The organism is Brevundimonas sp. (assembly GCF_051858995.1).
GTDB lineage: Bacteria > Pseudomonadota > Alphaproteobacteria > Caulobacterales > Caulobacteraceae > Brevundimonas.
Map to the genome: position 1 here is coordinate 1 of NZ_JBHYGN010000010.1, position 54,788 is coordinate 54,788.

Below are 54,788 nucleotides of genomic sequence, written 5' to 3' on the forward strand. Positions count from 1 at the left end.
CCCCAGGCCTCAGGCCCGGGGGTTTTTGCTGTCTGGTCTCCAACGGAGGGCCTGCAGGAGCGGCCGGCCGGCGAGCGGCGGGCTCATCCTCGCAAAAACGCCTCGAAACGCGCCGTCCAGTCCGGATGCCAGCGCGACAGCGGCGGGCGGTTCTCGATCACATCGCCGATCGCCCAGGCCATCCGCTTCTCGTCCGTGGCCCGGTCCACGTCATTGTCCGGGCACAGGATGTAGAAGTCCCCGGCCTCCAGTCGCTCCAGCATGAAGTCGGCGGTCTCGGTCGCCGTCCAGGCCCCGGCGGGCTTGTCGGCGCGATCGCCGGCGGCCAGGGGCGTCCAGACGAAGCCGGGGATCAGCAGATGGGCGCTGATCCTCGCACCGGGCGTGTTGCGAAGCTGGTGCTGCAGCGCCTCGGTATACGTCTTCACACCTGACTTGGAGACATTGTAGGCCGGGTTGCCCGGCGGGGTGGTGATGCCCTGTTTGGAGCCGGTGTTGATGATCAGGCCCGGGCGGCCGCGCTCGACCATGCGTGGCGCGAAGACCTGGCTGCCGTCGATCACGCCCCACAGGTTCACCCCGATCAGGCGGCGCCAGTCGGCGTCCGGCCCGAAGGCGTCATTGGGGATCTGGATGGCGGCGTTGTTCATCAGCACGTCCGTCCCGCCGAAGCGATCCGCCACCGCCGCCTCCAGCGCCTCCAGGGCGGCGCGGTCGGAGACGTCGACCTCGAACCCGGCGATCTCGGCGCTGTCCACGGCTAGGGCGCTCAACTCGGCCACGGCGGCCTTCAGCCGCTCGGCGCCCAGATCGACGATACAGACATGCAGGCCCAGGGCGGCGAACCGGCGGGCGGAGGCCAGGCCGATGCCGGACGCCCCTCCGGTGACCACGGCGACGGCGCCGGCTGTGAGGGCGGGGTGGGGCATGGCGGCCTCCGGCTGGGTGAGGATATGCCGCAGGTTGTACGCCCGTCCCGGACGACGGCTCAAACAAAAACGGCCCGCCGCGGGTGCGACGGGCCGTTCCGGGATCGTTGCAGGAGGGGCTCAGCGCCCGGCGGCGAGCCCGTTGAGCAGGGCATAGCTGCGGATCACCTGGCTGTCGTCGGCCCGGCCATCTCCCCGCCCGGAGGTCGCGACGAACAGCTGATGCGCGGCGGCGGCCAGCGGCAGGGCGGCCTGGCTGTCGCGGCCGGCCGCCAGGACGATGCCCAGATCCTTGACGAAGATGTCGATGGCGCTGGTCACTTCCGGGTCCGCCTCGAGCATGCGCGGCCCCCGGTCGTTCAGCATCCAGCTGGCCGCCGCCGAGCCGCCGGTGATCTCCAGCGCGACCTTCGGATCGACGCCCATCTTCTCGGCCAGCGACAGGGCCTCGGCGGCCACGGCGATGTGGGCGCCGCAGAGGAGCTGGTTGACGGTCTTGACCATCTGGCCCTGACCGGCGGCCTCGCCGACGTGGAACAGCTTGCCGCCGAAGCCTTCGAACAGGGGCTTCAGCTCATCGAACAGCACGGTCGGGCAACCGGCCATGATGGACAGACTGCCCGCCTTCGCGCCCGCCGTGCCCCCGGAGACCGGGGCGTCGACGAATCGACGCCCCGCGGCCGTGACCTTGTCGGCCATGGCCTCGGCCTCCTTGGGCAGGCAGGTCGCGGTGAGAACCACGGTCCCGCCTTCAGGGAGAGCCTGTAGCGCCCCGGCTTCGAACAGCACCTGTTCGGCCTGGGCGGCGTTGACCACCATCAGCATCAGGACGTCGGCGCCGGCGGCGGCCTCGGTGGCCGAGGCGACCGCCGTGCCGCCCGCCGCGGCCAGGGCCTGGCCCGGCTCGGGACGCAGGTCGAAGCCCTGGACGGCGTGGCCGTTGGCGATGAGGTTCTGGGCCATTGGCAGACCCATGGCGCCGAGGCCGACGAAACCGACGATCATGATGCTACTCCGGTACTAAGAGGGCTCAGCGATTGACGCTCTTGGGCACGCGGAAGACGAGCAGCATGCCGAGGAGGACGATCGCGGTGATGGTGTAGAGGCCCCAGCTCAGCTGGCCGGTGGCGTTGACCACGGCGCCGATGACATAGGGCGAGGCGAAGCCGGCGACGTTGCCGATGGCGTTGATCGCCCCGATGCCCGCGGCGGCCCAGACGCCGCCCAGGAAGGCAGGCGGCAGGCTCCAGAACATCGGCGTCGACGACAGCAGGCCGGCGGCGGCGAAGGCCAGGCAGATCACCGACAGGAACAGGTTGTTCGAGAACGACGGGGCCAGGGCCAGGGCGATGGCGCCCATCGACATCGGGATGATCAGGTGGAAGCGACGCTCGCGACGCTTGTCCGCGCTGATGCTGAACGAGATCATGGCGATGGCGGCGGCCAGGAAGGGAATGGCGCTGATCAGGCCATTGGCGAACGGGCTCTCGACCCCGGCGTTCTTGACGATGGTCGGCAGCCAGAACGAGATCGCATACTGGCCCATGACGATGCAGAAATAGATCGCGGTCAGCAGCCACAGGCGGCGGTCGGCGAGGAACTGCTTCAGCGACATATGGGCGGTGCGCACCGCGTCATCGGCGTCCAGGTCCGCCTTCACGGCGGTCTTCTCTTCATCGCTCAGCCATTTCACGTCCGACGGCTTGTTCGGCAGGAAGGTGAAGACCAGCAGGCCGGCGATGATGGCGGGGATGGCCTCGATCACGAACATCCAGCGCCAGCCTTCCCAGCCGGCGAACCCTGCCATGCTCTCCATGATGAAGCCGGACAGGGGTGCGCCGACGATGCCGGCGGTCGGGATGCCGAGCAGCAGCAGGGCGTTGGCGCGCGAGCGGCGGGCCGCCGGGAACCAGTAGGTCAGGAACAGCAGGGCTCCTGGAGCAAAACCGGCTTCGGCCACACCGAGCAGGAAGCGCAGGGCGTAGAACTGCCACTCCGTATGTACGAAGCCGAAGCCGCAGGAAATGATGCCCCAGGTGATCATGATCCGGGCGATCCATTTCTGGGCCCCGACCTTGTGCAGGATCATGTTCGAGGGGACCTCGAACACGGAGTAGCCGATGAAGAAGATCCCGGCGCCCAGTCCGTAGACCAGGTCCGAGAAGCCCAGGTCCGACTGCATCTGCAGCTTGGCGAACCCGATGTTGATCCGGTCGATGTAGGCGACCAGGAAGCACAGGAAGAGGAACGGCATCAGGCGCCAGAGGATCTTCTTGTAGGTGGCGTCCGACGCGATCGTCGGCGCCGCTTTCGGCACGGTGGTGTCAGTCACGGTTATCCTCCCCGTTTCATCCCGGTGTTCCGGGTCTGATGCGGCTGACGGTCCTTACTCGGACAGCCAGCCCTTGATGCTCGTGGTCATGGCCTTGGTCGAGATGCCGTAGCGATCGTGCAGCGTCGGCAGGGCGCCGGCGTCTAGGAAGGCGTCCGGCAGGGCGACCTGTTTGAAGGGGGCGTGAACCCCGGCCCGCATGAGGGCGGCGGCCACGCCTTCGCCCAGTCCGCCGATCACCGAATGGTTTTCGGCCACGACGACCAGACGGCCCGTCTTCGCCTTCACCGCCTCGATGATGCTGGCCTCGTCCAGCGGCTTGATGGTCGGGACGTGCAGGACGCCCGCCTCGATCCTGTCCGCCTTCAGCGCGTCGGCCGTCTCCAGCGCGCGCATGGTCATCAGGCCCGAGGAGATGATCAGCACATCCGCGCCGTCGCGGATGGTCTTCGCCTTGCCCGGCTCGAACTGGTAGCCGTACTCGTCCAGCACCGCCGGGACCTTGCCGCGCAGCAGGCGCATGTAGGCGGGGCCGCGATGGTCGGCGAGGGCGGCGGTCGCCTGCTCGATCTCGACCGCGTCGCACGGGTCGATGATGGTCAGGTTGGGCATGCCCCGGAAGATGGCCAGATCCTCGGTCGCCTGGTGGCTGGGACCGTAGCCCGTGGTCAGGCCGGGCAGGGCGCAGACCACCTTCACGTTCAGGTCTTCCTCGGCGATGGCCAGGCACAGGAAGTCATAGGCCCGGCGCGCGGCGAAGACGGCGTAGGTGGTCACGAAGGGGTGGAAGCCCTCGCGCGCCATGCCCGCAGCCGACATCATCAGCAACTGCTCGGCCATGCCCATCTGGTAGAACCGGTCGGGGTGGGCCTGCTGGAAGATGTGCAGGTCGGTGTATTTGCCCAGGTCGGCGGTCATGCCGACGATCTCGGGGCGGGTCTCGGCGGCCTTGGCCAGGGCATGGCCGAAGGGGGCGGAGATGGTGCGCTGACCTTCGGCGGCGATCGAGGCGATCATGGCCGAGGTCTTCAGGCGGGGTGCGGACACGGTGTTCAGATCCTGACTTGTCGGCTTCAGATGTCGGCGTTCACGACGCCGCCCTGGGCGGCCCAGCCGTCGTCGACGGCCTTGAGGGCGAGGTCCCATTCCTCCTCATCCACGCGGATGAAGTGGGTCTTCTCGCGCTGCTCGAGGAAGGGCACGCCCTTGCCCATCAGGGTGTCGAAGATGATGATCCGGGGCTTGGCGTCCTTCAGTTCGCGGGCGGCGTCGAAGGCCGCGATCACGGCTTCGATGTCATTGCCGTCCACGCGCTGGGCGAACCAGCCGAAGGCGTCGAACTTGGCCTGCAGGTCCGGGGCGCTGAGCACCTCCTGCGAGGGGCCGTCGGCCTGCTGGTTGTTGAAGTCGACGAGGGCGATCAGGTTGTCCAGCTTCCAGTGCGGCGCCGACAGGGCGGCTTCCCAGGTCGAACCCTCGCCCAGTTCGCCGTCCGACAGCAGGTTGTAGACGAACCGGTCCGAGCCCTTGCGTTTCAGACCCAGGGCCATGCCGACGGCGATGCCCAGGCCCTGGCCCAGCGAGCCGCCCGAGATCTCCATGCCCGGCGTGTAGGAGGCCATCCCCGACATCGGCAGGCGGCTGTCGTCCGAGCCGTAGGTGTCGCGTTCCTCGAAGGGGATGATCTCCGCCTCGATCAGGGCCGCGTACAGGGCGATGGCGTAGTGGCCGATCGACAGCAGGAAGCGGTCGCGACCTTCCCATTCCGGCTCGTTCGGGCGGTAGGTCAGGGCGCGGAAATAGGCCACGGCCAGAACGTCGGCGACGCCGAGCGCCTGGCCGACATAGCCCTGACCCTGAACGGCGCCCATGCGCAGGGCGTGCTTGCGGATGTGATAGGCGCGCTGGGCCAGTTCGACGGACGGCATATTGCCGGGAGTGGGATCGCTCACGCGGGTTCCTTCGATGCGCGCGGCGGGAAGGGGACGTGCGTGGAAGAACGGCCGCAAGGGCCGTGGATCGACGCCTGTTTCCTCCCCGGTTCGCGGGTGTCTTCGTTGGGCCGGATAAGGGGCGAAGGCGTCTTGGGTGACAAATGCTATGTTTACACGGACAGATGAATATTGTTCATGTCTGGCATGAACATCGCCTTCGGCTCTCTTCGCGCCTTCGACGCCGCCGCGCGGCACGGCTCCTTCCGTCTGGCGGCGGAGGAGCTGAACCTGTCGCCCAGCGCCGTCAGCCACGCCATCTCCAAGCTGGAGAAGTCGCTCGGCGCCCTGCTGTTCGACCGCAACGGCCGCTCGCTCAGCCTGACCCAGAACGGCCAGACCCTGCACAAGCATGTCGAGGAGGCCTTCGGGCATATCCGTGTCGGCGTAATGGCCGTCTCGGCGCGTCAGGCCCAGCTGCTGCGCCTGCATACGGCCCCCAGCTTCGCGGCCCAGTGGCTGACGCCCCGGCTGGCCGACTTCCTCGAGAAACACCCCGGCATGGAGGTCCGCATCGCCGCCAGCACCGACTACAGCCGCTTCGCCGCCGACGAGTTCGACGCCGACATCGTCTACGGCAAGCCGGACAATGACAGCCTGGTGGTCCACTCGCTGGGGCGCGAGGTGGTCAAGCCGATGTGCAGCCCCAAGATGGCCGAGAAGATCAAAACCCCTGAGGACCTCTACGGCCTCACCCTGATCCGCAGCTCGCTGAAGGCGGTGACCTGGGAGGACTGGTTCAAGGCCAATCGCCTGAAGGCGCCCGAGGCCGTCGGCATGCGCTTCGACCGCAGCTTCATGTCCGTGCAGGCGGCGGCGGACGGGCTGGGCGTCTGTCTGGACTCAACCCGTCTGGCCGAGCGGGAGCTGGCCAGCGGACGGCTGGTCGCGCCGCTGGACGGCCAGTGCGACAACCTCATCTACGCCCCGCACTATCTGGTCTATCCCAAGCGCAACGCCCAGCGGCCCATCGTGGCCGCCTTCGCCCGCTGGCTGATCGGCGAACTGGCCAAGGACCCCGCCGCCGATCTTGAACCGCTGGTGAGAGGTGAAGTGGATTCATCTGTCGGATAAATCTTCGCGTTTGTCATCTGACAGCGCTTTCCGAACCTTCCCGCCGATGACCCGAAGAGGTCCGGAGGGAACTTATGGCTTTCAATCACCCGGTCCGGCGCATCGCCGGCGTGGCCCTGTTCACGGTCATCGGCGCGGCGCCCGCGCTCGCCCAGACATCGGCCCAGACGCCCGCGCCCTCGGCTTTCGCCGGGACCCTGACCGGCGACTGGGGCGGCCTGCGGGACCGCCTGAAGGATCGCGGCGTCACCCTGACGGCCGGTGAGATCACCGAGACGGCGTGGAACGCCATCGGCGACACGCCCCAGTTCGTCCGCACCTCGGGCCAACTCAGCCTCGGCGCCACCATCGACGCGGATCGTATGTTCGGCATTGAGGGCGGCAAATTCCAGGTCACGATCAGCAACCGCCACGGCAAAGCCCTGACCAATGACTCGCCGCTGGGGATCATCCAGCAGGTGCAGCCCGTCTATGGCCGGGGCCAGGTCTGGCGCCTCAGCCAGTTCTGGTACGAGCAGAGCTTCCCGGGCGGCTCGATCAAGCTGGGCCGGATGAGTTCGGCCGAGGATTTCGCCGGCTCGGCCTGCGATTTCCAGAACCTGACCCTGTGCGGCTCGGCCCCCGGCCACATCGCCCACGACGTCCTCTACAACTTCCCGGTCAGCCAGTGGGGCGCGCGGGTGAAGCTGAACGTCGCGCCGCAGCACACGGTCTCGGTCGGCGTCTATGAATCCAACCCCGAGAACCTGCGTCCCAGCCAAGGCTTCAACTTCGGGTTTGACGTCGACGACGGCTTCCTGACCATGGTCGAGACCGCCTGGACGCCCAGTTTCGGGCAGGGGCTGGGCGGCAGCTACAAGGTCGGCGGCTGGTACGACACGGCGGATGTGCCGGACGTCGTCACCGACGTGAACGGCGACTGGCGGGCCCTGACCGGCCTGCCGGGGCAGGAGCGCAGCGGTCGCTACGGCTTTTACGCCAATGCGCTGCAGACCCTGCGCGCGCCCGAGTCGGACGGCAGCGGGGCGATCAAGGTCTATGCGAACGCCATCGTCACCGACCCGCGCACCAACACCCTGCAAGGCAAGGTGGCCGTCGGCGTCGCCCTGACCGGCCCGCTCGCGGCTCGCCCCAGGGACGAGATCGGCTTCGCCGTCGGCGCCAGCGGCTACAATCCGCGCGTCACCGACAGCCAGCAGGCCCAGATCGAGGCGGGGACCCGAACCCTCCCGGCGGCCAGCCGCGAATATGTGGCCGAGGTCTATTACGGCTATCGCGCCACGCCGTGGCTGACGCTGCGGCCGAACCTGCAATGGATCCACCACCCAGGCGGCCGGGAAGATCGCCCTGACATGTTCGTGGGTGGATTGAAGACCGTCTGGACGTTCTGAGCCGTCCGTACGCCGTGATCTCCGAGGCGTGGAAGCCCGTCCGAGCCCCCCGGACGGGGCTTTCTGCTGTCTGGAGTAGACCTGTCGCCGAGTTCATGAGCCTGCCCTGATCCTGCCGCAATTCGCTACAAATGTAGCGCCACATATGTAGCGATACAGGACGGTCGCCATGATTGAGAGTCTGCCCCGACGCGAACGCGAGGTCTTCGAGACCCTCTGCCGTCTGGAACAGGGCACGACCGGCGCCGTCCGGGCCGCCCTGACCGATCCGCTCAGCGATTCCGCCGTCCGCACCCTGCTGGCCCGACTGGAGGCCAAGGGGCTGGTCGAGCGTGAAGCCGGGGAGGGCGGGGTGGTCTATCGGCCCGCGCCCGAACCCGAGACCCTCGCGACCGGCGCCCTGCATCGCATGGTGGACACCTTCTTCGCTGGATCGGCTGCCAGCGCGGCCACGGCCCTGCTGGGCCTGACCCGCTCGCTCAAGCGCGAGGAAATCGAAGCCCTGCGCCGGGCGATCGACGACGCTGAGGAGCGCGACGCATGACCGTGGCCCTCTTTCTCGAACTCCTGATCAAGTCCGGCCTGGTCGCCGGAGGTGGATTGCTGCTCGCCGCCGCCCTGCGGGGCCTGTCCGCGACCGACGTCGTCGATGTGCTGCGCGTCACGGTCCTGCTGTTGTTGGCCCTGCCGGTGATGATGCTGCTGCTGCCGACCATGGCGCTACCGCTGCTGTCCGGCGCGCCGGTTGAGACCGCGCCCGCGGTGGTCCCGCTGTGGACCGCGGATGTCGCGTCCGTGGGGGATGTCTCGGTCTCGGCCTCGGTCACGGAGGCGTCGCCGGCTCTGCTGGCCGTCGCGATCTGGGTGATCGGCGTGGCTGTGGTCATGGGCCAGTTCGCCCTCGGCATGGCGACCCTGATCCGCTGGACCCGCAGTGGCCGCCCGGTCACCTCCACGCGCTGGACCGCGCCGCTGAACCTGCTGTCCAAGGGCCAGCGGCCCCGCCTGATCTCATCGGCCCAAGCGCCCGCGCCGCTCAGCTGGGGCCTGCCGCCCGGCGTCGTTCTGATCAGCGATGAGCTGGTCCGTCGGCCCGAATGCGCCACGGCGGTTCTGGCCCACGAACTGGCGCACATCCGTCGCCAGGACTGGCTGTTTCTGCTGCTCTCGCGCACGGCGCTGGCGCTGTTCTGGTTCAATCCGCTGGTCTGGGTGCTCCACGCCCAACTGTCCGCGCGGACCGAGGACGCCGCCGACGCCGCCGCCCTGCAGGAGCTCGATCCCCGCGCCTATGCCCACACCCTCGTCGGCCTCGCCGCCGACTTCGGTCAGCCCGCCGCCCTGGGCATGACCGGCCCCGCCCGCTCTCTTTCCAAAAGGATCGCTCGCATCATGAAGACCCGTCGTACTTTGCCTGCCCGTCCGCTGGTTCTGGCCATGACGGTCGGCGGCCTGATCGCCGTCGCCACGCCGCTGGCGGCTGTCGAGCTCACCACGGGGAGCGCCCCCGCTGCGGCGACCGCCCCTCAGGCGGTGGTGGTCTACCGGACGCCTATCGTACTGGCGGGCCAGCCCACGCCGCCCCCGCCGCCGCGTTCGCCCCGCAGGGCTCTGTCTGCTCCGCCCGCGCCCCCGGCGCCGCCGGCGCTGAGCCGCTCGGTTCTTCCGCCGCCCCCGCCGCCGGCGCCCGCATTCCCGGTCACTTCGGCTCCGACCGCCCCGCCTGCGCCGCCCGCCTTCAGGGCGCCGCCCGCACCGCCCCCAGCTCCGCCCGCGCCTCCCGTCCCGCCGCAAGGTTATGGCTATCAGAGCAGCTGGACCGAGAACGGCTCCCCCGCTGACCGCCGCGCCGCCGCCCGCGCTCGCACGGAGGCCGGTCAGCGCCGCGCCGAAGCCGAGCAGGCCCGGATCGAAGCCTCGCAAGCGCGGGCTGAAGCAGCCCAGGCGCGCGCCGAAGCCGCTCAGGCTGTGGCGGAAGCTCGTGTTCGTCCGCAGGCTGTCGCCCATGCCCGTGCCGATGCGGCGCGCGCCCAGGCCGCCGCCCGTGACGCCGGTGCTCGTGCGGCAGCCGCCCAGCGTGACGCGGCCCGCTCCGTCGCCCGCGCCCGGGCGGACATGGCCGTCGGCGCCGACAACATGGAGCGCGGCGCCCAGCAGATGCGTGAGGAATCGCGTCGCCTGCGGGACCCCGCCTACCGCGCCCAACAGATCGAGCGTCAGCGCCAGCAGGGCCATCCGGTGACCGACGCCGAGCTTCTGGCCCTGTCGCCCCGCCTTGCCCGTCAGGCGGAGGAGATGGAGGCCCAGGCGGTTCGCCTGCGCGCTCGCGCCAACCAGAGCTGATCAGGGACGCCTGAACAGAAAGACGGCCCCGTCCGGGATCGGGCGGGGCCGTTTTGCCTAGGCCTTGCGGGCGTCAAGCCAGCGGACCGCGTCCGCGTCCCGGGCGCTCAGGTCCGGATAGTCCGGGTCAGAGCCGACGTCCGGCACCCTCCGCCACGACCGGGCGCACTTCGGATAGTCCGCCAGCTTCACCTCGACGGTGACCGCGTCTCCGCCGTGCACCAGTTCGGCGCCTGAGGTGCGGAAGATCTCCGCCGCGTCCAGTTCGGCGAAGGCCGCGAAGGCGTTGGCCGGGCCGGTGACCACGGGCCAGGCGTCCAGCGCCCCGCCGATGATCTTCTCCCGACGCGCCGCTTCCAGCGCCTCGTTGACCACTTCCAGCACCGTCTGCACCCCGGCCCAGCGATCCGCCTCGGCCGGATTGCTCCACGCCTCCGGCGTCTCGGGGATCACCCGGGCGCAGTTCGAGCCGCCTTCAGGGAAGCGGGTGGTCCAGGCTTCTTCCGTCGTGAACGGCGTCAGCGGGGCCAGCCAGGCGGTCAGGCGGTTGAACACCTCGTCCATCACCGTGCGCGCGGCGCGGCGGCGGACGCTGTCGGGACGGTCGCAGTACAGGCTGTCCTTGCGGACGTCGAAATACAGGGCCGACAGGTCGTTGGAGCAGAACTCCAGCACCGGTCGCACCACGTCCTGGAAGCGGTAGTCGGCGTAGGCGGCGCGGACCTGACCATCCAGTTCATGCAGCCGGTGCAGGATGAATTTCTCCAGCGGCGGCATCTGGTCATAGGGCAGGCGCTCGGCCCCGTCGAAGTCGGCTAGCGCGCCCAACAGGTAGCGCAGGGTGTTGCGCAGCTTGCGATAGGCCTCGACGGTGGTCTGCAGGATCTGCTTCCCAATCCGCTGGTCCTCCGCATAGTCCACCAGCGCGACCCACAGGCGCAGGATGTCGGCGCCCGACTCCTTGATCACGACGGCCGGGTCGGTGGTGTTGCCCAGCGACTTCGACATCTTCTTGCCCTGCTCGTCCTGGGTGAAGCCGTGCGTCAGCACAGCTTCATAGGGGGCGCGGCCGCGGGTGCCGGAGCCTTCGAGCAGGTTGGACTGGAACCAGCCGCGGTGCTGGTCCGAGCCTTCCAGGTACAGGTCGGCGGGCCAGTGCGACGGGCGGTCGCCGGTGTAGCCATGGGCCGGATCGCGGGCCTCCAGCGTGAAGGCGTGGGTGCAGCCGCTGTCGAACCAGACGTCAAGGATGTCCTCGATCTTCTCGAAGCGCGAGACGTCGTGCTGGCCCAGGAACTCGGCGTCCGGGGTCTCGAACCAGGCGTCCGCGCCGCCCTTGCTGACCGCGGCCAGGATTCGGGCGTCGACCTCGGCGTCGACCAGCGGCTGGCCGGTCTGCTTGTCGACGAACATGGCCAGGGGCGTGCCCCAGGCGCGCTGGCGGCTGATCAGCCAGTCCGGGCGGCTCTCGACCATCGAACGGATGCGGTTCTTGCCCGCCGCCGGGTGGAAGGCGGTGGCGTCGATGGCCGACAGCGCCCGCTCACGCAGGGTGCTGTCGTCGTCCAGCGGCTGGTCCATGCGGATGAACCACTGCGGGGTGTTGCGGAAGATGACCGGCGCCTTGGAGCGCCAGCTGTGCGGATAGGAATGCTCCATCCGGCCGCGCGCCAGAAGGTTGCCCGCCTCGATCAGCTTCTCGGTCACGACCTTGTTGGCCGGGCCGAACTTGCCGATCTTGTCCTTCTTGCCCTCGGTCTCGATGACCTTCAGCCCCGCGAACAGCGGCACGTGGTCGTAATAGGCGCCGTCCGGATCGACGGTGTCGGGCACTTCGTGATGGCCGTGGGCCTTCCAGACGTCGAAGTCGTCGGCGCCGTGGCCCGGCGCCGTGTGCACGAAGCCCGTGCCGGCGTCGTCGGTCACGTGGTCCCCGGCCAGCAGCGGCACCGAGAAGCCATAGCCCGGCGACAGGGCGGCGAGCGGGTGGGCGCACTCCAGGCCCGACGGGTTCAGGTCATCGACGCGGGTCCAGGCGGCGATCTTGGCGGCCTTGAACACGTCCTCGGCCAGCTTGTCGGCGACAATCAGGCGGTCGCCCGGCTTGGCCCAGGGCTCGAACTCCAGCCCTTCCTCCATCGCCGTGACCTCATACAGGCCATAGGCGATCTCGGGGCCGTAGCTGATGGCGCGGTTGGCCGGGATGGTCCACGGCGTGGTGGTCCAGATCACGATGGACGGCGTCGCGTCACGGAACGACAGCAGATCGTCCGGATGATCGTCGGTGGCGCCGATGACCGGGAATTTCACCCAGACGGTCGGGCTGATGTGGTCATGGTACTCGATCTCGGCGTCGGCCAGCGCCGTGCGCTCGACCGGCGACCACATCACCGGCTTGGAGCCGCGATACAGCTGGCCCGAATTCTTGAACTTGTGGAACTCCGCGACGATGGCCGCCTCGGTGGTGAAGTCCATCGTGGCGTAGCGGTTGTCCCAGTCGCCGACGACGCCCAGCCGCTTGAACTGCTCTCGCTGCACGTCGATCCAGCCGGTGGCGTATTCGCGGCAGGCCTGACGGAACTCGGCCTTGGAGACCTCGTCCTTGCGGCGGCCCTTGGCGCGGAACTGTTCCTCGATCTTCCACTCGATGGGCAGGCCGTGGCAGTCCCAGCCCGGCACGTAGTCGACGTCGTAGCCCAGCAGGAAGCGGCTGCGGACCACGAAGTCCTTCAGCGTCTTGTTCAGCGCGTGGCCGATGTGGATGTCGCCGTTGGCGTAGGGCGGGCCGTCATGCAGCACATACAGCGGCGCGCCCTCGGCCTGACGCCGTTGGCGCAGCGCGCCGTACAGATCGCCCCACTGGGCGATGATCTGCGGCTCCTTCTGCGGCAGGCCGCCACGCATGGGGAAGGGAGTCTCCGGCAGGAAGACGGTATCGCGATAGTCGCGGCCGGTAGGGGTATTGTCGGCGTCAGCCATGAAGTCGGTCTCGTGGTGTCGATCGTTCGCGTGGTTTCGATGGAATATCCCGACGTGCGCGGGGCCGACGGCCCTGCAGCGCTACGCCGGGCGGCTAATCGAAATCGGGAGACGGACGCGGACGGTCATGGTGTCAGCGGTCTAGCAGAGCCGGGGCGGCCCGCGCCACCCGCAAACGTCAGGAATGGCGGCTGGCGAGGCCCTCGGACTGGGCGCGGCCTGATCGGGTTCAGGAGGCGAGCATGATGATGCTGGCGGCGGCGGAGGACAGGAGACCACGACCGTGCTGCGTCTGGCGGGCAATCCGGTCCGGGGCTGGAAGGTCGACGACGTCCTGGGCACCGGCGGCTGGCCCTCGCTGGCCGAGGCCCTGAGCGAGTCGAACCGGCGCATCGCCGCCGGTGGTCGGGCGCTGGGCCGGGACTAGCGGGCCAGCACGGCCCGGGCGTCGGCGGCGTCCTGATCGATCTGGACCTTCAGCGCCTCCAGCCCGTCGAACTTCATCTCGCCGCGCAAGAAGGCGACCAGTTCGGTCTCGACCGTCTGGCCGTACAGATCCTCATTGAAGTCGAACAGCCAGACTTCCAGCAGCGGATCCTCGGTCGGATACATGGGGCGGACGCCGAGATTGGCGACGCCGTCGATCACCCGTCCGTCCGGCAGGCGGGTGCGCGTCGCATAGACCCCGTAGGCCGGACGCATATAGCCGCCCAGGCTGACATTGGCGGTCGGCACGCCGATGGTGCGGCCCCGCTTGTCGCCGTGGATCACCTCGCCCTGAACCGCGAACGGACGGCCCAGAATGGCGGCGGCGCGGGTCATGTCCCCGGCCTTCAGCGCCTCGCGCACCGCCGAGGACGACAGCTTCAGCCCATCGGCGTCGTCCAGCCGCTCGGCGACCGAGACGGTGAAGCCTGCGGTCTCGCCATAGCGACGCAGGGCCTCGGGCGACCCGGTGCGGCCCTTGCCGAAGGTGAAGTCAAAGCCGACGGCGGCGTGCCGGATGCCCAGGCCTTCGCCCAGCACCTCGCGCGCGAACTGCCCGTCCGACATGGCCGCCATCTCGCCGTCGAAGGGCAGCAGATACAGGCGCTCGACGCCCAGCGGCTCCAGCGCGCGGGCCATCTGGTCCGGCGTCATCAGGCGGAAGGGGGCGGCGTCCGGCTGGAACCAGCGGCGTGGATGCGGATCGAAGCTGACCACGGCCAGCGGCGCGCCCACTCGGGCGGCGGCGTCACGGGCTCCGGCGATGACGGCCTGATGCCCCCGGTGAACGCCGTCGAAGGCGCCGATGGCGACCGCCGCGCCCCGGTGCGCCGGGGGCAGGTCGCGCCAGCCGCAAACGATCTCGATCAACGCGCTGACGGCTTGCGGCGGCGGGGCACGCGGACCACGGCGATGCCGTCCATGATCAGCTTGCCGTCGACGAAGCCTTCGCAGTTCAGCTCGACCCGGGCGCCTTCCTGATCGATCGAGATGACCGAGATGCGGATGGTCACGGTGTCGTCGATCCGCACCGGCAGATGGAAGGACAGGGTCTGCGAAATATAGATCGACCCGGCGCCCGGCAGGATGGTGCCGACCACAGCCGAGCCGAACGACGCCGACAGCAGGCCGTGGGCGATCCGTCCGCGATAGGCGGTCTTGGCTGCGAAGGCCTCATCAAGGTGGACCGGATTGAAGTCGTCCGACGCCTCGGCGAAGAGGCGAATGCGCTCCTCGGTGACGTGGATCACCTTCTCCGCGGCCATGCCGACGTGGAGCTCCTCGAGGATATAACCGCCCGAGGGATGTTTCTGAACGAGATCAACCATGAGGGGGGTGTTAGCGCCCGTGCGTCAGAATGACCATCCTCACCAGGTCAGATCGAGCATGGCGTAGCGCGCATATGTGGTTTCAGCCTTCAGAAGCTCGCCCGCGCGGTCGGGATCGAGCGTTCCGTCGGCGCCGCGAGCCTTGTCGCCATGGATGCCCTGGGCGATGAACAGGCAGTCCAGCGCCTGCTTGTCGGCCCCGAGAACGTCGGTGATCACGCCGTCGCCGATGCACAGGACCCGCGAACGGTTCACCGGCCCGCCCAGCAGGTCCGCGGCTTCCTTCAGCGCCAGATCATAGATCGGGCCGAACGGCTTGCCCGCCATGGTCACGCGGCCGCCCAGGCTTTCGTACAGGTCGGCCAGCGATCCGGCGCAATAGATCAGCCGGTCGCCGCGCTGCACCACCCGGTCCGGGTTGGCGCAGATCACCTCCAGACCCCGCGCGGCGGCGCCCGTCAGGCGGTCACGGTAGTCCTCCGGCGTCTCGACCTCGTCGTCATGGAAGCCGGTCACCGAGATGAAGGCGGCGTCATCGGCGGTCGCCACGGTGGTCAGGCCGAGGCCCTCATACAGGGGGGCATCGCGGTCTGGACCGATCAGCCAGGCCGGGCCGGGCGCGCGCTTGGCCAGTTCGGCGCGGGTCGCGTCGCCCGAGGTCACCACGGCCTTCCAGCTTTCGCGCGGCACGCCCAGTTCATCCATCTGGGTGATGACGCCGGGGCCGGGGCGGGGCGAGTTGGAGATCAGGATGACGTGGCCGCCCTCGCGGTTGAACCGCGCCAGCGCCTCGCAGGCCTCGGGCCAGCTTTCGCGTCCGTTGTGGATCACGCCCCAGACGTCGCAGAGCAGAATGTCATAGTCCCCGGCGATGGCGCCGAGGCCGGAAAGGGCGTGGGGAAGGGTCATGCCTCCGAGATAGCGGCTCAGGTCCGCCGCGAGAAGGGTGGGAGCGGCCAGGGGGCGATTCCGCCGTCGGGTTCCCTCCGATCACGAGAGTTTTATCGCGCCGCACAAATCCTGTGGATCGATGGGCCAGAAGTCGCCCCAGTCGGACGAACCCGGTTCTCCTTCGGCGCGAAACGAACGTGGTCGTGGGGATTTGAGCGGCGACGCTTGCGGCCACACATGGGGCGATAACGGCCCAAATCCGCGTGATCGACTTCACAAAACCCGTACCCGGCGCAGGGATATCCACGCTGGGTCCCGGTCTTCGACCAAGGCTCAGGTTGCCTTCATCCGCTCATTTTGAAACAACCCGTCACTTCCTGTGAAACATGCGAGGGGCGTCGCATGCGGCTTGCCAGACGCGGATTCATCTTGGGCGGCGCCGCCCTCCTATCGGGTTGCGCCTCCGCGGCGGCGACCCGTCCGACGGGCGCCTTCGCCCCGATCAATACGGCCCAGGCCGTTCCGGTCCAGACTCCGCGCATCGTGGTCGCGCCCGCCGAGCCCGAGACCATCACGGCCCAGCTCAACTCCACCCGCCTGCTGGACCCGCGTGGTCAGGTTCGTCCCGAACTGATGGAACGCGCCTTGGCCGCCATGGACATCCACGGCCGAAAGATCACCCAGCGCGACCGGATGTATCTGGTCGACTTCACCAAATTCTCGGGTGACGAGCGCCTGTACGAAGTCGATCTCGAAGGCGGCGCGGTCACCCTGATGCGCACCTGCCACGGGCGCGGGTCGGACCCGGATCACTCCGGCTACGCCAAGACCTTCTCCAACACCCCGGAAAGCTTCAAGTCCTCGGTCGGCGCCTTCGCCACGGCCGGGGCGGGCTGGGGCGCCCAGCAGGGGCCGAATGTCCTGCTCGATGGGCTGGAGTACACCAACAACAACGCCCGTGAGCGCGCCATCATCGTCCACGGCGCCGACTACGCCGACCCGGCCTTCCTGGCCCGCGAGGGCAAGCTGGGTCGCTCGTACGGCTGCTTCTCGGTCGCCCACACCGACCTGCCCCGCCTGCGCGAACGCATGGGCGAAGGCCGCCTGCTCTTCGCCTGGGCCTGAGTCAGAAAGGCCGGGCCGGACATCGTCCGACCCGGCCCTGATTTCTCTTCAGCCTGATCTCAGGCTTCAAAACTCCTCCCAGCCGTCTTCCGCCGGATGCGATTTCGGCGCCGCGCCGCCGTGGCCCACCGTCTTCATCTGCGGGACCGGAGCATGGCGCACCGCCGGACGGGCGGCGGGGGCAGGGGCGGGCGTGCGGGCCGGGGCGGGCGTATCGCCGATCTGGAAGCGCGACACCGAACTGGCCAGCACCTCGGCCTCCTGTGACAGCGAGTGGCTAGCGGCGGTCGATTCCTCGACCATGGCCGCGTTCTGCTGGGTCACCTGATCCATCTGGTTCACGGCGGTGTTCACCTGTTGCAGGCCGGTGGCCTGCTCCTGCGCCGAGGCGGCGATTTCGGACACCAGCCCGTCGATCTCGGCCACGCGGCTGACGATCCGCTGCAGGGCTTCGCCGGTCTGACCGACCAGGTTCACGCCCGCGTTCACCTGCTGGCTCGAGGCCGTGATCAGGGTCTTGATCTCCTTGGCGGCCTCGGCCGAGCGCTGGGCCAGGGCCCGGACTTCCGACGCCACCACCGCGAAGCCGCGGCCGGAGTCCCCGGCGCGCGCCGCTTCCACGCCCGCGTTCAGGGCCAGCAGATTGGTCTGGAAGGCGATCTCGTCGATCACGCCGACGATCTGGCTGATTTCCTGCGACGACTTCTCGATGGCGCTCATGGCGCCGACGGCGTCGCGCACGACATGGCCGCTGGTCTCCGCATCGTCCTTGGCCGCCTGCACGGTCTGCGAGGCCTGACGGGCGCCCGAGGCGGTCTTGTTCACGGTGGCGGTGATCTGATCCAGCGCGGCGGCGGTCTCTTCCAGCGAAGCGGCCTGCTGTTCGGTCCGGCGCGACAGGTCGTCGGCGGCATGGCTGATCTCGCCCGAGCCCGACCGGATGGCCGAGACATTGGTCACCACCACCGACATCGCCGACTTCAGCTGGGCGATGGCCGCGTTGAAGTCGTTCTGCAGCTTGGCGTAGTGCGGCGGGAAGGGCTGCGTCAGGCTGTAGGTCAGGTCGCCGCGCATCAGGTGATCCAGGCCCTCGCCCAGGGCGGCGACCACCACGGCCTGCTCCCGCGCCGCGGCTTCGGTCATCTGCTGGTTCTTCGCGCGTTCGGTCTCGGTGGCGCTGCGGTTGGCGACGGCTTCGGCTTCCAGCCGATCCGCCGTGATGGCGGCTTCGCGGAACACTTCCAGCGCGGCGGCCATCTGGCCGACTTCGTCATGGCGCTGCAGGCCGGGGATGTCCGAGGTCTTGTCGCCGGCGGCCAGGGCGCGCATCCGCGCCGACAGGGCCACCACCGGGCGGGACACCGAGCGACCGATCATCGCCCCGCCCACGCCCATGGCCACGATCACCAGCAGGGCCATCGAGCCCAGGGCCAGCGCCGCCTTGGCGACCAGGCCGATGATCTCGTCGGTGTAGACGCCCGAACCGATCACCCAGCCCCACGGCGCGAAGCCCTTCACGAACGAGATCTTGGGCGAAGCCGCTTCCTGCCCCGGCTTGTTCCACTGATAGGCGACAAAGCCCTGGCCGTCGGCGCGGACCACCTCGACCATCTTCTGGAACATCTGCACGCCGTCGGCATCGACGTTCTGGCTGATGTCGGCGCCGTCCAGTTTCGGGTTGGTCGGGTGCATCACCATGTTGGGATGCATGTCGTTGATCCAGAAGTAGTCCTCGCCGCCATAGCGCAGGCTCTTCAGCGTCGCCTTTGCGGCCTCCTGGGCCTGGGCTTCCGTCATCAACCCGGCGGTCTGCTGGGCGTGATAGTGCGCCACCACGCTGTGGGCGACCTCGACGGTCTTCTGCGTCCGGTCTGCGACCTCGCTACGCAGCGTGTTGTTCAACTGCATGAGCGAGAGGCCCAGGACGATCAGCAACCCCGCTACCGCGAGCAGGGTCAGCAGGCTGATGCGTTTGCCGATCGTCAGGGCTTTCATGGGCGATCCGAGAACTGGATGGAGGGAGACACCTCACATCCCATCGCTCTCTGAAAAGCTGACTAATCAGCGATTAGGCATAACTCCGTATAGTTACGCTAACGATGCACTCCCGCGAGGCGGGAGGGGGAGGTCCGTCAGCGCTCGGGCCGTCGCGCCGACTGGCGAACCTGCAGGATGCGCACCTCATCGCCTACGACCGCATACTGGACGATGTAGGGCCGTACGAGAGTCAGCTCTCTCACCCACGGCAGCACGAGGCGGCCACGTTCGGGAAACTCCGAGAGGTCGAAGGTCGCTTTCAGCAATCTGGTCCGGTACCGCCCGGCGGCGTTCGGATTGTCGGCGGCGATGTAGGCCACGATGGCCTCGAGTTCGTCGAGGGCTTCAGATGACCAGCTTACTCGCCGCATTTCGGCTTGGGCAGCGGGTTGTCAGTCCCCCACGACGCGACCCAGCGCATCACCGCCTCGTTGGAGACGAAGTTCCCGGCAGCCATGTCCGCCATGCGCCGACGAAGTTCGGCCTCGTCCACCTCGTTAAAGACGGCTGGCTCTTCCTGAAACTCGCGAGGCGGTTCGGTCATGCCGCATCATGCCACGGATTTTCGGTCATGGCGCGCGCTCTCAACCAGAGCGAGCGGTTTGCTGCCCGTGCCTATCCCCGCTCCAGCGCGCGCCAGCCGATGTCGGTGCGATTGAAGCCGCCCGGCCAGTCGATTTTCTTGATCGCGGCATAGGCGCGCTGGCGGGCCTCGGCGATATCCGCGCCACGGGCGCAGACGTTCAGCACCCGACCGCCGGCGGCGACCAGTTGGCCGTCCTCGCGGCGCTTGGTCCCGGCGTGGAAGACCTGCACATGCGGGCCAAAATCCTGCTCGGCCCCCCGGATGATCGAGCCCTCGACCGGGCTGTCGGGATAGCCCTGCGCCGCCATGACCACGCAGATCACCGTCTCGGTCAGGAACTCCGGCAGGACGGCGCGGCTCAGGTCGCCGCGGGCGCAGGCCAGCAGCATCGGCACGATGTCGCCGCCCAGACGCATCATCAGCACCTGGCACTCCGGATCGCCGAAGCGGGCGTTGAACTCCACCACCTTCGGGCCGTCGGCGGTGGCCATCAGACCGGCGTACAGGACGCCGCGATAGGGCATGCCTTCCTTGGCCATGCCCTCGATCACCGGGCGAACGACCTCGCGCTCCGCGGCCTCGACCAGTTCGGGCGTGAACACCGGGGCGGGCGAATAGGCGCCCATGCCGCCCGTATTCGGACCCAGATCACCGTCATAGGCGCGCTTGTGGTCCTGGGCGCCGCCCAGCAGCACATAGTCGCGGCCGTCGGACAGGGCGAACAGCGAGCCTTCCTCGCCGTCCATGAACTCTTCGATCACCACGCGGGCGCCGGCCTGGCCGAAGCGGCCGCCCAGCATCCATTCGATCTCGCGCTCGGCTTCGCGCTTGGTCGGCGAGATGGCCACGCCCTTGCCCGCGGCCAGACCGTCGGCCTTGATCACATAGGGCGGCTTGAACACCGTCAGCGCCTGACGCGCCTCGTGCAGCCGCTCATAGACGCCGAAACCGGCGGTCGGGATCTCGTGTCGCTCCATGAAGGCCTTGGAGAAGGCCTTGGAGGTTTCCAGCTGCGCCGCCTTGGCGGTGGGGCCGAAGCAGGGGATGCCCGCGGCGGCCAGCCGGTCGGCCAGACCCTGCTCCAGCGCGCTCTCCGGGCCGACGACGACCAGATCCGCGCGCATCTCCCGCGCCAGCGCCGCCAGCTGCTCGGCGTCCGTGGCTTTTACAGCCACCAGTTCGCCCAGCTTCTCCATACCCGGATTGCCCGGCGCGATGACCAGCCGCTTCACCAGAGGCGACTGGGCGATTTTCCACGCCAGGGCGTGCTCGCGCCCACCTGATCCGACCAGCAGGATGTTCATCAGCGCCGATTACCGCACCTGCGAAGGCGGTCAAGTCACCATCAGGCTTAAAGCGCCTCAGACGCCTGGCGGCGGGGTCCATTCCGGCAGGGCGGCCAGCTGGGTGGCGGTCAGGACAGTGGTCAGGTTTTTCTCGGTCCCGTTGTCGTGGGCGATGGGGCTGACGTCGGCGATCGGCAGGGCCACCTTGCGGTCTCCGGGGCCTTCCAGCTCGACCACGACCTGTGTCAGCGCGCCCGAGGCGTCCAGCACCAGAATGTCCACATCGCCGAGGTCGGTGTGGTCCGCCGAGACCAGATCGGCGTCCTCCAGCTCCTTGCGGGTCATGCCGAAGGCCAGGGCGGCGGACGCCTGGGCCGTGTCGGCGCGGTTTTCGGTGACGGCTTCCGGCGCCGCGCCGGCGGCAGGGGCCTGCACGACGTCGTCGCTCTTGTTGTCGGAACAGGCCGCGACGGTCAGCAGGCTGACGGCGGCGGCGCTCAGAAGGGCGGTGCGGATCATCTCTATACTCCTCGGGATCAAAGCAGGGCGGACGCGACGTAGACCAGCGCGCCCAGCATCAGGATGCCGCCGATGACCACCCACGGGCTGACCGCCGGCGCATCACTGCGACGGCGCAGTCCCCGTTCGCGCGGGGTCTGGTCCTCAGGGTCCGTGTTGGGGGGATCGGCGGGCATGCGGGACCAACGGTCCACACCTGAACGGCGTTCCCTTGCCTCTCCTGCGACGCTTCACCCTGTCGCTCCGCGCCAAGGGAGCTTAGACCCCCCGCCCATGTCCGAGTCCCGTAAAGCCGACCTCCGCCTGTCCCTCCTCGCCGGCGCCGCCCTCTGCGCCTTCGCCGGCGCCGCGAACGCCCAATCCGGGGCCCAGACCGCGCCCGCCGCGCTGGATGAGGTGGTCGTCACCGGCTCCCGCCTGTCCGGCGCCCATCGCCTCGCTCCCGTCGAGGTCATCGGTCGCGACCAGCTTGAGGCCGCCGCCGTCACCGACCCGGCCCGCATGCTCCAGCTCTTCACCGCCAACTCGGGCTCCGAGGCCCAGGTCGATCAGCTGAACCAGCCCCAGAGCTCGGGCACCGCCCAGTTCAATCTTCGCAACCTCGGCCTCGGCTCGACCCTCGTGCTCGTCGACGGCCTGCGCTGGACCTCCAGCGCCGCCGTCGCCACCGACGGCTCGGCCTATGTCGACATCAACAGCCTCGTGCCCCTGATCGCCCTGGAGCGGGTCGAGGCCTTCAAGGACGGCGCCTCGGCGGTCTACGGCTCCGACGCCGTGGCCGGGGTGGTCAACTTCATCACCCGCTCCGGCGTGGACCGCCCCGAGCTGCGCGCCCGCTACGGCGTGATGGACGGCGCCGAGGACAGCCTGATCGAGGCCATCGGCGGCGCGACCCTGCTGGGCGGCGACCTGACGCTGGCGGGCTCCTACGCTCACCGCTCGGCCCTCGGCTCGGACGAGCGCGACTTCACCCAGGCCGAGGCCTATGGCCGCGCGGGCTGGACCGCCGTCACCAGCTACGGCCAGCCGGGCTCGTATTTCCGCCCCAGCACGAACGGCTACGCCCCGGACCCGGACTGCGCCAACCCGGCCTTCACCCACGCATTCCGCAACAGCCCGTCCGACGCCTTCTGCCGTCTCGACTATTCGGACTTCTTCGACCTCGCGCCGGAAGAGACCCGCACCCAGCTGTTCGCCGACTGGCGCCGCCCGGCGGGCGCCGTCGAGGTTCGCCTGCAAGCCGCCTGGTCTTCGACCGAGACCATCGCCCGTCAGAGCCCGTCCCTGCCCATCCTCGCCCGCGCCCTCAGCGTCCCGGCCAACCATCCGGACAATCCGTTCGGCGAGGCGGTCCTGTTCCGCGGCCGCCTGCTGGGCGCCGAGGCGGGCGCCTCGGAAGCCGTCTTCGACTATGAGACCTGGCGCCTGTCCGGCGGCGTCTCGGGCCAGTTCGCCAACGGCTGGGACTGGGACGCCTCGGTGACCTCCAGCCGCCAGCACATCGCCTACGACAAGCCCGACACCATCGGCACGGCCCTGCAGAACGCCCTCAACGGTCTGGGCGGCGCGGGCTGCAACCCGTCCACGGGCGCGCCCGGCGTCGGGCCCTGCCAGTGGTTCAACCCCTTCGGCAGCGCCTTCCTTGGAACCGGAACGGCCAACAGCCCTCAGCTGGTCTCCAGCCTGATCGGCTCCACCGGCCTGCGCGGCGCCTCCACCCTGACCACGGTCGATCTCCAGACCAACGGCCGCGCCCTGACGTGGGACGGCGGCCGCCTCGACCTGGCCTTCGGCGCCCAGTACCGCCGCAGCGGCCTGCGTCACGACTGGAGCGATCTGGTCAATTCGGGCGACCTGCTGACCGCCGGCTATTCCCCCGACTTCGAGGGCGCGCAGGACGTCTTCGCCGCCTTCGCCGAAGCCCGCCTGAAGCTGGGCGAGCGCATCGAGGCCCAACTGGCCCTGCGCGAGGAGGTCTATGACGGCGGCGCCGACGCCCTCAGCCCGCGTGTCGCCGTCCGCTGGGACGCCACCGATACCCTGGCCCTGCGCGCCTCATGGGGGCAGGGCTTCCGCGCCCCCTCGGTCTTCACCCTGTCGGGCGCCCAGGCGTCCCAGCCCTCGGTCTTCGACCGGGGCGCCTTCGTCTTCGTCAACACCCTGACCACCGGTGATCCCGACCTGAAGCCCGAGAAGTCCGAGACCCTGACCCTCGGCGCGATCTGGACCCCGCTGCCCGGCCTGCGTCTCGGCCTTGACGCCTGGCGGATCGATTACACCGACCTGATCGTCAAGGAGTCGGCCCAGGCGATTATCAATCAGGCCGCCGCCGACGATCTGGCCGGCCTGACCGGCACGCCCGCCCAGCAGCGCGTCACCCGCGCGGGCAACGGCGCCCTGACCTTCGTGGACCTGCGCTTCATCAACGCCTCGTCCATCGAGACGCAGGGGCTGGACCTGTCCGCCCGCTATGACCGCGACCTGCTCAGCGGCGTCTTCACCGCCGCCGCCACCTGGACCTATGTTGACAAGTACGACATCCGCCTGAGCCCCGGCGCCGCCGCGACCTCGGGCCTCGGTTCGACCAACCAGAACACCATCGCCCGCTCCCTGCCTCAGGACCGGGGCGAGGTCTCGCTCGGCTGGAGCGGCGCGCGCGACACCGTCACCGTTCTGGCCCACTACACCAGCGGCTACCGCAACGACCGCAGCGGCATCACCGACGCCACCATCGACAGCTGGACCACGGTCGACCTGCAGTACGCTCGCGCCGTCACCCCGTCGCTGGACCTGTCGGTGGGCGTGGTGAACCTCGCCGATTCCGATCCGCCTCTGGCCCAATTCGCCCTCGGCTATGATCCGGTGGTCGCCGATCCGCGCGGACGCATCGTCACCATCGGCCTGACCAAGCGGTTCTGAGTTTCGCGGCGCACCCGACCTCGCTAGGCTGACCGCATGACTGACGACTACGTCTTCGAAGGCCCGGCCGAGGAACCGGTCGCGCCGCGCGATAACAATCCTCCGCTGTCGATCTCCGAGCTGTCCTTCGCCCTCAAGCGGACGCTCGAGGATCGCTTCAGCCATGTCCGGCTACGCGGCGAAATCTCGAAGGTGAACCACCACGCCTCGGGCCACGTCTATCTGACGCTCAAGGACGACAAGTCGGCCATCGACGGCGTCGTCTGGAAGGGCGTTGTGCGCGGTCTCGGCGTCCGGCCCGAGTCGGGGCTCGAAGTCATCGTCACCGGCAAGATCACCTCCTATCCGGCCCGGTCGTCCTACCAGATCGTCATCGAGACCATGGAGGCGGCGGGGGCGGGGGCCCTGCTGGCCCAGTTGGAGCGGCTCAAGGCCCGCCTGGCGGGCGAGGGCCTGTTCGAGGGGGCGCGCAAGAAGCCTATCCCGGCCTTCCCGGCCACTGTCGGCGTCATCACCAGCCCGACCGGCGCCGTCATCCGCGACATCCTGCATCGTATTTCCGAGCGCTGGCCCTGCCGGGTCATCGTCTGGCCGGTGGTCGTGCAGGGCGACGCCGCGGCGGCTCAGGTCGCCAACGCCGTGCGCGGCTTCGACGCCATGCGGCCCGACGGCCCCATCCCGCGTCCCGACATCGTCATCGTCGCCCGCGGCGGCGGCTCGGTCGAAGACCTCTGGGCCTTCAATGACGAGGCTCTGGCCCGCACCGTCGCCGCCGCCACCATCCCGATCATCTCGGCCGTCGGGCACGAGACCGACACCACCCTGATCGACTTCGTCTCGGATCGCCGCGCCCCGACGCCCACCGGCGCCGCCGAGATCGCCACGCCGGTTCTGGCGGACCTGCAATACGCCGTCGCCGACTTCGAGCGCCGTCTGGCCCGCGCCGGTGGTCGCCTGCTTGAGGATCGCCGCACCCGCCTCCGCGCCGCCGCGCGGGGCTTGCCCGCCCGGCCCGAGGACTTGCTGGCCCTGCCCAGCCAGAGGCTCGATCACGTCAGCAGCAAACTCGGATCGGCGCTGGAGCGCCATCGCAGCGAGAAGGCGCACCAGCTCGTCAGTGTCGCCGCCCGCCTGACGCCGACGGTCCTGAACCGCGCCATTGAACGCCGCACAGACCGACTGATCGCTTTCTCCGAACGGTTCGAGCCTGCGGTCCGCCGTCGCCTCGACCGGGACCAGACCCGCCTCGCCGCCCTGTCCCGCGCCCTGACCAGCCTTGACCCCAAACGGCCCAAGCCAGGCTTCGCCCGCGTCGAGGACGAACACGGCGCCATGATCGCGTCGGCCTCGGGCCTGCATGACGGTCAGGCCGTCCGCCTGGTATTCGCCGACGGCTCCAAGGGCGCCCGCATCGACGGGGAGGGGGGCGACCCGATCCCCGCCCCAAAGCCCCGTCCCTCCCCGAAGCCCAAACCGGCGGCGCCGGGACAGGGTGATCTATTTTAAACCCCTCTCCCTGAGGGAGAGGGAGGGGCCCACGCCGTCAGGCGTGGGAGGGAGTGGGGTCACCCGCCAGCCGCCCCTGACTCGCGCCCAACCTCCCACCACCCAAACCCCACACCCTCCCACCGACTTCGTCGGCGGGCCCCACCCTCTCCCCACGGGAGAGGGAGCTTTGTGAGCGCACGTCCAAATTTGACGCACCGGCATGCCACACTGCGCTCCGGTCTTTGAAATCGTCATCTCACCGGTTGAGCCGCCCCCCGCACACCCCGCCCCACGCGAAAATGTGCACGATGTGCACTCCATTTTTTTCTGAGTGCACATTTCCGACCGGCCGATCCGCCTTGGCGCCTGACGCTCGGTCAAGCTAGGTTAACGGCATGGACCAGACAGCCAATCCGCAGGCCACCCTTCACTACGGCGACGGCGAGTTCGCCGTGCTCAAGCCGGGCAAGTTCGTGACCTGCGCCGTCTCCGGCAAGCCGATCCCGCTGGAGACCCTGCGCTACTGGTCCGCCAGCCTGCAGGAAGCCTACGCCGGACCGGCCGAGGCCTTCCAGCGACTGGGACAACAGCCCTGATGCTGGACCGGCGCGGCCTTCTGGCCGGAAGCGCGGCCCTGCTCGCCGCCGGCGCCGCCCGCGCGCAGACGGCCTCGCCCGATCTCGACCTGACCGGCCGCTTCGTTCAGGGCGGCCACGCCATCGGTCGCACCTGGCCGCGCGCCCTCGTCTTCGTGGACGGCGAGTCCCTGACCGCCGCCTCGGCGGACGGCTGGTTCATCGTCGGCTTCGACCGCGACGCGCCGGGCAGCGTCGAGATCGAGGTCCGCTCGGAAGGACGCTCGGCCCGCCGCCTTCTCGACGTCGCGCGCGGAACCTTCCCCTCGACGGTGGTCAACGGCCTGCCGCCCGCGACGGTCGAGCCGTCCGACCCGGCCCTGCTGGCTCGCATCCGGGACGAGGTCGCGCTGAAGACCGAGGGCTTCGCCAGCCGCACCGACGCCGACAGCTTCCGCGACGGTTTCGTCTGGCCGCTGGAAAGCTACCGCGTCACCAGCCGCTGGGGCGCCCAGCGGGTTCTGAACGGCACGCCCGCCCGTCCGCACTACGGCATCGACCTGGCGGCGCCGCAGGGTTCGGCCATCCGCGCCCCCGCCGCCGGTCGCGTGACCCTGGCCCAGCCCGCCCTGCATTTCGAAGGCGGACTGGTCCTGATCGACCATGGACAGGGGCTGATCACCGCCTATCTGCACCAGTCGCGGCTGGAGGTTCGGCAGGGGCAGGAGCTGATGCGCGGCGAGCTGATCGGCCGTGTCGGCATGACCGGTCGAGCCACCGGACCGCATCTCTGCTGGCGCATGAAGTGGCGGGATCGCAACCTCGATCCGTCGCTTCTGGTCAAAACCTGAACAAGCTTAGCCATTTACGGCCAAGCTGAACAGTGATCGGTCATGGACGGACGACGAATCCGGCCCTAGACCTGCTGGACTCAGACGGCTTCGCAGTTACCGACCAAGCTTCCGACATGTCCTCCCTCGCTTCGCTTCAGGTTCTTCTGGTTGACGACAACCAGCACATGAGGGCGATCACCTCGGCCGTTCTGCAGTCCGCCGGCATCCGCAAGGTGCGCGAGGCCGCCGACGGCGTCGCCGCGCTCGAGATGCTCCGCGAGCATCCCGCCGACCTCGTCATCGTCGACTTCAACATGTTCCCACTGGACGGCGTCGAGTTCACCCGTCTGGTCCGCAACAGCCCGGACAGCGCCAATCCCTATCTGCCGATCATCATGATGACCGGCCATTCGGAGAAGAGTCGGGTCTATGAGGCGCGGGACGCCGGGGTGACCGAGTTCGTGGTCAAGCCGATCACGGCCAAGGCCATCCTCGACCGCATCCAGGCTGTCATCTTCCGCCCGCGCCCCTTCGTGAAGACCGACGGCTATTTCGGCCCGGATCGCCGCCGGGTGCAGAGCGCGGAATACAAGGGCGAGAAGCGCCGCGCCACCGACCGCCCCCACGACATCTGAGCGGAGTCAGGCCTCGGGCGGCAGGGCGTCATAGACCTTCTGCGGCCATCGCTTGTGGACCCAGAACCAGTCGGCCGGAACCTCGCGCACCCGGTCCTCGACGAAGGTTGTGATCGCCTGCACGCCGCGCGTGATGTCGGCCTGCCGGTCGCCGGAGGGCGTGATCTCGATGGGCTCATGCGCCGTGACCCGGAAGCGGGCGCGGGGCAGCCGCACTACCGAGATCGGCTGTAGCACCGTCCCGAACCGAAGCGCCAGCCGCGACGGCCCGGGCGCCGCGTTCACCGGCTGGCCGAAGAACTGGACCTCGGGACCCTCCGAGAATTTCTGGTCGTTCATCAGGGCTACCGACTCGCCCCGTTGCAGGCCATGCAGCAGCTCCCGCGCCCCGTCCCCGCCCTTGGGCGCGAACAGCTTCACCCCGTACCGGGCCCGCGCCTCGCGGATCTGGGCGTCCACATAGGGGTTGTTGGCGGCGCGGTAGGTGATCTGGCACGGCACGCCGGACGCCAGGATCACGCTGGCCATGGTCTCGAAACAGGCCAGATGGCCCGAGACGAAGACGACCGGCTTGCCGCCGTCGCGAATGGCGTGGAACCGCTCGAGGCCCACCACCTCCAGACGGCCGCTGTCGACCGTGATCCGGTCCAGCAGCGGCGTCTCGGCGAAGGTCCGCCCGACCCGGTCCCAGGCTTCCAGCGCCAGTGCCTTGCGCTCCGCCGCCGGCATGTCGGGGAAGGCGATGCGCAGGTTGCTGACTACCGTCTTGTGGGTTCCGGTCAGCGGCCCGAGCGTCCGCAGCAGCCAGCCGCCTAGGTTCGAGGCCCGATCCACGTCCAGCAGACGCATCAAGCCCACAAAGCCGGCGAAGGCCGCGGCTTCAAGCCGCCAGACAAGGTCCTGACCGAAACTCACCTTGTGTCCTTCACCAGGCAATCGTCAGCCCGCCGTCCACGACCAGGGTCTGGCCGGTCACATAGGCGGCGGCCTTCGAGCACAGATAGACGGCGGTGCCCGCGATCTCGTCCGGCTGGCCGATGCGCTTCATCGGGTTCGGCTCCACCGTCACCTTCAGCACTTCTTCATTTTCCCAGAGGTAGCGGGCGAAGTCGGTCTGGATCAGGCCCGGCGCGATGCAGTTGACCCGCACGTTCGACGGTCCGAACTCCACCGCCAGGTTCCGCACCAGCTGCATGTCCGCCGCCTTGGACACGTTGTAAGCGCCGATCAGGGCGTTGCCGCGCAGGCCGCCGACCGACGAGATGATCAGGATCGCTCCGTCCTTCCGCTCCAGCATCTGCGGCGCGACCATCTGGGTCAGCCAGTGATTGGCCAGCACATTGTTATGGAAGATCTTCTGGAACTGGTCGTCCGAGATCCCCGCCATCGGCCCGGCGTAGGGGTTCGAGGCGGCGTTGCAGACCAGGATGTCGATCTTGCCGAAGGCCGCATTGGTCTCATCGACCAGCCGCTGAAGGTCATCCTTCGAGGCGATGTTGGCCGGAATGGCGATGGCGGTGCCCGCGCCATACTTGGCGTTCAGGGCATTCGCCACTTCCTCGCAGGGCTCGGCCTTGCGGGACGAGATCACCACCTTGGCGCCGTGCTCGGCCATCCGCTCGGCGATCGCCTTGCCGATGCCCTTGGAGGAGCCGGTAATCACCGCGACCTTGCCGGTCAGGTCGAACAATTCCATCGTTAACCTCGAAAGCGTGGGGAGAATCCGTCTCCGGACCCTATGCGTAGCACCGTGATACCCCGATACTCGGGCGATTCCATCCGGGAAGGCGGAAACTCCGTAACCCATGCGCGCCATAACCAACGGTTTCTTGTTCTTCGGCTACCTGTTCCTCGCCATGACCGTGGGCGCCTTCCTGTGGCGCGCGAACCTCGGGGCGGGCGCGGGTGTGGCTGGCGGCCTCGCCGCGGGCGGGCTGCTTCTGGCCGCCCATGTCCTGATGGTGGGCCGGGCCCAGCGCGCCGCGCTCAAGAAGGAAATCGACCAGATCCGCGAGGCGCACCGCCTGCTGGCCGACGCGATGGAATCCACGCAAGGCGCCCTGACCGAGCTGGCCCAAGCCATCGAGGCCGGCGCCCTGACCTCGACCGAACAGCTGTCCGGCGAAGTCCGCATGCTGGAGACCCTGATCCAGCAGATGAGCGTCTCCATCGACGAGCGCATGTCGCGTCCCGCGCCCGCCAGCGCCTTCGAGGCCCGCCATCAGCAGCAGTCGAACGTCCTGCTCCAGACCATCCATGAGGCTCTCGCGGAGAACCGGGTTGACCTCTACCTGCAGCCGGTGGTCTCGCTGCCGCAGCGCCGGACCATCTTCTACGAGAGCTTCACCCGTCTGCGCGCCGCCGACGACCGGGTCATGATGCCCGCCGAATACCTGTCGGTCGCCGAGGGCGAGGGACTGGTCCCGGCCATCGACAACCTGCTGCTGTTCCGCTGCGCCCAGATCGTCCGCCGTCTGGCCCGTCAGGACCGCAAGGTTGGCGTCTTCTGCAACGTGGCCCTGTCCTCGCTGGGCGACGAGACCTTCTTCCCGCAGTTCCTCGACTTCCTCAGCGAGAATCGCGACCTGAACCAGGCCCTGATCTTCGAGCTGGGCCAGGCCGTCTTCGACGCTCGCGGCGCGGTCGAGGCTCGCAACATGGCCAAGCTGGCCGACCTCGGCTTCCGCTTCTCCATCGACAAGGTCCAGACGCTGGACCTCGACTTCGCCGACCTGCAGCGCTCGGACGTCAAATTCGTCAAGGTCGCCGCCGACCTGCTGATCGAGCAGCTTCTCGACCTCGACAGCGGCCCGGCGATCCCGTCGCTGCGGGACATCCAGGCGGCCGACTTCGCCCAGCTGACCCGCCGCTACGGCATCGAGGTCATCGCCGAGAAGTGCGAGAGCGAGCGTCAGATCGTCGACATCCTCGAATTGGACGTCGGCATGGGCCAAGGCCACCTGTTCGGCGAGCCGCGCGCGATCAAGGAGGCTGTGCTGGCCGAGACTGATCCGCCCGCCGAATTCCTGCGCTCGACTCTGCGCAGCGCCGAGCAGCGCCGCCGTTTCGGCTAGGACAGAGCTTCGGTCAGCAGGCGTACGAAGCCTGCTTCATCCGCGAACGACGCCTTCACTGGCCACGAAGTGACCCGCGTCCGCCACTCCGGCGGCAGGCGGGGCCAGTCCTTCTCGGTGGTTACCAGACGTGCGCCGAACAGCTCGGCCCGGTCGGCAAGGAAGCGTAGGTCCTCTTCCTTGAAGGCGGCGTGGTCGGGGAAGGGCGCGAAGTCGGCCAGTTCGGCCCCGGCCGCCTTCAGGGAGCGCTCGACCTTCCAGGGCTTGGCGATTCCCGCGAAGCCGACCAGCGGCCCGGCAGGCGGCGGACCGGCGGGTTCCAGACGGGCGATGAAGACGGGCAGGTCGCCGAAGGTCTCCAGCAGTTCCTCATCCGGCTCGGCCAGATCGGACGGCATCAGGATGACGACGGCGTCGGCGCGGGCCAGCCCGGCCTTCAGCGGCTCGCGCATCGGACCGGACGGGAAGACGGAGCCGTCGCCGAACGGCCACTCATTGTCGCGGGTCTCGCCGTCCACGATGATCAGGCTGAGGGTCTTCTTCAGGGCCGGGTTCTGGTGGCCGTCGTCCAGCACCAGCGCCTGCGCGCCGTCAGCCGCTGCGGCCTTCGCCCCGGCGATGCGGTCACGGGAAATCCACGCCGGGCTGTCCAGCGCCAGCATCAGGGGCTCGTCGCCCACATCGGCGGCGGTATGGGCGTTCAGGTCCACGCGGACAGGGCCTTCGAGCTTTCCGCCATAGCCGCGCGACAGGGCCTGGGCGTCGATCCCGGACTGGCGCAGCAGGCGCAGCAACTCTCGGGCGATGGGGGTCTTGCCCGATCCGCCGACCGTCAGATTGCCGATGGAGATGACCGGCACGCCCGGATCGACTGGCGTGGCGCGGGCGATGCGGTTGGCGGTCACGCCGGCCCAGATCCACGACGCGGGCTTGAGCAGCATCCGTGTCATGGCGGCTGACTTGCGGTCACGCAGATACCACCATTTGGGGGTGCTGAGGCTCATCGGCGGCCTCTCTTGGGCGGCAGCAGGGGTTGTAGGCTGTCGATCAGCCGTTCCAGACCCGATCCGGCCTCGGCGGCGGCGCGGCGGCCCCGGTCGCCCATGGCCTTGGCGGCCTTCTCATCCGCCAGCAGGGGCGTGAGGGCGCCGGGCAGGTCCCACGGCGCGCCGACGATCTGCAGGCCGCCCGCCTCGACCAGCGCCTCGGTCACGGCGCCCCAGTTGGTCATGTCGGGCCCGGTGATGGCGGGCTTGCCGAGCCGCGCGGGTTCCAGCGGGTTGTGGCCACCGACCGGGGGCTTCTCCAGCGCGGCGGAAAAGCTGCCGCCCATGACGACGACATCCGCCAGCCGCAGGAACAGTCCCATTTCGCCCAGGGTGTCGGCGACATAGAGGTCGGTGTCGCCGTCTGGCTGGCGGCCTTGCGAACGCAGGGCGAAGCGGTAGCCGTCGCGTGTCAGGGCGGCGGCGATGGCGGCGCTGCGCTCCGGATGGCGGGGGATCAGGATCAGGCACAGCCGGTCGGTCAGCTTGTCCAGCGCGCGAACGATGGCGATCTCCTCGCCGTCGTGGGTGCTGGCCGCGACGACCACGGGCCGGTCGCCGATGGCGGCGCTGAGTTTGGTGAAGGCCGCGCCGTCATGGGGCGGGGCGTCGCCGGCCAGCTTGAGATTCACATGACCGTCGATCCGGGCGCCGAGGCTCTCCAGCCGGTCCGCCGACACGCCGTCCTGTGGCAGGACCACGTCAAAGGCCGACAGGAGCTGGCGCGCCGCGCCCGGCACGCGCCGCCAGCCGGCGACGGTCTTCTCCGTGATGCGGGCGCTGGCCAGCACCAGCTTCACGCCCCCGCGGTGCGATTCCAGGATCAGGTTGGGCCACAGCTCGCTCTCGACGAAGATGCCGACCATCGGCTTCCACTTGGTCAGGAAGGCATCCACGGCGCCGGGCGTATCGACTGGAGCGAACTGGTGGATCACGCCTTCGGGCAGGCGACGGGCCAGCAGATTGGCCGAGGTCAGGGTGCCGGAGGTGACGAGGATGTTCAGGTCCGGGCGCGTGGCGCGCAGCCGCTCGACCACGGGCAGCAGGGACAGGGTCTCGCCGACGCTGACGCCATGCAGCCAGACGATCTCGCCGTCCGGGCGGGGCGTGCGGGTGATCCCCAGCCGCTCATCGACGCGGACCGGGTCTTCCTTGCCCTTCTTCGCCCGTCCGTCGAGCAGGCGGGGGGCGAGGGGCTCCAGCATCCGGGTCAGGAGCCGGTAGAGGATCAGGGCGGGGCTCAAGATCAGACCCGCTTCAGGCCGGTGATGGCGTCGGCCTCGGCCTCGACGGCGTTTAGTCGCTCGGTCCAGGCGGCGACCACGTCGGCCATATCCATGCCCTCGGGATAGTCGGCGACGTCCCAGACGATGGCGCCCTTGCCGAAGGGCAGGGGCAGAACAGCCTTGTCCCAGCTGTTCAGGCGGATGGCCGGATTGCAGCTGATGCCGATGAAGAGGGCCGGAGCGCCGGAAATCTTCGCCAGCATGGGCAGGCCCTCGGCCATCTGGCGGGCCGGGCCGCGCGGGCCGTCGGGGGTGATGGCCAGGCCGCCGACCTTGAGCTGCTTCAGGCCATCACGCAGAGCCTGGGTGCCGCCCTTGGCCGCCTTGGCCTTGTCCCTGTTGGTCGAGGAGCCGCGCACGGCGGGGAAGCCCTGACGGGCCACGGCCTTGGCGATGAACTCCCCGTCAGCGCTGAGCGAGATCAGGGCCTTGGCGGGCGTGGCGCGGTCCAGCGGCCAGCAGGCGGGGCTCAAGCCGATGCGCGAATGCCAGAAAACCGCCAGCACGCCGCCGCCCTGTTTCCAGACCGCTTCGGCCGCGCCCTCGTTCTGGTGCGTCCAGCGGATGGTGGCGAAGCAGAAGCGCATCCATGCGGCGAGCACCCACGCGAGGGTGTTCTGGATGACTGGAATGCGAAGGGGCCTCAAGACACCACCTCGACCGGATGACCGTCCAGCGACTGCTGCTTGGCCAGACGGGCGTAGAGCCCGCCCTTCCTGACCAGCGCGGTGTGCGAGCCTTGTTCGACCACCTTCCCCGCCTCGATCACATAGATGCGGTCGGCGTTGCGGACGGTGGACAGACGGTGGGCGATCATCAGGGTGGCGCGGCCTTCCATCAGCCGCTCCAGCGCCGCCTGCACCAGAGCCTCGCTCTCGGTGTCGAGCGCCGAGGTGGCCTCGTCGAGCAGGAGGATGGGGGCGTCCTTGAGGAAGGCGCGGGCGATGGCGATACGCTGGCGCTGGCCGCCGGACAGGCGCAGGCCCGCCTCGCCGGCGCGGGTCAGATAGCCTTCGGGCAGGGCGGTGATGAAGTCGTGGGCGGCGGCGCTGGCGGCGGCGGCCTCGATCTCGGCCTGCGAGGCGCCGGGGCGGCCGTAGGTGATGTTGGCGGCGATGGTGTCGTCGAACAGGAAGGGCTCCTGCGTCACCAGGGCGATGCGGCTGCGCAGGTCGTGCAGCTTCAGTTCGCGGATGTCTCGACCGTTGATGGTCACGGCGCCCGCGGTCACGTCATAGAAGCGCGGCAGCAGGCTGAGGATGGTGGACTTGCCGCCGCCGGACGGGCCGACAAGAGCGATGGTCTCGCCCGGCTTCACGGTCAGGGACACGTCCGACAGGGTCGGCGCGCCGCCTTCCGCCGTCGGGGCGTAGGCGAAGCTGACGTGATCCAGCGCCACGGTGACCGGCCCGTGGGGCAGGGGGGCGGCGTCGGGGGCCTCACGGATTTCCGGCTGGATATCGAGCGAGTTGAACAGGCGACGCGCGGCGGTCAGGCCTTCGGCCATGGTCGTCTGAAGATTGGTCACCTGACGCAGGGACTGGCCCGCCGACATCAGGAGGCCGATGTAGGCGGCGAAGGCGCCGACGCTCATCTGGCCCTGGCGCGCCTGCCAGCCCGCATAGGCCATGACGGCGGCGACCACGACCATGGCGACCAGATTGGAGAAGGGACCGGCGAAGGCGCGGCTGTCGGCGGATTTGATGACGTGGCGCTGGCGGCGGTTGACCACCTCGCCGACGCGGGCTTCCTCGGCCGCCTCGCGGTTCTCGATCTTGATCAGGCGGACGCCGTCGAGGTTCTCCATCAGGGCGGTGGACAGGTTGCCCGTCTCGACCATGGCGCCGGTGGTCGCCTTGCGCATCCGCTTGCCGAAGCGCTGCAGGACAAAGGCGATGACCGGGGCGCCGAGCAGGACGATGGTGGTCAGCTTCCAGTCGGTCCAGGCCATGTAGCTGAGCACGGCGATCAGGGTCAGGCCGTGCTGGGTATAGTTGACCACCCCATTGGTGAAGGCCTCGCGCACCAGATTGGCGTCGAACAGGACGGTGGCGACAAAGCCGCCCGAGTGCTGGCTGCGCAGCCGAGCCAGATCGGCGCGGATCATGGAGCCGAACAGCTTGACCTGGATGTCGCCGACGATGCCGTGGCCCAGCCGGTTGACCAGCGCCGCCTGACCAAGCGCCGCGAGCGTCCAGATCACCCCGGCGCCGATGATGATGGCCGGGATGCCCAACAGGGCGTCCTGCGGCTGGATGGTGATGTAGCGCCAGATGGTGACTGGCTTGCCCAGGAACAGGCCGTCGATGGCGGGCTGCAGCAACTGCAGCACCGTCGCGGCCATGATCCCCACGACGGCGGCGCAGACGATCGACAGGAACAGCGGCGTCCGGTGATGCGAGAGATAGTCCCGCCAGATGCGCCCCAGCAGCGGGCGCAGCGGCTCTTTCTCGTCAGCAGCGGCGGCGGGCGTCGTCATCGGTCCGAGGTCGGACGGCGAGAGGAGGAAGTCAAGCGGGAAGCCATGATCAAGCTCCCCCTTGAAGTGTGGCGATCCCCAGATTCCAATGGCCTACAGAACAGGAGGTGCGGAATGGCCGGAAAGCGCATCGCACGAGGTCTCGGAAAGGCCGCCGGCTATCTGATCGCGGGGTTAGTCGTCGGCTTCCTCATTTTTTGGGCGTTCGCATACTACGCCGCGCCCGTGACTGCGCCGTTAGCCTATGATCCGCCAGAGCCGGAAAACGTAATCCCGACGCCCTAGTCTTTGGGATGACGATTGGCCTCCGAGCCTCTATCTCCCCACCCATGACGTCCTACGACCTCTCCACCCCGTTCGGCCGCTTCAAGGCGCGCTGGGACTATGTCTGGAAGGATCATGCCTTCCTGCGGCGGTGGTTCATGAACGCCCACTGGCTGGGGCCGGATCTGGTGCGGACGAACCAGCCGTCGCCGCGACAGCTGGCGTACTGGAAGTCACAGGGGATCAAGACGGTGATCAACCTGCGCGGGGCGCGGGATGAGGCCTATTATGCGCTTGAGAAGGACGCCTGCGAGCGGCTGGGCCTGACCCTGATCGACGCGCCGCTGGACAGCCGCGATCCGCCACAGGCCGACCGCATCCACCGGGCGAAGAGATTGTTCGAGACCATCGAATATCCGGTGCTGATCCACTGCAAGTCGGGCGCGGACCGGGCCGGGATGATGGCGGTCTTCTATCGACACTTCCATCTGGGCGAGCCGATGAGCGAGGCGATCAAGCAACTGGACAAGAAATACCTGCACCACCGCGAGGGCCTGACCGGGGTGCTGGACTATACGCTGGAGAAGTATCTGACAGAGGTCGAGCCGACGGGCGTCAGCTTCCTCGAGTGGATCGACAGCCCGGCGTATGACCCCAAGGCGATCCGCAGCGAGTTCAAGGGGCAGTGGTGGGGGACGCTGCTGACCGAAAAGCTGTTGCGCCGCGAATAGGCCTCAGCCCCATGGACCGCGCGGGCTGTCCGGGGACGAGGGCGGCTGCGGCTGCGGCTGCTCGCCACGCTCAAGCGCCAGTTCGGCTTCGCGTCGCGCCTTGCGCTCGGCTTCCCAGTTCCGGAACCAGCGGGTCCAGCGCATCTCCTGACGCAGGGCGCCGATCCAGATGACCAGCAGCATCAGCATGAAGACGAGGCCGCTGATCTCTTCGGGGCCCAGAGTTCGGCCGAACAGGGTCATGGATGCTTGGTCTCGTCAGGCGCGGCGGGTGTGATGGGATCGTTCCACGCCGTATCCGCCTCCCGTGGCGCGTTGCTGGTCTGGCCCGGCTTTCGACGGGTCGCCCAGACGACGATGCCGACACCGAGCGCGCCCAATGCGAGAACAATGAGGATGGCGTTCATGGTCAGACCCTCCGGGACAGCCTAGCCGTACCCGGAGAAAGCGCGCAAGCCACCCGCGAAGTTCCCCGCGGGGAAGCTGGGTCTCAGTGCTCCGAGGAGTCGCCGCGCGGGTCGATCAGACGGTGGGCGTGCAGGATGAAGTAGCGCATGTGAGCGTTGTCGACCGAGGCCTGGGCCTTGGCCTTCCAGGCCTTGCGGGCTTCTTCATAGTTCGGGTAGGCGCCGACGAACTCGATCTGGCTGACATCGCGGAAGACGGGGGCATCCAGGTGGCGCAGCTCGCCGCCGATGACGATGTGAAGAAGCTGGGCCGGATCGGCGTTCGTGGTCATGTTCTCGTTCCCGGGGGGAGGGCGTCTGTGAGGTCACCATCCCACGAGCAGGTTGAGATCACCTGAAGGGACGGATCAGCGGGGCGCGAGCGGAATAGGCCCTGTGCGCCGCAGGATCAACGGGTGGAGGCCCGGAGCGGCGCAGATCAGGCTCGTTTGTCGCGGATCCGGCTGGTTGAAGCGCCATGGACGGCCATGATGGTCGCTGACCTTGGCTCCAGCCTCCTCCGCGATCAGCGCTCCGGCGCAGACATCCCAGTCCCATTTCGGGGTCACGGCGATGGCGGCGTCAAAGGCCCCCGCCGCGACCAGGGCCATGCGATAGGCCAGGGCGTTGCGCTTCTCAAAGCGCATCGGCGGCCAGGGCTCGGGCCAGTTAGGGCCTTCCATGAGCCGGGCGTCGGCCAGAACCGAGGCGTCGTCCAGGTCGGTGGTGTCCGAGGCGGTGATCTTGCGCCCGTTGAGGCTCGCGCCGCCGCCCAGGGTGGCGACGAAGGTCTCGTTCAGCATCGGGGCGTGGATGACCGCGGCGACCGGACGCCCATCCTCGACCACGGCGATGGGAATGCACCACCACGGCTTGTCCTTCATATAGGCCACGGTGCCGTCGATGGGATCGACCACGAAGATGCGCTGCCTGGTCAGGCGCTCGGTGGTGTCGGCGGTCTCTTCAGAGAGCCAGCCGTAGTCGGTGCGGGCGGTCAGCAGGCGGTCGCGCAGCAGCTTATCGACCGCCAGATCGGCTGATGTGACCGGCGAACCGCCGGACTTGGACCAGATCTTCAGCCCGGCCTCGCGCTCGGACAGGGCCAGTTCGCCGGCGGCCAGGACCGCGTCGCGGATGAGTTCGAGATCGTCCGCGAAGTCCGTCATTTGCCCGCGATGGCCACCGCGTCGAACAGTAGGGACGGGCTGTTGAAGCCGCCGCGGAACTCCAGATCCGAACCGGGGACAAGGCGGGCCCACAGGTCCTTCAGATTGCCGGCGACGGTGACTTCGCTGACCGGATAGGCGCGTTCGCCGTTCTCGAACCAGAAGCCCGAAACCCCGGCGGACCAGTCGCCGGTGTTGCCGTTCAGCGAAGGGCCGAACATGGAGGTGATCAGCAGACCGGCTCCGGCGGCGGCCATCAGGCCGTTCAGGTCCTGCTCGCCCGGCTCCAGATGCAGGTTGTGGGTCGAAACGCCGGGCGGGCCGGCAAGGCCGCGCGAGGCGTGGCCGGTCGAGGCCAGACCCAGTTGGGCGGCGCTTGAGCTGTTCATCAGCCAGGTGGTCAGGACACCGTCCTCGACGATGGACTGTTTCCAGACGGCGACCCCCTCGTCATCGAACGGGGTCGAGCCAAGGCCGCGTTGACGGAACGGGTCATCGATCAGGTTCACGCCTTCGGGCAGCACCGGTTGGCCCAGCCGGTCCTTCAGGAAGGAGGTGCCGCGCGCGATGGAGGCCCCGGAGATGGCGCCCAGAAGGGGCGACAGCACCTGGGTCGCGATGCGGTTCTCGAAGATGACCGGGGCGGTGATCGAGGCGATCTTACGCGGGCCGGTGCGCTCGACCGCCCGCTTGCCGGCATACGCGCCGATGGCTTCGGCGGAGGGCAGGTCGGACAGGTGACGCACGGCGCGGTGTTCGCCGCCGCGTTCCATGGCGCCGTCCTTTTCGGCGATGACGCCGACGCCCAGCGAGAAGGCCGAGCCCTGATAGGAGCCGTCGAAGCCGTGCGAGGTGACTAGGCGCCAGCGGCTGTACGAGGCGGCGGCGTGGCCGCCTTCCGACTTGGCGACGCCCTCGACCGCAAGAGCAACGGCCTCGGCGGCGGCGGCAGCGGCTTCCAGTTCGGCGGCGCTGCGCTCGGTCGGATCGTAGAGGTCGAGATCGGGGAAGGGGCCGTTGGCCAGACGCTCCTGCGGGGCCAGACCGGCATAGGGATCTTCCGGCGCGAGGCGAGCCATGGCGACGGCGCGCTCTACCAGACGGGCGCGGGTCTTGTCCGACAGGTCGGAGGCCGAGACGGTCGCCTGACGCTTGCCGATGAAGACGCGCAGGCCCAGGTCGCGGCTTTCCTCGCGCTCGACATCCTCCAGCGCGCCGTTGCGGACGCCGATGGAGAGGGAGGCACGCTCGGAGGTCACCGCCTCGGCGGCATCCGCGCCGGCCTTCAGGGCGGCGGCGATCAGTTCGGGCAGGATGTCGGAGGCGGCGTCACGCGGGGAGGTCATGCCCCGATATGGCCGGGGAGACCGCCCATATCAACCACGCTCAGTTCCCGGCTTGAGCAAAGATGAAAGTCCAGACCAGCGCCACCGATCCGATGCTCAGGGACAACCAAGTCAGGACCATGCCGACCAAGCGGGGCACGGTCACACCTCCGGTGGCCTTCAGGCCGAACGGATGAATAATCCGACCTGCGAGCATCAGTGCGCCCACGATCTGGATCAGCCAATGCGGGGCGTCAGTCAGGGCGAGCAGGGTCAGCATGGCGATGGCGGCCGGGATATACTCCGCCGCATTGCCGAAACCGCGGCTGGCGACAGCCATTTCAAGGTTTCCACCGTCGCCCAGAAGGACCCGATGTTTGTTGCGCCCGATCACGACGTTGACCGACAGCACCAGCATCACGAGGAGCAGAAGGCCACCGAACAGGCCGGCCCACTGGAGCCCGTTTACGTTGGAAAAGTCGTACATCTTTCACCCTCCCCAAGGACTTGATCAGTTTTCGCGCGCGACTGGATAAAGCCTGTAGTGGTCATCATAGAACGGCGTCCGCTCATAGAACCACTGCAGACGCCCATCGCCATTGGCGGCGAAGTCGGGCTCGGCGGCCAGCTTGGCCTCGAACTCGGCCTTCAGCGCCGGATCGGCGGCCATCATCCGCTCGGCCAGCGGGGCGATGGCGTAGCCCTCGATGTATTCGACGCGGCTGAGCACCTCGGGGAACATGCCCCAGGCGAAGAAGCTCTCGCTCGATTGCGGCTCCAGCAGCAGAACCACGATGTCGCCCAGCGGCTGGTCCGTCGGCACCCGCACCGAGCCGGTCGGGAAGGTCCAGTCGCGTTGCAGCGGCGTGACTTCAGTCACGGTGGTCTGGACGTGGCCTTCGTTAGCGCGGGTTGCGATGCGGGGATCGTTGAGACGCAGCATCTCGACCGGCACGGTGCGCGGGGCCGACAGGGTCTCCATGGTCACGCCGTGAACGCGCAGCCGCTCGATGATGTCGGTCCGGTAGGACGGCACCCAGTAGGCCTCGGGCCGGCGCAGGGTCAGGGTCGGATGCGAGGAGTAGAAGGGCATTTCCCAGACCTGCGGGTCCGGCTGGCCCAGCCAGCGGATTTCCCGGCGGCCCGAGGCGGGGCTGTCATAGGTCTCGTAGGTGATGCCCTTGAAGGCGCGGGTCGAGGACGGCTGTTCGTCCGAGGCGAAATTGGCCGGGATGTCCGCCGGGCGCAGGGCGCTGTCGGCGGCGATGGCGGTGCGCAGGGCCGCGCCGTCGGTGGCCAGCAGCTTCAAAGCGCGCTCCAGGAAGACATAGGTGCCCAGCACGCGCTGCTCATGCGGCTTCAGGCTGTGGTTCTCGATCAGGATGGTCGGGACGTGGGCCGCCGAGCCCCAGCCGTTCGAGAACCGCTCGCCCAATCCGCCGTCGTTCAGGCCTGCGCGCGGGTTCTGATCGTCAATGCCGAACACCAGTTCGCCGGGGATGTGGCCGCGGGCTTCCAGCGCGGCGTTCATGGCGGGCTTGAAGGCGTCGTCCAGCCAGCGGGCGGTGGCGGGCGAGCGGGAATAGAGGCCGTTCTCGCCGTTGTAGCCGTAGGTGACGTCGTACTGGTAATCCATGCCGTCGGTGACGTGGATGTCGACGTACAGATCGGGCCGATACTTCACGATCAGACCGCGCACCGCCCGCATCTCGGGCTGGTCCAGTTTCAGGTAGTCGCGGTTCAGGTTCTGGTTGGTCGCCGTATTGCGCCAGCCCTGGATGCGCGGCCCGCGCTGGTTGGGACGGCTGTAGGCGCTGGCCCGCTCATGTCCGTCGACCGACAGGATGGGGATCAGGATCAGGTTGACCCGGTCCAGCAGGTCATCCTTGCCGTAGAAGGCGATGTCGCGCAGCAGCATCATGCCCGCGTCCTTGCCGTCGATCTCGCCGGGGTGGATGCCGGCCTGGGCCAGCAGCACCGGCTTGGACGGATCGAAGGTCGCGCCGTCCTTGGATGCGATGACGGCGTAGATCGGACGCCCTTCCGGAGAGACGCCGAACTGCTCGATGCGGATCAGGTCGCTGGCGGCGTCCAGACGGTCGAACCAGGCGCGGGTGTCGACGTAGTTGGGGCTGAAGTCATGGTCGGCGTCGGCCTCGAACGCCGTGACCCACGGATCGGAGGCGGCGCGCAGCAGATCGCGGCTGGCGCCGTTCCACTCGGGCGCGGGCGGGAGGAAGGGCTGGTCCCACGGGGCGGTGTTCGAAACAGACTGGGCCATGGCGGGACTCGCGAACAGAAGGGCGGCTGCGATCAGAAGGGGGGTGCGCATGGCGCCCTTCCTCGACCAAATGCACGCCTGCGGCAAGCTGTCCCGTTCGGTTCAGTACAGGCCGGTCGCCGGAGCCCAGGCGCCGCGCGAGATCAGATTGAGCGCGGACATGCCGACGGTCCAGAGGCTGTAGGCCAGCACCACGACCAGAGCGCTGACAACCACGGGCCGCCACGGCGCGAAGGCCGCCGTGGCCGTGCCAAAGAAGAAGATGCCGAAGCCGACCCAAAGCCGCACGGTCGATAGGCCGGCGAAGCCCTCGTTCACGCTCATCAACGTCAGGAACAGGACGCCGACGATCAGGTTGGCGGCCATGATGCAGCCGAACACAAGCCGGCGGTAACGCCAGAAGTGGTCGGTCAGGTCGATCCGCTCGTCCACGCCTTCGGCTGAAACGCGAGGGAAGGTGACGCTGGCCGCGACGTAGAAGGTGGCGGCGATGATCAGCCCGGCGATCAGCAGGGCGTGGTTGAAGGGCGCGCCGCGGAAGATGACCCAGGCCTGATTCCAGAAGGTCGCCACGTCCAGCGCGACGAAGGCGGCGAGCATGGGCGTCAGCCAGCCGAAGCGGACCCGTTCCTTCTCGTGCAGCACGCGGGCGAAGCCGCCGACCAGTTCGGCCACCGACAGGCCCAGCAGCAGGCCGTAGAAGCTGAAGAAGAACTCGAACGCGCTCATTTGGCGGCCCCGGTCTGGGCGGCGGCGGCCTCAGCGGGCTTGGCGCCTTCAAGCATGGCGTCTCCCGCGTTCGGGAAGGCGGCCGAGAGGGCGCCGAGGATCAGATAGATGGCGATGTGGATCCAGGTCAGGGTGGCGAACACCGCCTTGTTCCGCGTGAAGGCTGCGGGAACCACCAGCCCGACATAGAGGGCGACGGTCACCCCGTAGTTGATCAGCAAAAGCTGGGCGGCGGGCATGGCCATGATCACCGGCAGGGCGGTGAGGATCGCGCCGAGATTCGCCGCCGTCGTCAGCAGCAGGACCAGCTTCTTGTTGGCCCAGAAATGGTCGTCCAGCGAAAGGTCGTCCTCGATCGCATGGGGGAAGACCAGGGACGCGGCCACGAAGTAGATCAGGGAGATGGCCAGGCCGACGATGAGCAGGCCGTAGCTGAACGACACCTCGCGGAAGATGGTCCAGGCGAAATCCCAGAAGCTGGCGATGTCGAGCCCGACGAACAGGGCGAGCAGGGGCGTCAGCCAGCCGATGCGGATGCGCTTGCGGTGCTGGATGGCGGTGGCGACGCCGGTCGCGATCACGGCGACCGAAAGGCCCAGCAACAGGGCGTAGAAGCTGAAGAAGAACTCGAAAGCGCTCACTGGATCCCCCGAACCGGTCAAGCGTGACTTCTATGGTCGCGAGGCCCCGCCGTCACCCCTCTGGCGACCGGAAAGCAAAACGGGCGGGGTGAGATCACCGCCGCCCGTTGGAGCCTTGTGATTTGGGACCGGCTTAGCCGTTCCGCTTGGCGACCAGACGGTCGACGGTGGCCTGGGCCTCGTCGCGACGGGTGGTGTGGCCGGCCAGTTCGGCGCGCTGGGCGTCGGTCAGACCGCCGGCGGCGGCGCCTTCCGCCTGAAGAGCGTCGATGGTGGCGTTCAGGTCGGCCACCTGATCCTGGGCGTCCCAGAGCTGTTGTTGCTCAGCCTGCGTCAGGCGCGGCGGGGTCGCGCGACGCGGACGCGACGGACGTGCGCTGTGGCGACCGGTCAGAACCTGAGCGTCGGCCGGGACGGGAATGCTGACCACCGGCGTGGCGATAGCCAAGGCGAGGACGGCGATGAGGGCGCGCATGGGGAGGCTCCGTTTTAATCGAAGCCGGGAGGTTAGATTACAGGACTGTCATTTGTGAAGCACTTTTCTGACACAAGTCTTGCGCGGCTCGATGAACAGCGGCCCTCACACCACAGTCACTTCCAGATCGGCGCCTTGTCGCCGGGCAGGCCCAGCCGGTCCCAGATATCCGAGACGCGGTCGATAACGTCCTGCTCCATGCGGATTTCCTCGCCCCATTCGCGCTTGGTCTCGGGCTCCCACTTGTCGGTGGCGTCCAGCCCGATCTTGGAGCCCAGTCCGCTCTCGGGGCTGGCGAAGTCCAGATAGTCGATGGGAGTGTTCTCGATCAGGGTGATGTCGCGCGCCGGGTCCATCTTGGTCGAGATGGCCCACATGACATCCTTCCAGTCGCGGGCGTTGATGTCGTCGTCCACGACGATCACCCACTTGGTGTACATGAACTGGCGCAGATAGCTCCACACGCCCAGCATCACCCGCTTGGCGTGGCCGGGGTAGGCCTTCTTCATCGATACCACGGCGATGCGGTAGCTGCAGCCCTCGGGCGGCAGCCAGAAGTCGGTGATCTCGGGGAACTGCTGGCGCAAAAGGGGGATGAAGACCTCGTTCAGCGCCTCGCCCAGAACCGAGGGCTCGTCCGGCGGACGGCCGGTGAAGGTGGTCAGATAGATCGGGTCCTTCCGCATCGTGATCGCCGTCACCTGGAAGACCGGGAAGGTCTCGACCGAATTGTAGTAGCCGGTGTGGTCGCCGTAGGGGCCCTCCGGGTGGTGCTCATCCAGCAGGACATGGCCTTCCAGCACGATCTCGGCATTGGCCGGGACCATCAGCGGCACGGTCTTGCAGGGGACCAGTTCGGCCTTCTGGCCGCGCAGCAGGCCGGCGAACTGATACTCCGACAGGGTGTCCGGGACCGGCGTCACGGCCGCCAGAATGGTGCCCGGATCGGCGCCTAGCACGATGGCGGCGGGCAGGGGCGCTTTCGATCCGGTCTTCTTGTGTCGGGCATAGTGCTGGGCGCCGCCGCGGTGGGCCAGCCAGCGCATGATCGCCTTGTCTTTGCCCAGCACCTGCATCCGGTAGATGCCGAGGTTGAAGTCGTCCTCTCGGGCGTCGGACGGGCCTTTGGTGACCACCAGGCCCCAGGTGATCAGCGGCGCGGGCTCGCCGGGCCAGCAGCCCTGGATCGGCAGGGAGATCAGGTCGATCTGGTCGCCCTTCAGCACCACCTTCTGCACCGGGGCGATCTTCACCGTCTTGGGGCGCATGGCCATGACGGTCTGGGCCAGCGGGAGCATCTCCATCGCGTCGCCAAAGCCGCGCGGCGGGGTCGGATTGCGCAGGAAAGCCAGCAGTTCGCCGACCTCGCGCAGTTCGGCGGCGGTGGTGCGTTGCTTCTTCTCCAGCGTCACGCCCATGGCGACGCGCTTTACCGTGCCGAACAGATTGGCCAGGCAGGGGATGGGGCTGATCGTGCCGTCGGGCAGGACGGGCTTTTCGAAGATCACCGCCGGGCCGCCATTCCGGAGAAGGCGGGTCTGGATTTCGGTCATTTCCAGATGGGTGGAGACCGGCTCGGTCACCCGCACCAGTTCACCCTCGGCTTCGAGGATTTCGATGAAGTCGCGCAGCGATTTGTAGGCCATGGCCTCGCTTAGGCGGACGCGGGGCTCGTGTCACGCCGTCCGTGTCGCGATGCGTCAGTAGGCCCGGCTATCCGACACCAGCGCCCACAAGGGCAGGCGCAGGACGGTGGTCGCCGCCCCGACGCCGAGGCTGTCCAGATGGGCGCGGCCCGCCTCGATGCGGCGGGCCTCCTCGGGTGTGATGTGCAGATGGGCGGCGAGGTCGTCCAGCGTCATGCCACGCTGTTCGCGCCATCGCTTCAGTCTCGCGCCGACCGCCGCGTCCGACGGATCGACGCCCGGAAATCCGTGCACCGAACCCATAGGCGTCTCCCTTTTGCGCTACCGGCTATCGCCGATTGGAGCACATTGGCGCACGCCCTCTCAGGCGGGGCGCGTCAGGCCCATTCTTCATCCCATTGGAAGGTCTTGTCGAGCCAGTCGCCCAGACGGCCGTCCGGGCGGGCGAGGGCGTGGATGCGATCCATTTCCTCGGCCGTCAGCTCGAAGTCGAAGACGTCGAAGCTTTCCTGGGCGCGGCTGACCTTGGTCGTGCGCGGGATGGCGATCACACCCTGCTGGATCAGCCAGCGCAGGGTGACCTGCCCGGCCGACTTGCCGTGAGCCTCGCCGATCTCGATCAGGGTCGGGTCGGTGGCGATATTGCCCTGGGCCAGCGGCGACCAGGCGGTGATCGAGGAGCCGAGGTCCTTCGCCGCCGCCAGAAGCTTCGTCAGCTTGAGGTAGGGGTGATACTCGACCTGGTTGGTGACCAGTTTCGCTTTCGACAGGCTCTGGGCGCGGGCGAACTCGGCCGAGGGGAAGTTCGACAGCCCGATGCTTTTCGTCAGACCCTGTTCCAGCGCCTCGTTCAGGGCGCCCAAGGTCTCTTCGAACGACGGCTCGGGCTTGGGCCAGTGCAGCAGCAGCAGGTCGGGGGTGAAGCCCAGGGCCTCGGCGGACTCTTTCGCCTGCTTCAGCAGATCGGCGCGATGGAAATGGGCGACCCAGATCTTGGTCGTCAGCCAGATGTCCTCACGCTTCACATGGCCTGCGGCGATGGCGTCGCGGATGCCGTCGCCCACGGCGGCTTCGTTCTTGTAGATCCAGGCGGTGTCGATGTGGCGATAGCCGATACGCAGGGCCTCGGCGACCATGCGGCGCGCGTCGGCGGGCTCAAGATTCCAGGTTCCGAAGCCCAGCAGAGGAATGGTGTGGCCGTCGACGGTGAGGACGGGCTGGTCGGTCATGGGAAGGCTCCGGGAGAGTGGAGGCGCTTACCTATGGCGTGATGGCTCCGGTTCAAGCAGCCAGTCGAACATCCGGTCCCACAAGGGCTCCATGCCGCGTCGGAAAGCGCCCTCGTGCCCGATGCGCTTCAGCCCGAAATCACCGGGTGCGTGCACAGTCATGTCGCGCGGCGCGTTCGGATAGATCTGCATCAGTATCGGCCCGGTGACGGGCGTGGCGATAGGGTCGTCGGTGAAGATCCACGAGTGGATCGGGGCGGTGACGGCGTCGAAATGATGCGGCTTCAGGCCAGCCTTCAGCTCTTCGAGGAAATAGGGCTCCTTCAGGCACCACCGCCGCCAGGTCTCCCACACACCGCGCGGCAGGTCGGTGCCCGCCCACAGGCCGCCGCCCTTGATGTAGCCGTGCCGCGCCAGACTCCATGGGCCGAAGCCCAGCCAGAAGAACAGCTCCATCGGGTTGTAGGACCGGTGGTGCCGACCCCAGTAGCCGCTGCCGACCGAGACGAAGGCATGCTTCGAGATGCGGTTCTGATTGGACATGAACCCGAGGAAATGGCCGCCTACGCTATGGCCGACATGGACGACCGGCAGGCCCGGCGCCGCCTCGATCAGGGCGTCCAGCGCCGCGGGCATGTCGAGCCGGCCCCAGTCGACATAGTCCATCTTCATCGCGGCCAGATCATCGGGCCGCGATCCGGCGATGCCCCGGAAGTCATAGGTCAGGACCGCCGCCCCCTTGCCCGCCAGATGCCGGGCGAACCGGTCGTAGAAGCCCTTGGGAAAGCCGGTGCCGGAGCTCATCAGCACGGCCACAGTCGGCTCGGGCGGGGAGACCAGCCGCATCGACAGCGGATAGCCGTCGGTCGCCGGGGCGGTGAAGTCGCGGATCGCAAGATCGGTCACGGGACAGGTCCGTATTGATTTGAAACGAACCTAGCGGATTGACCTCGGGTCAGGTCAAGAGCTTGGAGCGCGGCCCCGGACCGGCTAAAGGCGGCGGCTGATTTGCCGAAGAGCCAAGCCATGACCGATCTGCCCGACCGCCTGTCCGTCGATCCCGACAGCAAATTCCACGATGCCGACCTGCTGGCGCAGGGCATCGGCGTCCGCTTCAAGGGCGAGGAAAAGACCAACGTCGAGGAATACTGCATCTCGGAAGGCTGGGTCCGTCTGGCCGTCGGCAACCGCGTCGACCGTCGCGGCAAGGCCCTCACCGTCAAGCTGCAAGGCCCGGTCGAGGTGTGGGTCAAGGGCGACGCCTGATCCGTCTGACGGCAGCCAAGCCGCTGCTGACATCCTGTGGCCTGACGTCCTTTCCGCGCACGGAATGTGGGTCTAGGGTCCGGCTCCATCGCTGAGTCCCCCCGGAGCTGTCATGCGCCTGTCCGCCCGTCTTCTCGCCGCCAGCGCGCTGGCGCTGAGCTTCGCCCTGCCGGCCGCCGCGCAGGACGCCGCGACCATCCAGCGGGCCGAGCGCATTCGCGACGGCGCCCTGCAGCAGAACATCGCGCTGGACTACGTCACCCGCCTGACGACCACCTTCGGCGCCCGCCCGGCGGGCTCGCCATCGGAGCAGGCCGCGGCCGCCTGGGCCGCGGACTATATGCGCCAGCACGGCTTCCAGAACGTCCGCGTCGAGACCTTCCCGCTGGTCGGCTGGGAGCGGGGCGAGGAGAGCGCCTCCATCGTCGGCGCCAACCCGCAGCGTCTGGTCGTCGCGGCGCTGGGCCATTCGCCCGGCACCAATGGCGTGATCGAGGCCGAGGTGGTTCGCTTCACCAGCCTGGAAGCCCTGAACGCCGCCCCCGCCGGATCGCTGGCGGGCAAGATCGCCTATGTCGACGCCGGCCAGATGGTCCGCATGCAGGACGGCGCCGGCTACGGCCCCCTGACCCGCATCCGGGGCGCTGGTCCCGCCGCCGCCGCGGCCAAGGGCGCGGTCGCCTTCATCATGCGCTCGGTCGGCTCGGATGAGCACCGCATGCCGCACACCGGCACCACCCGCTACGTCGAGGGCCGCGTGCCCCTGCCGGGCTTCGCCTTGTCGGCGCCCGATGCCAGCCAGCTGTCGCGCCTGATCACCAGCGGCCAGACCGTGCGCCTGCGTCTGTCCTCGACGGCTCACACCTATGAGACCGTGTCCCAGAATGTGGTCGGCGAGATCACCGGCGCCTCGCGTCCCCAAGAAGTGATCGTGCTCGGCTCGCACATGGACAGCTGGGATCTGGGCACCGGCGCCATCGACGACGGCGCGGGCGGGGCGATCACCCTGGCCGCCGCCAAGGCCATCGCCGAGAGCGGTCGTCGCCCGGCGCGCACGGTGCGCGTCGTTCTGTACGGCTCGGAAGAGGTGGCCCAGCCGACCGACACCGGCAACGGCGGCGGCGCCTATCTGCGCGGCATTGGCGCGGCGGTCGAGCATCACATCATCGCGGGCGAGAGCGACTTCGGCGCCGATCGCGTCTACGCCCTGCAACTGCCGCCGGGCGCCCAGAACTCGGCCTTCCAGCGGGCGGCGACGCAGGTGCTCTATCCCATCGGAGTTCTGGCCTCGGCCGAGCCGGAACTGCATGGCGGCGCCGACATCGGCCCGCTGGCCGAGGCGGGCGTGCCGGTCTTCGGCCTCAGCCAGGACGGAACCCGCTATTTCGATCTGCACCACACCGCTGACGACACCCTGGACAAGATCGATCCGGCCCAGTTGAGCCAGAACGTCGCCGCTTGGGCCGCTCTGGTCTATCTGGTGGCGGATTCTGACGTGGACTTCCGCGCCATGCGCACGGCGGGCGCCGCCCACTAGGACGAACACCGCCGCGAGCGTGGCGAAACTGGTAGACGCAAGCGACTTAAAATCGCTCGACTTCGGTCATGCGGGTTCGAGCCCCGCCGCTCGCACCAATCCGGTCCCGACCGGGTGACGCGGAACCTGCCTTGTCGATGACAGGGCGCTCGTATAGTCGGCTTGCTCCGGAGCGAGTGGTGGAGCGACCGTGTCCGGCTTCTACGACATTTTTGAACGTCTGAAGCGGCGCCTGATGCGGCGGGGCGGCACCTGAAGCGGGCCGAGTCCTTCGTGCTGGCCAATCTGGCCGACGACTTCTCCGCAGCCGATGTGGCGCTAGCCGTTGGCGTCAGCCCGCGCTCGCTCTATCGCGCCTTCCAGGATTTCCGGCGGCTGAGCCTCAGCCAGTTTGTCCGCAGTGTTCGCATGGAGGCGGCGCAGTCGCTGCTGCGTGACGAACCGGCGCTGCCGCTGAAAGCTGTCGCGCGTCGTGTCGGCTACGGCGACTACACCTCGTTCTGGAGACATTTCCGGGCCCACTTCGGCGTGTCGCCGAGTGCGGGCGAGGGTCGTCTCGCCGCCTGACGCGAGGGGCACAGCCCGGCGCCGAAAGAGCCTCCCGGACCTCCGGGAGGCTTTGGTCGTCCGGAGTAAAAAGTAAGAAAACCGTCTCAATAACTTCAATCAATCCGACTATCCGGATTATGGGCTGTTCGACCGCAACGCCGCGCTGGGCGGCAATCTGGGCAACGACCTGACCGCCGGCGTGGTCGAGGGGCTGGACCGCCGCATCAGCACGATCAATTTCGACCGCGAACGCCTGCCCCAGACGGCCGCCCAATAGACCTGTCGATCAGGTCGGGCCGACGCGCGTCGTACGCGGCGGGGGCGCAACTTCGACCAGCGACCGGGCGTAGGCTGACGGCGTCATGCCCGTCAGACGGCGGAACAGCCGATACAGGTGCGACTGGCTGACGCCGACGGCGTCGGCCAGTTCACGCGGCGATGGCGCGGCGCCCCTGGTCTCGATGTGGCGACAGGCCGCCTCGACCAGTTCCCGGTGACGGTCGCGCAGGGCGGGCGCTTCGGGGCGGCAACGCAGGCAGGGGCGGAAGCCGGTCGCGCGCGCTTCCTCAAGGGTGTCGTGCAGGCGGATGTTCTCGGGCCGCGCATGTCGTGACGGGCAGGTGGGGCGGCAATAGACGCCGGTGGTCACGACCGAATACCAGAACCGCCCCTCGGCGCGCGGATCGCGCCGGTAGATCTGGGCCAGACGCCTGTGTCGCGAGAGCGAGGCGGGGGCGTTGATGTTGTCGGCTGTGATGTCCATCAGGCGGGGAGGGAGAATGGGCGCGCTCCATCGGGGGCGAAAGCAGCGCGCCCATCCCTTCACTCAGAGGCATTCGACGCGACGAACCGACAGGATGTCGGGTGGGCCAGCACCAGAGTCGTCGTCACGCCATGGCCTCTGAAGAAGTCTACGGCCTTGCGGCCCTGTCCTGATGACGCCGGGGATCGCCGGACGCCTTACGGTCCGGTGCGATCTTTCTTCAGAAGGCGGCGTCGAAGGTCAGGCGGACCGTCAGCGGGCGGATCGGCACGGCCTGCGGCTGGGACAGCTGATAGGGCGACCCGATGCCGTAGCGGATGCCGGTCGCATCGAAGGGGTTTGAGATTCGCAAGGTCGCGGACCGCCGCTCGTCGCCCAGTCGCGCGCTCAGTTCGGACCGCACATAGCCGCCCTGCGGCACGTCCAGCATGGGGCCGACGCCAAGTCGGGACCGTCCGATATAGCGGAAGTCCGCGCCCAGTCGCAGCGGCAGGGTCGCGATCTCTCCGGCGTCCCAGTCAACGCTCATCTGCGCGCCGACCGGGGCGACGTTGGGAATGTCGGTTGTCCCGCCGCCGATGGTGCTGAACCGCGTTCGGGTCAGGCTGCTCTGGTTCAGGAACACGCCGCCGGACATCTCGAAGGTCGGCGTCGGTCGCCAGGCGCTCTTCAGCGAGATGAAGTGGATCACGCCGTCGCCGACATTGTCGGTGACCAGATCGCCGCCTTCGGTCACGATGTCCGCCTGCACGTCGCGCCAGTCCATCCAGCCGACAGAGATTTCGCCGGACAGGTCGTTCCAACTGTCCTGGGTCCGCGCGCCCAGTTCCAGCAGGGTCACCCGGTCGCCCTGATAGCGGGAGAAGGCGCCGCCGGCCTCATTCACCCCGGCTGGGCGCACGGCCTGTTCGAACCGTCCGAAGAAGGTCAGGCCGGGGCGTGCGTCCCAGCGGGCGGACAGGCTGGGGGTCAGGCGATAGGTGATGCCCTGATCGTCGGTGCCGATCCGCATGTTGAACATCACGTCGCGCAAGTCGCTGTCGATGCGGACAGCGGAAAGGCGCGCGCCGAGGGCCACGCGCCAGTCGGGACTCGGCGAAAAGGCCGCCTCGCCGAAGGCCGCGACCTCGGTGAAGGTGCGCCGCAAGTCGGCGCCGGCCGCCATCAGCGAGGTGGCGGCGATGGACAGACGACGCCGCTCGACCAGGGTTTCGCCGAGGGCGAGGGTCCCGCCGCCCGTCACGGTCCAGTCGTCGCTGACGGGGACTTCGATCCGCGCCTCCGAGGCGAGGGCGAAGATGGTCTGGCGCCGGTCGACCACGCTCGGGAGCGGATCGCCGGGCTGGGTGGCGTCGAACCGTTCGCTCAGCTCCTGTCGCGACAGGCTGGTGGCTGAAACCAAGGTCGCGCCGCCACCCATCTGCCGTCGGGCGGTCAGGCCCGCGATGGCGATGCTGCTCTTGTAGGGCTCCAGAACGCGTCCGGGGCGGTTGAAGGCGATCTCGTCGGCGGCGACGGTCTGGGCGTCGTCCGCGGAAACCCGCTGGGCCAGGCCGACCAGATCAAAGGTCCAGTACGCGTCGGTCCACCGCAGGGAGGCCCGTGCGCCGACGGTGTCGATCCCGTCTGTTTCGCGCAGGCCCTGCGCCGGATTGTCCAGGAAGCCGCCATCGTGGCGGGAATAGGCCACCAGCCGGGCGGCCGCCTGGTCGCCAAGCGTCTGGTTCAGAACCACGGCCGCCTCGGTGCTTTCCGCGCCGCCGGAGGTCGCGCCGGCGCCCAGCGTCAGGCGGGCGGAGGTTTCGTACAAGGCCGCGGCCTCGGGCTGGATGCGCAGCACCCCGCCGATGGAACCCGCGCCGAAGCGGGTGCCCTGCGGCCCCTCGAACACCTCGATCCGCCGCACATCGATCAGGGCCAGATCCGGGTCCGGCGAGCCATAGCTGAGCCGCAGGTCGCCGAGGTACTGGCCGACCGTCGCCTGCAGCGGGCCGTTCATGGCAGAGTCCGCCAGCCCGCGGACGAACAGCTTGTTTCGGCCCAGACCCTGACGCGTCGAATCCACGGTCGCGGACAGGTCGGACACCGCCTCGCTGGCGGCGACGCCTTCGGCGCGTTCCAGACCGCCGGGCGTGAGCAGGCTGCGGCCCGCGCCGTCCTGCAGGCTGGTGGGCGGCACGGCGGTGACCACGACCTCGCTGAGGGTGGTTGGCGCAAGTTCTTCGGGACGGGGCGGCGGGGCTGGGCGGGGCGGCCTCGGCGGCGCCGCTTCGATCCGGTAGACGCCATCGCCGATGCGCACCGCACGTGCGTCCATGGGTTGAAGCATGCGATCCAGCGCGCTCTGCACCGTCATCCGGCCACGCAATTCGGGCGTGCGCCGTCCGGTCAGGTCGGCGGCGATGACCACATCGATCCCGGCCTGTGCGGCCAGTCGGTTGATCGCGGGGACGGCGGGGCCGGGCCGTATGTCAAAGGTCTGGGGCGCGCCTGACTGAACCGTCAGCGCCCCGACCATCAGCCAGGCGGCGACGGTCACGGCGCCCGGAGCGGCTCCAGCCGCCAGCCGTCGCCCTCTTCGGTGATCCGGACGCCCAGCAGCAGTTCCAGCCGACGCTTCTGATCCGTGGGAGAAGCGGTCGTCGTCAGGCTGCCGCTGAACCGACGGTTCGTCAGCGCGGGCGCGACGTCGATCGGTCGGTTCAGGGCGCGGCTCAGATCCTGGGCCACGACCGCCATCCGTTCATCGTTCCACGACAGACGACCGGTGCGCCACGAGTCGACGTCTTCCGGCGCGACCGAGCCGTGTTCCAGCCCGCGCGGGCCAGCGACGACGCTGTCGCCAGGGTTCAACACGGTGCGGGCCGAGCCGGCATCGACCTGGACACTGCCTTCGGACACCGACACCCGGGCCCCGTCCTGCAGGCGGGTCACGTCGAAGATGGTGCCCAGATCGGTCAGGGTGGCGTCGCCGACCTGCACCAGGAAGGGATGGGCCTCGTCGTGCTCGACCTCGAACAGGGCCCGCCCGGTCTCAAGGCTGACTTCGCGCGGCTTGCGGTGGTCCATGGCCAGACGGGTGCCGCCGTCCAGCACGACCTGAGAACCGTCCGCCAACGTGATAGTCCGATGCTCACCGGGCGCGGTCTCGACCAGCCACGGCTGCGGGCGGCTGCTCCAGCCGATCCAGGCCACGCCCAACGCCAGCGCGCCCACCGCCGCCGCGATCGTGGCGCGTCGCGGGAAAGCGAAGCCGGACTTCACGCGCCTCATCGGCAGGGCGCGGCGCGGCGCGGTCTTCAGCGCTTCCACGGCGTACCCCTCGGCTTCGGCCAGCCGCCAATAGGTCTCGGCATGGCGCGCGTCGGCGTTCAGCCAGGCGTCCCAGGCGTCCCATTGATCAAAGTCGGGATCGTTGACCCGGACCAGCCAGTCCAGGGCGTCGCGTTCGATCATTCTGCTCGTGGCGGTCATCCCCATGCCTCCACGACGCCGCCGAAGCGAAATTGCCTCATGCCCCGCCCTCCTCGAGGTCCAGAAGCGCTGCATAGACCTTGCGCAGATGCTTCTCGACGGTGCTCAGCCCCATGCCGAATTCCTCGGCCAGGAGGCGCTGGGTGACTCCGTCGATGCGGTGTCGCCGGAAGATGGCCGCGGCCGGATCGCCGATGGCGGCGAGCCGGGTCTCGACCGCCGCCAGCGTCTCGGCCGCGATCAGGCGGCGCTCGGCGTCCGCCGTCTCGACGCTGTCTTCCGGCAGATTGGCCGGGCTCAGCCAGGCCGCGTCCCGGGCGGCCGCGCGCCGTTCGCCCCGTCGCCGATCCAGCACCGCCGTATAGACCATGCGCAGCAGATAGGCCTGCGGGTTGGCGATGGGCCCCTCGGCGGTGCGGATTCTCAGCCAGACGTCCTGGACCACGTCCTCGGCGTCACCGGCCAAGCCCATGGCCGAGGCGCGCCGGATCAGCGCCGGGCGCATCTCGGTGAACACCGCTTCGAGACCGGCGGCGGGCGTGTCGGGCGTCGCATCCATGCCCTCGGGGCTTAGCCCTCCAATCAAGGCGAAATCTCGACCATCGGGGGCTGACCTTCCGTTGTGCGACGAACG

At 68.6% G+C, this 54,788-nt stretch carries 55 protein-coding genes and 1 tRNA gene; 17 read left to right on the forward strand and 39 right to left on the reverse strand.

Features of this window, described 5'->3' with window-relative positions:
* Positions 1–83: 83 nt before the first annotated feature.
* The 5 genes from ACTIEF_RS11135 to ACTIEF_RS11155 form a co-directional block, all read right to left on the reverse strand.
* A complete protein-coding gene (locus tag ACTIEF_RS11135) occupies positions 84–929 on the reverse strand; it encodes an SDR family NAD(P)-dependent oxidoreductase (protein ID WP_439472212.1) in 846 nt (281 codons plus the stop codon).
* A 120-nt stretch (positions 930–1,049) separates the two neighbouring features.
* The gene (locus ACTIEF_RS11140; RefSeq protein WP_439472213.1) at positions 1,050–1,934 is read right to left on the reverse strand and encodes an NAD(P)-dependent oxidoreductase; all 885 of its coding nucleotides are present in this window, start codon (positions 1,932–1,934) and stop codon (positions 1,050–1,052) included.
* Between the two features lie 25 nt (positions 1,935–1,959).
* Positions 1,960–3,261 carry an MFS transporter gene (locus tag ACTIEF_RS11145; RefSeq protein WP_439472214.1) on the reverse strand — a complete coding sequence of 434 codons (1,302 nt, stop codon included), beginning with the start codon at positions 3,259–3,261 and terminating at the stop codon, positions 1,960–1,962.
* A gap of 54 nt (positions 3,262–3,315) precedes the next feature.
* On the reverse strand, positions 3,316–4,308 hold the full coding sequence (locus ACTIEF_RS11150) for a transketolase family protein (RefSeq protein ID WP_439472215.1): 993 nt from the start codon (positions 4,306–4,308) through the stop codon (positions 3,316–3,318).
* 26 nt (positions 4,309–4,334) lie between these two features.
* A complete protein-coding gene (locus ACTIEF_RS11155; protein ID WP_439472216.1) occupies positions 4,335–5,213 on the reverse strand; it encodes a transketolase in 879 nt (292 codons plus the stop codon).
* 177 nt (positions 5,214–5,390) lie between these two features.
* Between ACTIEF_RS11155 and ACTIEF_RS11160 the strand changes: the two genes are divergently transcribed.
* The 4 genes from ACTIEF_RS11160 to ACTIEF_RS11175 all read left to right on the forward strand — a co-directional run bounded on the left by ACTIEF_RS11160 (position 5,391) and on the right by ACTIEF_RS11175 (position 10,060).
* Positions 5,391–6,326, forward strand: a complete 936-nt coding sequence (locus ACTIEF_RS11160; protein ID WP_439472217.1) for a LysR substrate-binding domain-containing protein — start codon at positions 5,391–5,393, stop codon at positions 6,324–6,326.
* A 74-nt stretch (positions 6,327–6,400) separates the two neighbouring features.
* Positions 6,401–7,717, forward strand: coding sequence for a carbohydrate porin (locus ACTIEF_RS11165; RefSeq protein ID WP_439472218.1), 1,317 nt, complete (start codon positions 6,401–6,403; stop codon positions 7,715–7,717).
* A gap of 169 nt (positions 7,718–7,886) precedes the next feature.
* Positions 7,887–8,261, forward strand: coding sequence for a BlaI/MecI/CopY family transcriptional regulator (locus ACTIEF_RS11170; RefSeq protein ID WP_439472219.1), 375 nt, complete (start codon positions 7,887–7,889; stop codon positions 8,259–8,261).
* Complete coding sequence (locus ACTIEF_RS11175) at positions 8,258–10,060, forward strand: M56 family metallopeptidase (RefSeq protein WP_439472220.1); 1,803 nt, start codon at positions 8,258–8,260, stop codon at positions 10,058–10,060. The genes ACTIEF_RS11170 and ACTIEF_RS11175 overlap by 4 nt, the downstream gene beginning before the upstream one ends.
* A 57-nt stretch (positions 10,061–10,117) precedes the next feature.
* On the opposite strand, the gene ileS is transcribed toward ACTIEF_RS11175, so the two are convergent.
* Positions 10,118–13,039: an isoleucine--tRNA ligase gene (gene ileS, locus ACTIEF_RS11180; RefSeq protein WP_439472221.1), complete on the reverse strand. Its 2,922-nt coding sequence runs from the start codon at positions 13,037–13,039 to the stop codon at positions 10,118–10,120.
* Positions 13,040–13,322: 283 nt separating this feature from the next.
* On the opposite strand from ileS, the gene ACTIEF_RS11185 reads away from it, so the two are divergent.
* Entirely contained in the window at positions 13,323–13,466 is a 144-nt protein-coding gene (locus ACTIEF_RS11185; RefSeq protein WP_439472222.1) for a hypothetical protein, read from the forward strand.
* On the opposite strand, the gene ACTIEF_RS11190 is transcribed toward ACTIEF_RS11185, so the two are convergent.
* Genes ACTIEF_RS11190 through ACTIEF_RS11200 form a run of 3 tightly spaced genes read right to left on the reverse strand, consistent with a single transcriptional unit; the run spans position 13,463 to position 15,762 of the window.
* Positions 13,463–14,392, reverse strand: coding sequence for a bifunctional riboflavin kinase/FAD synthetase (locus ACTIEF_RS11190; RefSeq protein ID WP_439472421.1), 930 nt, complete (start codon positions 14,390–14,392; stop codon positions 13,463–13,465). The two genes, ACTIEF_RS11185 and ACTIEF_RS11190, sit on opposite strands and share 4 nt — an antisense overlap.
* Positions 14,392–14,853 (reverse strand): MaoC family dehydratase, encoded by a 462-nt coding sequence (locus ACTIEF_RS11195; protein ID WP_439472223.1) that lies wholly within the window; start codon positions 14,851–14,853, stop codon positions 14,392–14,394. The genes ACTIEF_RS11190 and ACTIEF_RS11195 overlap by 1 nt, the downstream gene beginning before the upstream one ends.
* A 39-nt stretch (positions 14,854–14,892) precedes the next feature.
* Positions 14,893–15,762 carry a TIGR01459 family HAD-type hydrolase gene (locus ACTIEF_RS11200; protein WP_439472224.1) on the reverse strand — a complete coding sequence of 290 codons (870 nt, stop codon included), beginning with the start codon at positions 15,760–15,762 and terminating at the stop codon, positions 14,893–14,895.
* Positions 15,763–16,146: 384 nt separating this feature from the next.
* Between ACTIEF_RS11200 and ACTIEF_RS11205 the strand changes: the two genes are divergently transcribed.
* Complete coding sequence (locus ACTIEF_RS11205; RefSeq protein WP_439472225.1) at positions 16,147–16,869, forward strand: murein L,D-transpeptidase catalytic domain-containing protein; 723 nt, start codon at positions 16,147–16,149, stop codon at positions 16,867–16,869.
* A gap of 66 nt (positions 16,870–16,935) precedes the next feature.
* Here ACTIEF_RS11205 and ACTIEF_RS11210 read toward each other — a convergent pair whose 3' ends face one another.
* The 6 genes from ACTIEF_RS11210 to ACTIEF_RS11235 form a co-directional block, all read right to left on the reverse strand.
* Positions 16,936–18,864, reverse strand: a complete 1,929-nt coding sequence (locus ACTIEF_RS11210) for a methyl-accepting chemotaxis protein (protein WP_439472226.1) — start codon at positions 18,862–18,864, stop codon at positions 16,936–16,938.
* A 137-nt stretch (positions 18,865–19,001) separates the two neighbouring features.
* The gene (locus tag ACTIEF_RS11215; RefSeq protein ID WP_439472227.1) at positions 19,002–19,277 is read right to left on the reverse strand and encodes a type II toxin-antitoxin system RelE/ParE family toxin; all 276 of its coding nucleotides are present in this window, start codon (positions 19,275–19,277) and stop codon (positions 19,002–19,004) included.
* A complete protein-coding gene (locus ACTIEF_RS11220) occupies positions 19,265–19,450 on the reverse strand; it encodes a CopG family transcriptional regulator (RefSeq protein ID WP_439472228.1) in 186 nt (61 codons plus the stop codon). Before ACTIEF_RS11220 ends, ACTIEF_RS11215 begins: the two co-directional genes overlap by 13 nt.
* A 71-nt stretch (positions 19,451–19,521) precedes the next feature.
* The gene (purD, locus tag ACTIEF_RS11225) at positions 19,522–20,796 is read right to left on the reverse strand and encodes a phosphoribosylamine--glycine ligase (RefSeq protein ID WP_439472229.1); all 1,275 of its coding nucleotides are present in this window, start codon (positions 20,794–20,796) and stop codon (positions 19,522–19,524) included.
* Between the two features lie 57 nt (positions 20,797–20,853).
* Positions 20,854–21,297 (reverse strand): hypothetical protein, encoded by a 444-nt coding sequence (locus tag ACTIEF_RS11230; protein ID WP_439472230.1) that lies wholly within the window; start codon positions 21,295–21,297, stop codon positions 20,854–20,856.
* Between the two features lie 17 nt (positions 21,298–21,314).
* The gene (locus ACTIEF_RS11235) at positions 21,315–21,473 is read right to left on the reverse strand and encodes a hypothetical protein (protein WP_439472231.1); all 159 of its coding nucleotides are present in this window, start codon (positions 21,471–21,473) and stop codon (positions 21,315–21,317) included.
* Between the two features lie 97 nt (positions 21,474–21,570).
* On the opposite strand from ACTIEF_RS11235, the gene ACTIEF_RS11240 reads away from it, so the two are divergent.
* The 5 genes from ACTIEF_RS11240 (at position 21,571) to ACTIEF_RS11260 (ending at position 27,747) form a co-directional block, all read left to right on the forward strand.
* Positions 21,571–24,216, forward strand: a complete 2,646-nt coding sequence (locus ACTIEF_RS11240; RefSeq protein WP_439472232.1) for a TonB-dependent receptor plug domain-containing protein — start codon at positions 21,571–21,573, stop codon at positions 24,214–24,216.
* Positions 24,217–24,252: 36 nt separating this feature from the next.
* Positions 24,253–25,722 carry an exodeoxyribonuclease VII large subunit gene (xseA, locus tag ACTIEF_RS11245; RefSeq protein WP_439472233.1) on the forward strand — a complete coding sequence of 490 codons (1,470 nt, stop codon included), beginning with the start codon at positions 24,253–24,255 and terminating at the stop codon, positions 25,720–25,722.
* A 377-nt stretch (positions 25,723–26,099) separates the two neighbouring features.
* Entirely contained in the window at positions 26,100–26,300 is a 201-nt protein-coding gene (locus ACTIEF_RS11250; protein ID WP_439472234.1) for a DUF2093 domain-containing protein, read from the forward strand.
* Entirely contained in the window at positions 26,300–27,130 is an 831-nt protein-coding gene (locus ACTIEF_RS11255) for a M23 family metallopeptidase (RefSeq protein WP_439472235.1), read from the forward strand. The genes ACTIEF_RS11250 and ACTIEF_RS11255 overlap by 1 nt, the downstream gene beginning before the upstream one ends.
* 116 nt (positions 27,131–27,246) lie before the next feature.
* Positions 27,247–27,747 carry a response regulator gene (locus ACTIEF_RS11260; protein WP_439472236.1) on the forward strand — a complete coding sequence of 167 codons (501 nt, stop codon included), beginning with the start codon at positions 27,247–27,249 and terminating at the stop codon, positions 27,745–27,747.
* A gap of 6 nt (positions 27,748–27,753) precedes the next feature.
* Here ACTIEF_RS11260 and ACTIEF_RS11265 read toward each other — a convergent pair whose 3' ends face one another.
* Together ACTIEF_RS11265 and ACTIEF_RS11270 are read right to left on the reverse strand one after the other, a co-directional pair.
* Positions 27,754–28,596 (reverse strand): lysophospholipid acyltransferase family protein, encoded by an 843-nt coding sequence (locus ACTIEF_RS11265; RefSeq protein ID WP_439472422.1) that lies wholly within the window; start codon positions 28,594–28,596, stop codon positions 27,754–27,756.
* 76 nt (positions 28,597–28,672) lie between these two features.
* Complete coding sequence (locus tag ACTIEF_RS11270) at positions 28,673–29,443, reverse strand: SDR family NAD(P)-dependent oxidoreductase (protein WP_439472237.1); 771 nt, start codon at positions 29,441–29,443, stop codon at positions 28,673–28,675.
* A gap of 109 nt (positions 29,444–29,552) precedes the next feature.
* Between ACTIEF_RS11270 and tipF the strand changes: the two genes are divergently transcribed.
* Positions 29,553–30,821, forward strand: coding sequence for a flagella assembly cyclic-di-GMP phosphodiesterase TipF (tipF, locus tag ACTIEF_RS11275; RefSeq protein ID WP_439472238.1), 1,269 nt, complete (start codon positions 29,553–29,555; stop codon positions 30,819–30,821).
* On the opposite strand, the gene lpxK is transcribed toward tipF, so the two are convergent.
* Genes lpxK through ACTIEF_RS11295 form a run of 4 tightly spaced genes read right to left on the reverse strand, consistent with a single transcriptional unit; the run spans position 30,818 to position 35,632 of the window.
* Positions 30,818–31,825, reverse strand: coding sequence for a tetraacyldisaccharide 4'-kinase (gene lpxK, locus ACTIEF_RS11280; protein ID WP_439472239.1), 1,008 nt, complete (start codon positions 31,823–31,825; stop codon positions 30,818–30,820). The genes tipF and lpxK overlap by 4 nt on opposite strands.
* A complete protein-coding gene (locus tag ACTIEF_RS11285; RefSeq protein WP_439472423.1) occupies positions 31,822–33,117 on the reverse strand; it encodes a 3-deoxy-D-manno-octulosonic acid transferase in 1,296 nt (431 codons plus the stop codon). The genes lpxK and ACTIEF_RS11285 overlap by 4 nt, the downstream gene beginning before the upstream one ends.
* On the reverse strand, positions 33,114–33,800 hold the full coding sequence (locus ACTIEF_RS11290; protein ID WP_439472240.1) for a lysophospholipid acyltransferase family protein: 687 nt from the start codon (positions 33,798–33,800) through the stop codon (positions 33,114–33,116). Before ACTIEF_RS11290 ends, ACTIEF_RS11285 begins: the two co-directional genes overlap by 4 nt.
* A complete protein-coding gene (locus tag ACTIEF_RS11295) occupies positions 33,797–35,632 on the reverse strand; it encodes an ABC transporter ATP-binding protein (RefSeq protein ID WP_439472241.1) in 1,836 nt (611 codons plus the stop codon). Before ACTIEF_RS11295 ends, ACTIEF_RS11290 begins: the two co-directional genes overlap by 4 nt.
* Before the next feature lie 329 nt (positions 35,633–35,961).
* Between ACTIEF_RS11295 and ACTIEF_RS11300 the strand changes: the two genes are divergently transcribed.
* Entirely contained in the window at positions 35,962–36,627 is a 666-nt protein-coding gene (locus ACTIEF_RS11300) for a fused DSP-PTPase phosphatase/NAD kinase-like protein (RefSeq protein ID WP_439472242.1), read from the forward strand.
* Positions 36,628–36,630: 3 nt separating this feature from the next.
* On the opposite strand, the gene ACTIEF_RS11305 is transcribed toward ACTIEF_RS11300, so the two are convergent.
* The 14 genes from ACTIEF_RS11305 to ACTIEF_RS11370 form a co-directional block, all read right to left on the reverse strand.
* A complete protein-coding gene (locus ACTIEF_RS11305; RefSeq protein WP_439472243.1) occupies positions 36,631–36,870 on the reverse strand; it encodes a hypothetical protein in 240 nt (79 codons plus the stop codon).
* A complete protein-coding gene (locus tag ACTIEF_RS11310) occupies positions 36,867–37,034 on the reverse strand; it encodes a hypothetical protein (protein WP_439472244.1) in 168 nt (55 codons plus the stop codon). The genes ACTIEF_RS11305 and ACTIEF_RS11310 overlap by 4 nt, the downstream gene beginning before the upstream one ends.
* An 83-nt stretch (positions 37,035–37,117) precedes the next feature.
* On the reverse strand, positions 37,118–37,366 hold the full coding sequence (locus ACTIEF_RS11315) for a DUF4170 domain-containing protein (RefSeq protein WP_439472245.1): 249 nt from the start codon (positions 37,364–37,366) through the stop codon (positions 37,118–37,120).
* Positions 37,367–37,441: 75 nt separating this feature from the next.
* Positions 37,442–38,239: a 3'(2'),5'-bisphosphate nucleotidase CysQ gene (locus tag ACTIEF_RS11320; RefSeq protein ID WP_439472246.1), complete on the reverse strand. Its 798-nt coding sequence runs from the start codon at positions 38,237–38,239 to the stop codon at positions 37,442–37,444.
* Positions 38,236–39,585: a TldD/PmbA family protein gene (locus ACTIEF_RS11325; RefSeq protein WP_439472247.1), complete on the reverse strand. Its 1,350-nt coding sequence runs from the start codon at positions 39,583–39,585 to the stop codon at positions 38,236–38,238. Before ACTIEF_RS11325 ends, ACTIEF_RS11320 begins: the two co-directional genes overlap by 4 nt.
* A 40-nt stretch (positions 39,586–39,625) precedes the next feature.
* Positions 39,626–40,051, reverse strand: coding sequence for an MAPEG family protein (locus tag ACTIEF_RS11330; protein ID WP_439472248.1), 426 nt, complete (start codon positions 40,049–40,051; stop codon positions 39,626–39,628).
* A 24-nt stretch (positions 40,052–40,075) separates the two neighbouring features.
* On the reverse strand, positions 40,076–41,896 hold the full coding sequence (locus tag ACTIEF_RS11335) for a M14 family metallopeptidase (RefSeq protein WP_439472249.1): 1,821 nt from the start codon (positions 41,894–41,896) through the stop codon (positions 40,076–40,078).
* A 51-nt stretch (positions 41,897–41,947) separates the two neighbouring features.
* Positions 41,948–42,574, reverse strand: coding sequence for a hypothetical protein (locus tag ACTIEF_RS11340; RefSeq protein ID WP_439472250.1), 627 nt, complete (start codon positions 42,572–42,574; stop codon positions 41,948–41,950).
* On the reverse strand, positions 42,571–43,215 hold the full coding sequence (locus tag ACTIEF_RS11345) for a hypothetical protein (protein ID WP_439472251.1): 645 nt from the start codon (positions 43,213–43,215) through the stop codon (positions 42,571–42,573). The genes ACTIEF_RS11340 and ACTIEF_RS11345 overlap by 4 nt, the downstream gene beginning before the upstream one ends.
* Positions 43,216–43,348: 133 nt before the next feature.
* Positions 43,349–43,690, reverse strand: a complete 342-nt coding sequence (locus ACTIEF_RS11350; protein WP_439472252.1) for a hypothetical protein — start codon at positions 43,688–43,690, stop codon at positions 43,349–43,351.
* 116 nt (positions 43,691–43,806) lie between these two features.
* Positions 43,807–45,336 (reverse strand): UbiD family decarboxylase, encoded by a 1,530-nt coding sequence (locus ACTIEF_RS11355; protein WP_439472253.1) that lies wholly within the window; start codon positions 45,334–45,336, stop codon positions 43,807–43,809.
* Between the two features lie 54 nt (positions 45,337–45,390).
* Positions 45,391–45,639, reverse strand: a complete 249-nt coding sequence (locus ACTIEF_RS11360) for a helix-turn-helix domain-containing protein (protein ID WP_439472254.1) — start codon at positions 45,637–45,639, stop codon at positions 45,391–45,393.
* A 74-nt stretch (positions 45,640–45,713) separates the two neighbouring features.
* On the reverse strand, positions 45,714–46,565 hold the full coding sequence (locus ACTIEF_RS11365; RefSeq protein ID WP_439472255.1) for an aldo/keto reductase: 852 nt from the start codon (positions 46,563–46,565) through the stop codon (positions 45,714–45,716).
* 27 nt (positions 46,566–46,592) lie between these two features.
* On the reverse strand, positions 46,593–47,471 hold the full coding sequence (locus ACTIEF_RS11370; protein WP_439472256.1) for an alpha/beta hydrolase family protein: 879 nt from the start codon (positions 47,469–47,471) through the stop codon (positions 46,593–46,595).
* A 120-nt stretch (positions 47,472–47,591) separates the two neighbouring features.
* On the opposite strand from ACTIEF_RS11370, the gene ACTIEF_RS11375 reads away from it, so the two are divergent.
* From ACTIEF_RS11375 to ACTIEF_RS11390, 4 genes are all read left to right on the forward strand, one after another.
* Positions 47,592–47,831: a DUF3297 family protein gene (locus ACTIEF_RS11375; protein ID WP_376861366.1), complete on the forward strand. Its 240-nt coding sequence runs from the start codon at positions 47,592–47,594 to the stop codon at positions 47,829–47,831.
* A gap of 112 nt (positions 47,832–47,943) precedes the next feature.
* Positions 47,944–49,368: a M20/M25/M40 family metallo-hydrolase gene (locus ACTIEF_RS11380; protein WP_439472257.1), complete on the forward strand. Its 1,425-nt coding sequence runs from the start codon at positions 47,944–47,946 to the stop codon at positions 49,366–49,368.
* Positions 49,369–49,381: 13 nt separating this feature from the next.
* Positions 49,382–49,466: transfer RNA gene (locus ACTIEF_RS11385), tRNA-Leu, on the forward strand.
* Between the two features lie 175 nt (positions 49,467–49,641).
* On the forward strand, positions 49,642–49,935 hold the full coding sequence (locus tag ACTIEF_RS11390; protein ID WP_439472258.1) for a helix-turn-helix domain-containing protein: 294 nt from the start codon (positions 49,642–49,644) through the stop codon (positions 49,933–49,935).
* A gap of 268 nt (positions 49,936–50,203) precedes the next feature.
* Here ACTIEF_RS11390 and ACTIEF_RS11395 read toward each other — a convergent pair whose 3' ends face one another.
* The 4 genes from ACTIEF_RS11395 to ACTIEF_RS11410 all read right to left on the reverse strand — a co-directional run bounded on the left by ACTIEF_RS11395 (position 50,204) and on the right by ACTIEF_RS11410 (position 54,740).
* A complete protein-coding gene (locus tag ACTIEF_RS11395) occupies positions 50,204–50,680 on the reverse strand; it encodes an Ada metal-binding domain-containing protein (RefSeq protein ID WP_439472259.1) in 477 nt (158 codons plus the stop codon).
* A 220-nt stretch (positions 50,681–50,900) separates the two neighbouring features.
* Positions 50,901–53,219 (reverse strand): TonB-dependent receptor domain-containing protein, encoded by a 2,319-nt coding sequence (locus tag ACTIEF_RS11400; RefSeq protein WP_439472260.1) that lies wholly within the window; start codon positions 53,217–53,219, stop codon positions 50,901–50,903.
* Positions 53,216–54,154 carry a FecR family protein gene (locus tag ACTIEF_RS11405; RefSeq protein ID WP_439472261.1) on the reverse strand — a complete coding sequence of 313 codons (939 nt, stop codon included), beginning with the start codon at positions 54,152–54,154 and terminating at the stop codon, positions 53,216–53,218. Before ACTIEF_RS11405 ends, ACTIEF_RS11400 begins: the two co-directional genes overlap by 4 nt.
* A 37-nt stretch (positions 54,155–54,191) precedes the next feature.
* A complete protein-coding gene (locus tag ACTIEF_RS11410) occupies positions 54,192–54,740 on the reverse strand; it encodes an RNA polymerase sigma factor (protein WP_439472262.1) in 549 nt (182 codons plus the stop codon).
* Between the last annotated feature and the right edge of the window lie 48 nt (positions 54,741–54,788).

Coding starts and splice junctions, on each gene's coding strand:
- ACTIEF_RS11135 (WP_439472212.1), bottom strand. CDS start 929: ATGCCCCACCCCGCCCTCACAGCCGGCGCCGTCGCCGTGGTCACCGGA.
- xseA (WP_439472233.1), top strand. CDS start 24,253: ATGACTGACGACTACGTCTTCGAAGGCCCGGCCGAGGAACCGGTCGCG.
- tipF (WP_439472238.1), top strand. CDS start 29,553: ATGCGCGCCATAACCAACGGTTTCTTGTTCTTCGGCTACCTGTTCCTC.
- ACTIEF_RS11240 (WP_439472232.1), top strand. CDS start 21,571: ATGTCCGAGTCCCGTAAAGCCGACCTCCGCCTGTCCCTCCTCGCCGGC.
- ileS (WP_439472221.1), bottom strand. CDS start 13,039: ATGGCTGACGCCGACAATACCCCTACCGGCCGCGACTATCGCGATACC.
- ACTIEF_RS11165 (WP_439472218.1), top strand. CDS start 6,401: ATGGCTTTCAATCACCCGGTCCGGCGCATCGCCGGCGTGGCCCTGTTC.
- ACTIEF_RS11335 (WP_439472249.1), bottom strand. CDS start 41,896: ATGCGCACCCCCCTTCTGATCGCAGCCGCCCTTCTGTTCGCGAGTCCC.
- ACTIEF_RS11350 (WP_439472252.1), bottom strand. CDS start 43,690: ATGCGCGCCCTCATCGCCGTCCTCGCCTTGGCTATCGCCACGCCGGTG.
- ACTIEF_RS11325 (WP_439472247.1), bottom strand. CDS start 39,585: ATGACCTCCCCGCGTGACGCCGCCTCCGACATCCTGCCCGAACTGATC.
- ACTIEF_RS11320 (WP_439472246.1), bottom strand. CDS start 38,239: ATGACGGACTTCGCGGACGATCTCGAACTCATCCGCGACGCGGTCCTG.
- ACTIEF_RS11300 (WP_439472242.1), top strand. CDS start 35,962: ATGACGTCCTACGACCTCTCCACCCCGTTCGGCCGCTTCAAGGCGCGC.
- ACTIEF_RS11310 (WP_439472244.1), bottom strand. CDS start 37,034: ATGAACGCCATCCTCATTGTTCTCGCATTGGGCGCGCTCGGTGTCGGC.
- ACTIEF_RS11200 (WP_439472224.1), bottom strand. CDS start 15,762: ATGACCCTTCCCCACGCCCTTTCCGGCCTCGGCGCCATCGCCGGGGAC.
- ACTIEF_RS11295 (WP_439472241.1), bottom strand. CDS start 35,632: ATGACGACGCCCGCCGCCGCTGCTGACGAGAAAGAGCCGCTGCGCCCG.
- ACTIEF_RS11210 (WP_439472226.1), bottom strand. CDS start 18,864: ATGAAAGCCCTGACGATCGGCAAACGCATCAGCCTGCTGACCCTGCTC.
- ACTIEF_RS11230 (WP_439472230.1), bottom strand. CDS start 21,297: ATGATCCGCACCGCCCTTCTGAGCGCCGCCGCCGTCAGCCTGCTGACC.
- ACTIEF_RS11170 (WP_439472219.1), top strand. CDS start 7,887: ATGATTGAGAGTCTGCCCCGACGCGAACGCGAGGTCTTCGAGACCCTC.
- ACTIEF_RS11360 (WP_439472254.1), bottom strand. CDS start 45,639: ATGGGTTCGGTGCACGGATTTCCGGGCGTCGATCCGTCGGACGCGGCG.
- ACTIEF_RS11215 (WP_439472227.1), bottom strand. CDS start 19,277: ATGCGGCGAGTAAGCTGGTCATCTGAAGCCCTCGACGAACTCGAGGCC.
- ACTIEF_RS11205 (WP_439472225.1), top strand. CDS start 16,147: ATGCGGCTTGCCAGACGCGGATTCATCTTGGGCGGCGCCGCCCTCCTA.
- ACTIEF_RS11250 (WP_439472234.1), top strand. CDS start 26,100: ATGGACCAGACAGCCAATCCGCAGGCCACCCTTCACTACGGCGACGGC.
- ACTIEF_RS11330 (WP_439472248.1), bottom strand. CDS start 40,051: ATGTACGACTTTTCCAACGTAAACGGGCTCCAGTGGGCCGGCCTGTTC.
- ACTIEF_RS11260 (WP_439472236.1), top strand. CDS start 27,247: ATGTCCTCCCTCGCTTCGCTTCAGGTTCTTCTGGTTGACGACAACCAG.
- ACTIEF_RS11395 (WP_439472259.1), bottom strand. CDS start 50,680: ATGGACATCACAGCCGACAACATCAACGCCCCCGCCTCGCTCTCGCGA.
- ACTIEF_RS11365 (WP_439472255.1), bottom strand. CDS start 46,565: ATGACCGACCAGCCCGTCCTCACCGTCGACGGCCACACCATTCCTCTG.
- ACTIEF_RS11270 (WP_439472237.1), bottom strand. CDS start 29,443: ATGGAATTGTTCGACCTGACCGGCAAGGTCGCGGTGATTACCGGCTCC.
- ACTIEF_RS11175 (WP_439472220.1), top strand. CDS start 8,258: ATGACCGTGGCCCTCTTTCTCGAACTCCTGATCAAGTCCGGCCTGGTC.
- ACTIEF_RS11340 (WP_439472250.1), bottom strand. CDS start 42,574: ATGAGCGCGTTCGAGTTCTTCTTCAGCTTCTACGGCCTGCTGCTGGGC.
- ACTIEF_RS11160 (WP_439472217.1), top strand. CDS start 5,391: ATGTCTGGCATGAACATCGCCTTCGGCTCTCTTCGCGCCTTCGACGCC.
- ACTIEF_RS11405 (WP_439472261.1), bottom strand. CDS start 54,154: ATGACCGCCACGAGCAGAATGATCGAACGCGACGCCCTGGACTGGCTG.
- ACTIEF_RS11195 (WP_439472223.1), bottom strand. CDS start 14,853: ATGGTTGATCTCGTTCAGAAACATCCCTCGGGCGGTTATATCCTCGAG.
- ACTIEF_RS11375 (WP_376861366.1), top strand. CDS start 47,592: ATGACCGATCTGCCCGACCGCCTGTCCGTCGATCCCGACAGCAAATTC.
- ACTIEF_RS11315 (WP_439472245.1), bottom strand. CDS start 37,366: ATGACCACGAACGCCGATCCGGCCCAGCTTCTTCACATCGTCATCGGC.
- ACTIEF_RS11380 (WP_439472257.1), top strand. CDS start 47,944: ATGCGCCTGTCCGCCCGTCTTCTCGCCGCCAGCGCGCTGGCGCTGAGC.
- ACTIEF_RS11255 (WP_439472235.1), top strand. CDS start 26,300: ATGCTGGACCGGCGCGGCCTTCTGGCCGGAAGCGCGGCCCTGCTCGCC.
- lpxK (WP_439472239.1), bottom strand. CDS start 31,825: ATGAGCCTCAGCACCCCCAAATGGTGGTATCTGCGTGACCGCAAGTCA.
- ACTIEF_RS11305 (WP_439472243.1), bottom strand. CDS start 36,870: ATGACCCTGTTCGGCCGAACTCTGGGCCCCGAAGAGATCAGCGGCCTC.
- ACTIEF_RS11265 (WP_439472422.1), bottom strand. CDS start 28,596: ATGCGTCTGCTGGACGTGGATCGGGCCTCGAACCTAGGCGGCTGGCTG.
- ACTIEF_RS11235 (WP_439472231.1), bottom strand. CDS start 21,473: ATGCCCGCCGATCCCCCCAACACGGACCCTGAGGACCAGACCCCGCGC.
- ACTIEF_RS11220 (WP_439472228.1), bottom strand. CDS start 19,450: ATGACCGAACCGCCTCGCGAGTTTCAGGAAGAGCCAGCCGTCTTTAAC.
- ACTIEF_RS11355 (WP_439472253.1), bottom strand. CDS start 45,336: ATGGCCTACAAATCGCTGCGCGACTTCATCGAAATCCTCGAAGCCGAG.
- ACTIEF_RS11140 (WP_439472213.1), bottom strand. CDS start 1,934: ATGATCGTCGGTTTCGTCGGCCTCGGCGCCATGGGTCTGCCAATGGCC.
- purD (WP_439472229.1), bottom strand. CDS start 20,796: ATGAACATCCTGCTGGTCGGATCAGGTGGGCGCGAGCACGCCCTGGCG.